54 protein-coding genes, 6 tRNA genes and 3 rRNA genes (1 of these 63 running past the window's edge) are annotated in these 56736 nt (G+C 61.7%); 54 read left to right on the forward strand and 9 right to left on the reverse strand.

What is annotated here, in order from left to right:
• Positions 1–165 precede the first annotated feature (165 nt).
• From ABKS89_RS02910 to trpC, 23 genes are all read left to right on the forward strand, one after another.
• On the forward strand, positions 166–375 hold the full coding sequence (locus ABKS89_RS02910; protein ID WP_253442620.1) for a TraR/DksA C4-type zinc finger protein: 210 nt from the start codon (positions 166–168) through the stop codon (positions 373–375).
• Between the two features lie 19 nt (positions 376–394).
• Positions 395–754: a PA0613 family protein gene (locus ABKS89_RS02915; protein WP_348589138.1), complete on the forward strand. Its 360-nt coding sequence runs from the start codon at positions 395–397 to the stop codon at positions 752–754.
• An 83-nt stretch (positions 755–837) separates the two neighbouring features.
• Positions 838–1311 carry a GNAT family N-acetyltransferase gene (locus tag ABKS89_RS02920; protein WP_348589137.1) on the forward strand — a complete coding sequence of 158 codons (474 nt, stop codon included), beginning with the start codon at positions 838–840 and terminating at the stop codon, positions 1309–1311.
• A gap of 316 nt (positions 1312–1627) precedes the next feature.
• The gene (locus ABKS89_RS02925; protein ID WP_024763586.1) at positions 1628–1972 is read left to right on the forward strand and encodes a phage holin family protein; all 345 of its coding nucleotides are present in this window, start codon (positions 1628–1630) and stop codon (positions 1970–1972) included.
• A 17-nt stretch (positions 1973–1989) separates the two neighbouring features.
• A complete protein-coding gene (locus ABKS89_RS02930) occupies positions 1990–2520 on the forward strand; it encodes a hypothetical protein (RefSeq protein WP_348589136.1) in 531 nt (176 codons plus the stop codon).
• The gene (locus ABKS89_RS02935) at positions 2517–3080 is read left to right on the forward strand and encodes a phage baseplate assembly protein V (RefSeq protein ID WP_138212984.1); all 564 of its coding nucleotides are present in this window, start codon (positions 2517–2519) and stop codon (positions 3078–3080) included. Before ABKS89_RS02930 ends, ABKS89_RS02935 begins: the two co-directional genes overlap by 4 nt.
• Positions 3081–3190: 110 nt before the next feature.
• Positions 3191–3517: a GPW/gp25 family protein gene (locus ABKS89_RS02940; protein ID WP_138212983.1), complete on the forward strand. Its 327-nt coding sequence runs from the start codon at positions 3191–3193 to the stop codon at positions 3515–3517.
• Positions 3514–4404, forward strand: a complete 891-nt coding sequence (locus ABKS89_RS02945) for a baseplate assembly protein (RefSeq protein WP_348589135.1) — start codon at positions 3514–3516, stop codon at positions 4402–4404. The genes ABKS89_RS02940 and ABKS89_RS02945 overlap by 4 nt, the downstream gene beginning before the upstream one ends.
• Entirely contained in the window at positions 4397–5011 is a 615-nt protein-coding gene (locus tag ABKS89_RS02950; protein WP_348589134.1) for a phage tail protein I, read from the forward strand. Before ABKS89_RS02945 ends, ABKS89_RS02950 begins: the two co-directional genes overlap by 8 nt.
• Positions 5002–6693, forward strand: coding sequence for a phage tail protein (locus ABKS89_RS02955; protein ID WP_348589133.1), 1692 nt, complete (start codon positions 5002–5004; stop codon positions 6691–6693). The genes ABKS89_RS02950 and ABKS89_RS02955 overlap by 10 nt, the downstream gene beginning before the upstream one ends.
• 174 nt (positions 6694–6867) lie before the next feature.
• Positions 6868–8028 (forward strand): phage tail sheath subtilisin-like domain-containing protein, encoded by a 1161-nt coding sequence (locus ABKS89_RS02960; RefSeq protein WP_348589132.1) that lies wholly within the window; start codon positions 6868–6870, stop codon positions 8026–8028.
• A 12-nt stretch (positions 8029–8040) separates the two neighbouring features.
• The gene (locus ABKS89_RS02965) at positions 8041–8544 is read left to right on the forward strand and encodes a phage major tail tube protein (protein WP_138212979.1); all 504 of its coding nucleotides are present in this window, start codon (positions 8041–8043) and stop codon (positions 8542–8544) included.
• Positions 8545–8555: 11 nt separating this feature from the next.
• Positions 8556–8897 carry a phage tail assembly protein gene (locus ABKS89_RS02970; protein WP_138212978.1) on the forward strand — a complete coding sequence of 114 codons (342 nt, stop codon included), beginning with the start codon at positions 8556–8558 and terminating at the stop codon, positions 8895–8897.
• 144 nt (positions 8898–9041) lie between these two features.
• Entirely contained in the window at positions 9042–11147 is a 2106-nt protein-coding gene (locus tag ABKS89_RS02975; RefSeq protein ID WP_348589131.1) for a phage tail tape measure protein, read from the forward strand.
• A gap of 9 nt (positions 11148–11156) precedes the next feature.
• Entirely contained in the window at positions 11157–12026 is an 870-nt protein-coding gene (locus ABKS89_RS02980) for a phage tail protein (RefSeq protein ID WP_348589130.1), read from the forward strand.
• Positions 11995–12207, forward strand: a complete 213-nt coding sequence (locus ABKS89_RS02985; protein ID WP_138212975.1) for a tail protein X — start codon at positions 11995–11997, stop codon at positions 12205–12207. Before ABKS89_RS02980 ends, ABKS89_RS02985 begins: the two co-directional genes overlap by 32 nt.
• A gap of 55 nt (positions 12208–12262) precedes the next feature.
• A complete protein-coding gene (locus ABKS89_RS02990; protein WP_138212974.1) occupies positions 12263–13267 on the forward strand; it encodes a phage late control D family protein in 1005 nt (334 codons plus the stop codon).
• A 1-nt stretch (position 13268) separates the two neighbouring features.
• Positions 13269–13898, forward strand: coding sequence for a glycoside hydrolase family 19 protein (locus ABKS89_RS02995; protein ID WP_138212973.1), 630 nt, complete (start codon positions 13269–13271; stop codon positions 13896–13898).
• Positions 13895–14251: a hypothetical protein gene (locus tag ABKS89_RS03000; protein ID WP_138212972.1), complete on the forward strand. Its 357-nt coding sequence runs from the start codon at positions 13895–13897 to the stop codon at positions 14249–14251. The genes ABKS89_RS02995 and ABKS89_RS03000 overlap by 4 nt, the downstream gene beginning before the upstream one ends.
• On the forward strand, positions 14248–14499 hold the full coding sequence (locus tag ABKS89_RS03005; protein ID WP_348589129.1) for a hypothetical protein: 252 nt from the start codon (positions 14248–14250) through the stop codon (positions 14497–14499). The genes ABKS89_RS03000 and ABKS89_RS03005 overlap by 4 nt, the downstream gene beginning before the upstream one ends.
• A gap of 317 nt (positions 14500–14816) precedes the next feature.
• Entirely contained in the window at positions 14817–15413 is a 597-nt protein-coding gene (locus ABKS89_RS03010) for an aminodeoxychorismate/anthranilate synthase component II (protein WP_017517337.1), read from the forward strand.
• A complete protein-coding gene (gene trpD / locus ABKS89_RS03015; RefSeq protein ID WP_138212970.1) occupies positions 15410–16459 on the forward strand; it encodes an anthranilate phosphoribosyltransferase in 1050 nt (349 codons plus the stop codon). The genes ABKS89_RS03010 and trpD overlap by 4 nt, the downstream gene beginning before the upstream one ends.
• Positions 16456–17292 (forward strand): indole-3-glycerol phosphate synthase TrpC, encoded by an 837-nt coding sequence (gene trpC, locus ABKS89_RS03020; RefSeq protein WP_348589128.1) that lies wholly within the window; start codon positions 16456–16458, stop codon positions 17290–17292. Before trpD ends, trpC begins: the two co-directional genes overlap by 4 nt.
• A 60-nt stretch (positions 17293–17352) precedes the next feature.
• On the opposite strand, the gene crp is transcribed toward trpC, so the two are convergent.
• Positions 17353–18000, reverse strand: coding sequence for a cAMP-activated global transcriptional regulator CRP (gene crp / locus ABKS89_RS03025; protein WP_024763566.1), 648 nt, complete (start codon positions 17998–18000; stop codon positions 17353–17355).
• 376 nt (positions 18001–18376) lie between these two features.
• On the opposite strand from crp, the gene ABKS89_RS03030 reads away from it, so the two are divergent.
• Both ABKS89_RS03030 and speD read left to right on the forward strand, forming a co-directional pair.
• Positions 18377–18799 carry an OsmC family protein gene (locus tag ABKS89_RS03030; protein ID WP_015475289.1) on the forward strand — a complete coding sequence of 141 codons (423 nt, stop codon included), beginning with the start codon at positions 18377–18379 and terminating at the stop codon, positions 18797–18799.
• 226 nt (positions 18800–19025) lie between these two features.
• Positions 19026–19820 carry an adenosylmethionine decarboxylase gene (gene speD / locus ABKS89_RS03035; protein WP_017517341.1) on the forward strand — a complete coding sequence of 265 codons (795 nt, stop codon included), beginning with the start codon at positions 19026–19028 and terminating at the stop codon, positions 19818–19820.
• Positions 19821–19878: 58 nt separating this feature from the next.
• Here the strand turns inward: speD and coq7 are convergent, their stop codons facing one another.
• Both coq7 and ABKS89_RS03045 read right to left on the reverse strand, forming a co-directional pair.
• Positions 19879–20526, reverse strand: a complete 648-nt coding sequence (gene coq7 / locus ABKS89_RS03040; RefSeq protein ID WP_081520755.1) for a 2-polyprenyl-3-methyl-6-methoxy-1,4-benzoquinone monooxygenase — start codon at positions 20524–20526, stop codon at positions 19879–19881.
• Positions 20527–20628: 102 nt separating this feature from the next.
• Entirely contained in the window at positions 20629–20967 is a 339-nt protein-coding gene (locus tag ABKS89_RS03045; protein ID WP_081520754.1) for a histidine triad nucleotide-binding protein, read from the reverse strand.
• Positions 20968–21060: 93 nt separating this feature from the next.
• Here ABKS89_RS03045 and ABKS89_RS03050 point away from each other — a divergent pair, with 93 nt between their 5' ends.
• A complete protein-coding gene (locus ABKS89_RS03050) occupies positions 21061–22542 on the forward strand; it encodes an AAA family ATPase (RefSeq protein ID WP_348589127.1) in 1482 nt (493 codons plus the stop codon).
• A 7-nt stretch (positions 22543–22549) separates the two neighbouring features.
• Here the strand turns inward: ABKS89_RS03050 and ABKS89_RS03055 are convergent, their stop codons facing one another.
• From ABKS89_RS03055 to hemJ, 4 genes are all read right to left on the reverse strand, one after another.
• Entirely contained in the window at positions 22550–23338 is a 789-nt protein-coding gene (locus tag ABKS89_RS03055) for an SDR family NAD(P)-dependent oxidoreductase (RefSeq protein ID WP_045212616.1), read from the reverse strand.
• 55 nt (positions 23339–23393) lie between these two features.
• Positions 23394–24494, reverse strand: a complete 1101-nt coding sequence (locus ABKS89_RS03060; protein ID WP_138212965.1) for a DUF805 domain-containing protein — start codon at positions 24492–24494, stop codon at positions 23394–23396.
• A 105-nt stretch (positions 24495–24599) separates the two neighbouring features.
• Complete coding sequence (locus ABKS89_RS03065; protein ID WP_138212964.1) at positions 24600–25568, reverse strand: NAD(P)H-dependent flavin oxidoreductase; 969 nt, start codon at positions 25566–25568, stop codon at positions 24600–24602.
• Positions 25569–25587: 19 nt separating this feature from the next.
• Positions 25588–26013 carry a protoporphyrinogen oxidase HemJ gene (gene hemJ, locus ABKS89_RS03070; RefSeq protein WP_081520750.1) on the reverse strand — a complete coding sequence of 142 codons (426 nt, stop codon included), beginning with the start codon at positions 26011–26013 and terminating at the stop codon, positions 25588–25590.
• Between the two features lie 146 nt (positions 26014–26159).
• On the opposite strand from hemJ, the gene ABKS89_RS03075 reads away from it, so the two are divergent.
• From ABKS89_RS03075 to erpA, 3 genes are all read left to right on the forward strand, one after another.
• The gene (locus tag ABKS89_RS03075) at positions 26160–27506 is read left to right on the forward strand and encodes a chloride channel protein (protein ID WP_348589126.1); all 1347 of its coding nucleotides are present in this window, start codon (positions 26160–26162) and stop codon (positions 27504–27506) included.
• Positions 27507–27595: 89 nt separating this feature from the next.
• Positions 27596–28630, forward strand: a complete 1035-nt coding sequence (gene argC / locus ABKS89_RS03080; RefSeq protein WP_045212607.1) for an N-acetyl-gamma-glutamyl-phosphate reductase — start codon at positions 27596–27598, stop codon at positions 28628–28630.
• A 135-nt stretch (positions 28631–28765) separates the two neighbouring features.
• Complete coding sequence (gene erpA / locus ABKS89_RS03085) at positions 28766–29116, forward strand: iron-sulfur cluster insertion protein ErpA (protein ID WP_045212604.1); 351 nt, start codon at positions 28766–28768, stop codon at positions 29114–29116.
• Between the two features lie 57 nt (positions 29117–29173).
• Here the strand turns inward: erpA and ABKS89_RS03090 are convergent, their stop codons facing one another.
• Entirely contained in the window at positions 29174–30265 is a 1092-nt protein-coding gene (locus tag ABKS89_RS03090) for an anhydro-N-acetylmuramic acid kinase (RefSeq protein WP_138212963.1), read from the reverse strand.
• Positions 30266–30268: 3 nt separating this feature from the next.
• Complete coding sequence (locus ABKS89_RS03095; protein WP_348589125.1) at positions 30269–31714, reverse strand: peptidoglycan DD-metalloendopeptidase family protein; 1446 nt, start codon at positions 31712–31714, stop codon at positions 30269–30271.
• Positions 31715–31896: 182 nt separating this feature from the next.
• Here ABKS89_RS03095 and tyrS point away from each other — a divergent pair, with 182 nt between their 5' ends.
• The 25 genes from tyrS to fusA all read left to right on the forward strand — a co-directional run.
• Entirely contained in the window at positions 31897–33096 is a 1200-nt protein-coding gene (gene tyrS / locus ABKS89_RS03100) for a tyrosine--tRNA ligase (protein WP_348589124.1), read from the forward strand.
• Between the two features lie 545 nt (positions 33097–33641).
• A 16S ribosomal RNA gene (locus tag ABKS89_RS03105) occupies positions 33642–35178 on the forward strand.
• 64 nt (positions 35179–35242) lie between these two features.
• A tRNA-Ile gene (locus ABKS89_RS03110) sits at positions 35243–35319 on the forward strand.
• Between the two features lie 27 nt (positions 35320–35346).
• Positions 35347–35422, forward strand: a tRNA-Ala gene (locus tag ABKS89_RS03115).
• A gap of 229 nt (positions 35423–35651) precedes the next feature.
• A 23S ribosomal RNA gene (locus tag ABKS89_RS03120) occupies positions 35652–38543 on the forward strand.
• Positions 38544–38678: 135 nt separating this feature from the next.
• A 5S ribosomal RNA gene (rrf, locus tag ABKS89_RS03125) occupies positions 38679–38794 on the forward strand.
• Together the 16S, 23S and 5S rRNA genes with 2 tRNA genes alongside form the textbook arrangement of a ribosomal RNA operon.
• A 134-nt stretch (positions 38795–38928) precedes the next feature.
• Positions 38929–39873, forward strand: a complete 945-nt coding sequence (gene birA / locus ABKS89_RS03130; RefSeq protein WP_138216852.1) for a bifunctional biotin--[acetyl-CoA-carboxylase] ligase/biotin operon repressor BirA — start codon at positions 38929–38931, stop codon at positions 39871–39873.
• Positions 39863–40612: a pantothenate kinase gene (locus tag ABKS89_RS03135; RefSeq protein WP_348589786.1), complete on the forward strand. Its 750-nt coding sequence runs from the start codon at positions 39863–39865 to the stop codon at positions 40610–40612. Before birA ends, ABKS89_RS03135 begins: the two co-directional genes overlap by 11 nt.
• A 9-nt stretch (positions 40613–40621) precedes the next feature.
• The gene (locus ABKS89_RS03140) at positions 40622–41302 is read left to right on the forward strand and encodes an SPOR domain-containing protein (RefSeq protein ID WP_348589784.1); all 681 of its coding nucleotides are present in this window, start codon (positions 40622–40624) and stop codon (positions 41300–41302) included.
• 141 nt (positions 41303–41443) lie between these two features.
• Positions 41444–41528: transfer RNA gene (locus ABKS89_RS03145), tRNA-Tyr, on the forward strand.
• 26 nt (positions 41529–41554) lie between these two features.
• A tRNA-Gly gene (locus tag ABKS89_RS03150) sits at positions 41555–41628 on the forward strand.
• 19 nt (positions 41629–41647) lie between these two features.
• A tRNA-Thr gene (locus ABKS89_RS03155) sits at positions 41648–41723 on the forward strand.
• Between the two features lie 83 nt (positions 41724–41806).
• Complete coding sequence (tuf, locus tag ABKS89_RS03160; protein WP_054910987.1) at positions 41807–43000, forward strand: elongation factor Tu; 1194 nt, start codon at positions 41807–41809, stop codon at positions 42998–43000.
• 53 nt (positions 43001–43053) lie between these two features.
• A tRNA-Trp gene (locus ABKS89_RS03165) sits at positions 43054–43129 on the forward strand.
• Between the two features lie 44 nt (positions 43130–43173).
• Positions 43174–43542: a preprotein translocase subunit SecE gene (gene secE / locus ABKS89_RS03170; RefSeq protein ID WP_081520874.1), complete on the forward strand. Its 369-nt coding sequence runs from the start codon at positions 43174–43176 to the stop codon at positions 43540–43542.
• 9 nt (positions 43543–43551) lie between these two features.
• Positions 43552–44085, forward strand: coding sequence for a transcription termination/antitermination protein NusG (gene nusG, locus ABKS89_RS03175; RefSeq protein WP_081520875.1), 534 nt, complete (start codon positions 43552–43554; stop codon positions 44083–44085).
• Between the two features lie 120 nt (positions 44086–44205).
• Positions 44206–44637, forward strand: a complete 432-nt coding sequence (gene rplK, locus ABKS89_RS03180) for a 50S ribosomal protein L11 (RefSeq protein ID WP_024767122.1) — start codon at positions 44206–44208, stop codon at positions 44635–44637.
• Positions 44637–45332 carry a 50S ribosomal protein L1 gene (rplA, locus tag ABKS89_RS03185; protein WP_015475312.1) on the forward strand — a complete coding sequence of 232 codons (696 nt, stop codon included), beginning with the start codon at positions 44637–44639 and terminating at the stop codon, positions 45330–45332. Before rplK ends, rplA begins: the two co-directional genes overlap by 1 nt.
• A gap of 202 nt (positions 45333–45534) precedes the next feature.
• Positions 45535–46035 carry a 50S ribosomal protein L10 gene (gene rplJ / locus ABKS89_RS03190; protein WP_015475313.1) on the forward strand — a complete coding sequence of 167 codons (501 nt, stop codon included), beginning with the start codon at positions 45535–45537 and terminating at the stop codon, positions 46033–46035.
• A gap of 76 nt (positions 46036–46111) precedes the next feature.
• Positions 46112–46480 (forward strand): 50S ribosomal protein L7/L12, encoded by a 369-nt coding sequence (gene rplL, locus ABKS89_RS03195; protein WP_017516430.1) that lies wholly within the window; start codon positions 46112–46114, stop codon positions 46478–46480.
• Positions 46481–46703: 223 nt separating this feature from the next.
• Positions 46704–50777: a DNA-directed RNA polymerase subunit beta gene (gene rpoB, locus ABKS89_RS03200; RefSeq protein ID WP_138216855.1), complete on the forward strand. Its 4074-nt coding sequence runs from the start codon at positions 46704–46706 to the stop codon at positions 50775–50777.
• Between the two features lie 66 nt (positions 50778–50843).
• A complete protein-coding gene (gene rpoC / locus ABKS89_RS03205) occupies positions 50844–55043 on the forward strand; it encodes a DNA-directed RNA polymerase subunit beta' (RefSeq protein ID WP_054910990.1) in 4200 nt (1399 codons plus the stop codon).
• Between the two features lie 154 nt (positions 55044–55197).
• The gene (gene rpsL, locus ABKS89_RS03210) at positions 55198–55569 is read left to right on the forward strand and encodes a 30S ribosomal protein S12 (protein WP_015475317.1); all 372 of its coding nucleotides are present in this window, start codon (positions 55198–55200) and stop codon (positions 55567–55569) included.
• An 85-nt stretch (positions 55570–55654) separates the two neighbouring features.
• Entirely contained in the window at positions 55655–56125 is a 471-nt protein-coding gene (rpsG, locus tag ABKS89_RS03215; protein ID WP_015475318.1) for a 30S ribosomal protein S7, read from the forward strand.
• A 30-nt stretch (positions 56126–56155) separates the two neighbouring features.
• A protein-coding gene (gene fusA, locus ABKS89_RS03220; RefSeq protein ID WP_045217356.1) for an elongation factor G crosses the window boundary here: on the forward strand, positions 56156–56736 show its 5' end (the start). 1555 nt of this gene lie beyond the right edge of the window; the window shows 581 of its 2136 coding nt (coding positions 1–581); it begins with the start codon at positions 56156–56158; its stop codon lies beyond the right edge, outside the window.

The raw sequence follows: 56736 nt of genomic DNA on the forward strand, positions 1-56736 counted from the left end.
GATGCCGCCCGATGAGTCGGCGTCCGCGACGAATAGATCGCGACTGACCACCCAGGCGGCCGAAGGCTCGGCGACCACGGAGGGCATGTCGCCAGGAGACCTTCATGAACCAACACCCGAACTGCGCGATGCAGCCCGAATCCCCCGTCGATGCGGAGGTGCGCCGTGGCTGATATCGCCGACTACGCCAACGACCTGATGCTGGAGCGCATCGAGGACATGCTGCACAGCCGCCGCTCCTCGGCGGCCATCAGCTCTGCCGAGTTCTGCGAAGACTGCGGTGACGACATCCCGCCGGCGCGCCGCTTGGCGGCGCCGGGCTGTACCCGCTGCATCGATTGCCAGGCCCTGGATGAACTGGAGCGCCGGCACTGAGCCGCGCCGGAGGAACGCCGTGATCAAACCCATCGATGAAATGCTCAAGCTCTGGGCCGAAGAGATGCACAGCCCGGGCAGCGCCGGCGGCGGTTATGCCGGCGGCAACCTGCTGGCGATGATGATGGCCAACAAGGGCGAGATGATTCGCGGCACACGGGGCAGCAAGGTGATCCTCGACCGCGTCGCGGAGCTGGACCTGATCATCAACCACCTGCCCGACGAGCAGAAGGACGTGGTCACCGAGCACTACCTCAACCGCGACAGCGAGGCCTCGCAGAAGTACCGGCACTGCCGCTGCAGCCGCAATACCTTCTACTTGCGCCTGCACGTGGCGCACCAGAGCATCCAGTCACGTCTGATGCGCCGCGTCGCCTGATTCTTCCTCTTCTTCATCCGAAGCCCGGCCCTGCGCCGGGCTTCGTGCTTTTCGCGGTAGCCCTTGGGCTATGCTCGCGGCCCATGACGACACCTGTCCTGATTCACCGCGCCGAACCTGCCGACACCGATGCCATCCTGCGCATCCTCGGCGAAACCTACGAAGCTACCTGGAAGCCCGAGCTGAGCGCCGCCGCCATCGCGCGCTTCGAGTCGTCCGCGCATACCGCCGCTTATGTGCGTGAGCGCCTGAGGCATTTCGAAGTCGTCTGCCTCGACGGCGAGGTTGTCGGCCTGCTCGACTGGCACGACGAATTCATCGATGCCCTGCATGTCTCTCCCCGTCACCAACGCCAGGGAATCGGTGCGGCCCTGCTGCGCCACGCCGAAACCGCCATCGCAGGCGCAGGCCATGCGCGTATTCGCCTGGAGACCGACACTTTCAACCGGCAGGCCCGCGCCTTCTATGGCAAGCACGGCTATGCGGAGGTCGATTTCTACCCGGACGAGGAGTGGCACAGCGGCTTTACCACGGTGCTGATGAACAAGGCTCTGTGAAATTTCCGACGCCGGATTTCGGCGTTTCGACAGCGCATTGCGGTGTGTCATCTGCGTATTGCAGCGCATTCCCCGAGAAGCCTTGTTCCGGCGGGAATCGGGGGGTAAAAAGTAGTCATTCTTGTAAAGGTGCGTCCCCAGGGAGCACAACGCGAAACCCCGAAAAGCCCGGCCACTGAGCCGGGCTTTTTCATGCCCGCGTTTTCTGATCCGCCGGTTGCGGCGGGTGGCCGGCGAGGACGCCGGCAGTCATCCCCGGTTGGCTGATAGCCGCCGGTTTCGCCCGTTCGCGGGCGTCTTTATCCAAGGTGAGCCAATGGGCAACGAACCTCAGACCCTGGCCGACGTGCCTTTGTGGGGGCTGATCCTGCTCGCTGTCGCGGGCGGTATCAGCGGTGAAATGTGGCGCGCCGACAAGGCGGGCCTGGGAGGCTGGCGGTTGCTGCGGCGGCTGGCATTGCGCTCCGGCGCTTCCATCGTCTGCGGCATGGCGGTGATGTTCCTGGCCATGGCCTGTGGCGCCTCGCTGACCCTCGCCGCCGCCATCGGCAGTCTGACCGCGGCGGCCGGCGCGGAAATCGCCGTCGGCCTTTATGAACGCTGGGCGGCGAAACGCCTGGGTGTCTGCGAGTTGCCGCCGAGCGAGCGCGGCCAAGAGTGAAGCAGCGAGGAGACGACATGTCCGAACAACCTTTGACCCTGGCCCTGCTGCTCGATGCGGTCGAGCAGACGCTGAGCGCACGACTGGGCGAGATCGGCGATTACCTGCGCGGCCCGCTGAAGCAGGCCCCGGCGACACTCCCCGCGCTGGCGCTGGAGTACGCCGGGATGCTGCCGGGCCGGGATCCCGGCAATGGCCAGACGGCGCTGATCTGCCGCCTGCAGGCGCGCCTGCTGGTGACGCGCGACGATGCCGAAGCGGAGGAGCTGGCGCTGCGCAATGTCGCGGTGCTGGCGGTACAGCTGCGTGCACAGAACTGGGGGCTGGAGCTGGAACCGGTGAGTTTCATCCAGGCGCAACCGGAGCTCGACAATCCAGTGCTCGCAGCCTGCCGCGTGTGGCTGGTGGAGTGGCAGCAGCCGGTGCTGCTGGGCGAGACCGAGTGGCCCTGGGAAGACCAGCCGCTGGGCAGCCTCAGGCTCGGCTTCGACCCGCAGACCGGTCCGGGCCACGAGGATGACTACTTCGATCCGGGAGCCCTGCAATGAACCAGGACTACGTGAGCGCCGAACACGACCGCATGCTCGCCGCGCTGGTCATGCCCTGCGAAGTGGTGGCCGTGGACCTGGCGGCGGCGCGGGTGCGCGTGCGCTCCGGCGAATGGATCAGTGCCTGGGTGCGCTGGCATGCCCAGGCGGCCGGCGCCGCACGGCACTGGCGCGCGCCGAGCCTGGGCGAGCAGGGCGTGCTGCTCAGTCCATCCGGCATGGCTGCCATGGGCACCTTCGTGCCGGGGCTGTTCGGTGCTGCCTCGGCGCCACCGAACAATCGTGGCGAGGTAGAGAGCTGGCATTTTCCCGATGGCGCCGTGCTCAGCTACGACTGGCAGGCGCATCGCTATGACCTGCAACTGCCCGCCGGCACCGCCACGGTGAAAGTCGGCGGTACGCAGGTGGTGGTCGATTCCGGGGCGGTGAACGTCACCGCCGCCAGCATCCAGCTGAGCGGGCCGGTGAGTATCAAGGGCGCGCTGACGGTGAACGGCAACATCAGCAGCACCGGCTCGATCATGGACACCGCCGGCAACAGCAACCACCACACTCATTGAAGTCGCTTCGACTTCCAACCCAGGCCCGCCACGTGCGGGCCTCTGCATTTCTGGAGACCTGCCATGGGCAACTTTTCCCGTGCGCACCCTGAGCGACGGAGGGCGCGGCCATGATCGGCATGGATCGACGCAATGGCCAGTCGCTGAGCGCGCTGGCGCACCTGAAGCAATCCATCGAGGACATCCTCACCACCCCGCTGGGCAGCCGGCGCATGCGTCCCGAGTACGGCAGCCGCCTGCGGCGCATGGTCGACCTGCCGGTGACCGAAGGCTGGAAGGGCGCGGTACAGGCTGAGGTGGCCCGCGCCATCGGCCGCTGGGAACCTCGTCTGCGACTGAGTTCGGTGCAGGTCGTGGCGGTGGTCGCCGGCAGCGTTTCGCTGCGCCTGCGCGGCGTCTACCTGGGCGACGAAATCGGACTGGAGGTGGCGGCATGAGCCTGATCGACCTGTCTCAACTGCCCGCGCCGCAGGTGGTCGAGAGCCTCGACTACGAGACGCTCTATGAAGAGCTGCTGGCGGACTTTCGTAGCGCCATGGGTGAAGGCTGGACCGCTGCGGTGGAGTCCGATCCGGTGGTCAAGCTGCTGGAGCTGGCGGCTTACCGCGAGCTGCTGCTGCGTGCCCGGATCAACGACGCAGCCCGCGCCGTGATGCTCGGCTACGCCACCCAGGGCGACCTGGATCAGCTGGCCGCCGGCTACAACGTCAGGCGCCTGGTTATCCAGGAAGCGGATGCCACGACCTCGCCACCGACACCGGCTGTGCTGGAGGGCGACGACTCGTTGCGCAACCGCACCCAGCTGGCCTTCGACCAACTCTCGGTGGCCGGCCCGCGCAACGCTTACGTGGCCTTCGCCCTTGGCGCCGACGGGCGCATCGCCGATGTCTCGGCGATCAGTCCGCAGCCGTGCGAGGCGCTGGTCAGCGTGCTGTCTTCCGAGGGTAATGGCGCGGCATCGACTGACCTGCTGGATGCCGTGCGCAAGGTGCTGAACGACGAAGACGTGCGCCCGGTGGGCGATCGCCTCACCGTGCAGTCCGCCGTCATCGTGCCCTATCAGGTCGATGCGGTGCTCTACATCTATCCGGGCCCCGAGGCCGAGCTGATCCAGCAGGCTGCCGAGGCTTCGCTGCAGAGCTACATCGCCACGCAGCGCCGCATCGGCCGCGATATCCGCCGCAGCGCGCTGTTTGCCGCGCTGCATGTGGAAGGCGTGCAGCGCGTCGAGCTGGCCAAGCCGGCTGCCGACGTGGTGCTCGACTCGACCCAGGCGGCGTATTGCAGCGGCTATCAGATCCGCGTGGGTGGCTCCGATGAGTAGCCGCCTGCTGCCGATCAACTCGACGCCGCTGGAGCGCGTGCTGGCGGATGTACAGGTTGCCGACCTGCCGGTACCACTGCGCGAGCTGATGGACCCGCAACGCTGCCCTGTCGCGCTGCTGCCCTATCTGGCCTGGGCCTGGTCGGTGGACCGCTGGGACCCGACGTGGAACGAGGCGGTGAAGCGCAAGGCAGTGGCCGCCGCGTTCCGCATCCACCAGCACAAGGGAACCATCGCTGCGCTGCGGCGGGTGATCGAGCCGCTGGGTTACCTGATCGAAATCATCGAGTGGTGGCAGGGCTCGCCCATGGGCGAGCCGGGCACCTTCCGCCTGCGCATCGGCGTGCTCGACAGCGGCATCAGCGAAGAGATGTACCAGGAGGTGGAGCGTCTGATCGAAGACGCCAAACCGCTCACACGGCACCTCATCGGGCTGGATATCAGCCTGGAATCCCAGGGGCGGATCACCGTCGGCTCCGGGCAATACGACGGCGACATCGTCACCGTCTACCCCTACCTCCCGGACGTGATCGAAGCGATCGGCAGCCACGGCTTGCCGGGCCGGGAACACACCATCGACAGCTTGAGTGTCTACCCATGGCAGTAACCTACTACGCACTTCTCACCACCATCGGTGCCGGCAAGCTGGCGAATGCCACCGCGCTGGGCACCACCCTGAAAATCACCCAGCTCGCCGTGGGCGACGGCGGCGGCAACGTGCCGACTCCTGACGCGAGCCGCACCCAGCTGGTCAACGAAGTCCGCCGCGCACCGCTGAACCGCCTGAGCGTCGACCCGGCGAACAGCGCGCAGATCATCGCCGAACAGGTCATCCCCGAGGACGTGGGTGGCTGGTGGATCCGCGAGATGGGTCTGTACGACGAGGCCGGCGCGCTGATTGCCTACGCCAACTGCGCGCCGTCCTATAAACCGCAATTGGCCGAAGGCAGCGGCCGCACCCAGACCGTGCGCATCGTGCTGATCGTCAGCAATGCGGCTTCGGTGGAACTGAAGATCGATCCGAGTGTGGTGCTGGCGACGCGGGAGTACGTGGATAACTCCATCGTCACCGCGCTGAATCGGCTGGATTACAAACAGTCCGTGCGCGCCGCGACGACCGCGAGTATCACGCTGAGCGGATTGCAGACGGTGGATGGTGTTGCGCTGGCGGCGGGGGACCGTGTGCTGGTGAAGAACCAGAGCTATTCCGTGGACAATGGCTTGTATGTTGTTGCCAGTGGTGCATGGAAGCGCACTACAGATGCCGATGACAGCAGTGAAGTAACTCCGGGGCTGACGGTAGCGGTGGAGAGTGGAACATCATTGGCAGATAGTGTCTGGCAACTAGTTACAGACAGTCAGATTGTATTGGGCACCACACCCTTGCAATTTCAGAACATTACTAACGGACTGGCAAAATTAGCATCGCCGACATTCAGCGGAGTTCCGAGCGCACCCACCGCTGCGCAGGGAACTAATAACCAACAGCTGGCAACTACTGCTTTTGTCCAAGCTACGATAACCCCCCTTGCTCCAAAAGATTCACCAGTATTCGTGGGGGTGCCGAGTGCTCAGACTCCACCGCGATTCGACTCCAGCCAGCGTCTGGCAACTACGGAGTTCGTTCGTCAAGCAATTGGAAATTGTTCCGGCTTCATTGCGGTTTCGGCAAATACGACGTTGACTCCTGCTCAAGTAGGTTTTTTTGTCGCATCGAACGTTGGAACTGGTGCAGTCAGTCTTGCTCTTCCTTTGATCAGCAACGTCCCAATTGGATCAACGTTCACGGTCACTCATGCTTCGGGGGCCATGTCGAGCTTTGGCTTGGTCACGTCGGGTAGCGATATCCTGATTGCCGAGGGATTAGGGGGCAACATCTCCCCTTACGCGATGGCTTTCGACGAGACCATAACCGTTGTATCCACTGGCGCTTCCTGGAAAATCACTTCCGGTAACGGTGTACGCTTTCTGAAAGCTGGTCGTGCGTTCGATGCTAGTCTTGCCTCGAGCGGATATCAGCGTCTGCCGAGTGGACTATTGATTCAGTGGGGCGTCAATGCCACGGCCATCGGGGCTGCCTCAGGCAATTTCTCCTTCACTATTCCATTCCCTTCGGCCTGTTTACAGATAGTGGCGAGTGACTCCGGAAACAGTTGTATTCCAGTAGGTGCGTCCGCCATCAGTAATTCGCAGTTCATTGTCTATAGGGCAGGCAAGGTCTATACGAGTGCTGGCGATCTGGTTGTACCGCCGGTAGTCACTTTCCGCTGGTTTGCATTTGGGATCTGACCATCCAGTGTACTTTTCTCGCCGTATTTCCCTATCTCAGCTTTAAGTAAATGACCAGGTTTCGTCGGTTCACCTCCGAACTGATGAGTAACCTTGATATGCCTGATGCATTTGCGACTCGGGCAACCCAACCAACCGCCTCCCGGCGGTTTTTTTATGTCTGGAGAAAACCCTATGAGCTTCTTTCACGGCGTCACCGTGACCAATGTCGACGTCGGTGCGCGTACCATTGCGCTGCCGTCGTCCTCGATCATCGGCCTGGTGGACACCTTTACCCCCGATGCCAAGCTGATCGCGCAGGCCGATGTGCCGGTGCTGCTCACCAGCCTGCGCGAAGCGGCTGCCGCGTTCGGTACCGCCTCGGCGATCTACAAGTCCTGCACCGCCATCTTCACCCAGTCCGCTGCGGTGGTCGTGGCGGTGGGCGTGGCGAAAGTCGAGGATGCGGCGCAGCTGACCTCCGCGATCATCGGCACCGTCACCGAAGCCGGCCAGCGTACCGGCCTGCAGGCGCTGCTCGATGGCAAGTCGCGCTTCAATGCGCAGCCGCGTCTGCTGATCGCGCCGAAGCATTCCGCCACCCAGGCGGTGGCTACCGCCATGGGCGCGCTGGCCGAGAAGCTGCGCGCCATCGCCATTGTCGACGGCCCGAACACCACCGACGAGGCGGCCATCGCCTACGCCGGCGAGTTCGGCAGCAAGCGCATCTACCTGGTCGATCCGGGCGTGCAGTACTGGGATACCGCCAATAGCGCCACCGTCGATGCACCGGCGTCGGCCAACGCGGCCGCGCTGTTCGCCTGGACCGACAGCCAGTACGGCTTCTGGTCCTCGCCGTCGAACAAGGAACTGCTCGGCATCACCGGCACCGGCCGTCCGATCGAGTTCCTCGACGGCGACGAGACCTGCCGCGCCAACCTGCTCAACAACGCCAACATCACCACCGTCATCCGCGACGACGGCTACCGCCTGTGGGGCAACCGCACCCTTTCCAGCGACGCCAAGTGGGCCTTCGTGACCCGCGTGCGGACCATGGACATGGTGATGGACGCGATCCTCGCCGGGCACAAGTGGGCGGTCGACCGCGGCATCACCAAGACCTACGTGAAGGACGTCACCGAGGGCCTGCAGGCCTTCATGCGCGACCTGAAGAACCAGGGCGCGGTGATCGACTTCGAGGTCTACGCCGACCCGGAACTCAACACCGCCAGCCAACTGGCCCAGGGCAAGGTGTACTGGAACATCCGCTTCACCGACGTACCGCCTGCCGAGAACCCCAACTTCCGCGTCGAGGTGACCGATCAGTGGCTCACCGAAGTCCTGGACGCAGCTTAAGGAGAACCCCAGATGATTCCGCAGATCCTCACCAACACCAACCTCTTCGTCGACGGCGTCAGCTTTGCCGGTGACGTGCCGTCCCTGACCCTGCCGGCCCTCAAGGTGAAGACCCAGGAGTACCGCGCCGGCGGCATGGATGCACCGATCCAGCTCGACATGGGGCTGGAGGCCATGGAGGCCAAGTTCACCACCAACGGTGCCCGTCGCGAGGCCATGAAGTTCTTCGGCCTGAGCGACCAGGGCTCCTTCAACGGCACCTTCCGTGGCTCCTTCAAGACCCAGAAGGGTGGCACCGTGCCGGTGGTTGCCACCGTTCGCGGCCTGCTCAAGGAAGTCGATCCGGGCGAGTGGAAGGCCAACGAGCTGGCCGCCTGCACCTACAGCGTGGCTGTCACCTACTACAAGCTGGAAATCGAAGGTCGCGAGATGTTCGAGATCGACCCGGTCAACTCCGTGCGCAAGATCAACGGTGTCGATCAGCTCGCCGCGCTGCGCGCTGACCTGGGCGCCTGAGGAGAATCCTGATGCAAGACTCCGTCAAACAGCCTGCGTGGCTGAGCCTGTCCGAGGACGCGGCAGTGGTGACGCTGTCCCGCCCGACCTCCTGCAACGGTGTCGAGGTCGACGCTCTCACCCTGCGCGCACCGACGGTGCGCGACATCCGCCAGGCCAGCAAGGTCGCCAGCGACGACGAGGAGCGCGAACTGCAACTGTTTGCCTCGCTGCTGCAGGTCAGCCGCCAGGACCTGGAGGGGTTGAAACTCAGCGACTACCAGCGCCTGCAGCACGCCTACTTTCGCCTGGTGCGAGAGGACGCGGATGAGCTTCGCGCTGATGCGCGAGCTGGCGCGGCGACTGGCGACTGAGTCGGGCTTCACGGCAGGTGAACTGGAGCGCATGACCCTCAGCGACCTGCGTTGGTGGCTGGGGGAGTAGGCGGGCTGGTTTGCCCAGGAAAGGGGCGCCTGAACCGGCGCCCCTTTTTTCGTCAGAGGGGCGAGTGATGAACGATGAATGAATCAACTGAGATGGTGCCGGCCGTGGGCGGAGTGCTCGACACTTCCCTCGGCCAGGTGCTTGCCGACGCGTCGGCACGCATGCGCAGCCTCGAGTTCCTCGGCACCTGGAGTGTCGCCCTGGATGGCCTGCGCGATGAGTCGCGGCTCATCCGCGATACCCTTGGCCGGCAGCTCCAGGTGCTGGAGCGTGGCGCCGGGGAGGTACGCACTGGCCTGCAGGGCATCATTGGCCTGTTGGGTAGTCCGGTGGCCATGCGTGGTGATGCGCCCGCACGCCAGGGGGGCTGGCAGCGCGGTGAATCCGCACTGCCTTCCAGCGGCGTTGTCGGCACGATGTTCCGAAGCCTGCAATTCAACGGAAAGGTGCAGGAGCTGGCGGCGCGCGGTGGCTTGTCTGCCGAGCAGAGCGAGCGCGACCTCGCGCGCAACGTGCGGCAGGTGGCCAATGACAGCGGGCTGTCGAGCGACGATGTGCTCGACCTGATCCGGCTGATGATGAACCAGGGTATGGACCTGAAGACCTCCCTGGCCTTTCTCCCGGATGCTGCGACCTTCTCCTATGGGCAAGGCGTGCCGCTGGAGCGCACCGCCGAATTGACCCAGCGTCTCCATGAGGTCGGTGGCGTGACCAGCGCCGGCGATATGCGGGCGCAATACGCCTCCCTGGCGCAGCGCCATGACCAGGGTGAAGGTTCGGTCGAGCTGCTCGCGCGTCGCCTGTCGAGCCAGTTGTCCGAGCGCGATCCGTCGGATGCGAAGGGCAATCGCGAGTGGATACAGAAGCAGCAGGTCGATGGCGCACAGTCGGAAGGCGGGCGCTGGCTGCGGGACGATGCGAATGCACGCATGGGCACCCGCCAGGGGCAGAGCGAATCCCTCGAGAGCGCCTGGCAACAGTTCTGGCGCAGTGTCAGCGACGCCAATCAGGACACCTTCCGCCCATTGATCGGGCCTGCCACGCAGGGGCTTGGCCAGGCCACCGCGCTGGTCGAGGAAAACCCCGGCCTGACCGCCGGCCTGACTGCGCTGGTTGCGGTGGCAGGCGGTCTGAAGGTCCTGAGTGATGTGCGGGGCGTGTACAAGGACGTGAAGGATGTCGGCGCTGCGACGAACTCCTGGGGCGGGCGCGTTCTGGGACGCGGTGCGGACATCGCCTCAAGTGTCGGGTCGGCGATACGGCAGGGCGCGGGCCGGGCATACCAGACCGTTGGCAGCATGGCTGGCGCCGCCTGGCAGAGGACCGTCAATTGGGGCAGCCGCGCAAGTACCTGGGCGGGCGATGCCGTGACCGGTGTTCGTCAGGGCGCCGGATCGCGCGCCGCTGCCCTGGGCGGAGTGGCGAAAGATGCCTGGCATGGTGTCTCCAGTTGGACGGGGGCAGCCAGTCAAAAAGCCGGTGCATATCTGGGTACCGCGTGGAGTGCTGCAGGTCGTGGGCTACGTATAGCGGGCGAGTGGTTGAGCAGCGCGATGCGCAGTGGAGTAGGCCATGCGATGGGCCGGCGGGCACTCATAGCCGTCGGGCCTGGCATCACTGCCTACGAAACCTACACCGGCAATGGCTCGGCCCAGGACAAAGCCAAGGGCTACGGCGATGCGGCGGGCTCTCTGGTCGGGGGGCTTGCCGGGGCTGAGGCTGGAGCCTTGGCCGGCGCGGCCGTTGGATCCTTGGTTCCGATTGTCGGAACGGCAGCGGGAGCCCTCGTTGGCGGACTGGTGGGCGGGGCACTGGGCGCCTGGGGTGGTGGGGAGGTCGGCAAGTCGCTGGGTGACGGGTTGCATCGAATGTTCAGCAGCGATTCGGACGAAGGCGATTCGACTTCGGCAAGGGCATTTGACCTCGGCAATGCCGTTTCGCGCGATACGGTCTTCACAGAAGCGTCGCGGCCTTCTCCCAACGCATCTGCACCGGCAGCGCCTCTGGCGCCGACCTCCGAAACCTGGACGTTCTCGCCCCAGATCAGCATCAACGTATCCGGCAACGTCAGCGACCCCGATCAGTTGGCCAATGAATTGCTGCCGCGCTTGCGGCGGATGCTGGCGGATTTCTCCCAGGATCGGCAGCGCGATGCGCTGTTCGACATGGTCGTGGTTTAAGGAGGCGATATGGCGTATTGGGAACAAATGCAGAACGGCCTGTCGCAGCTGGCCCGGGCAGCCGAGGATGGCCGCCGCGACCTGGACACGGTGATCGCGCCGGTGAACGGCGCCGTCAGCGAAATCCGTGGCGCGGCCGCCGAGCTGGAAGGCCTGCCGGGCGTTTCGCCGGAGATGGCGGGCAAGGTTCAGCGCGCGATGCAGGGCATCGAGCGCGCGCAGGTCAAGGTCAACCAGGTGGTCAACACCTACAACAGCGCCACGCGTGCCCTGAAAGGAATCGATGAGCGGATGCAGGGGTTGGGCGAACAGGTGGACCGGGCCAGGAAAGCGGTGGACAAGGTCATCGGCAAGGTCGGCAATTCGCTGGGCTCGATACTGCCCAGCTCGGTGCTGGCGCCCCAGCCGTCACCCGGTGATTTCCTGTGCGCGATTCCCCAGCCGCACCTGCTGGTCATGAACGTAGTGGGCGCGCAGACGCAGTTCTTCTTCAACATCGACACGATGCCCTTCGAGTCGGCGACTCGCACCAGCCAGCTCACTTGGAAGGAGCAGGCGCGGCTGGGCCGCCGGGGCGCCTTGCAATATGTCGGTGCAGGCACGGAGACGCTATTGCTGAAGGCGACGCTCATGCCGGCCTTGTCGCGGGTATCGGGTCAGCGCGTGGGATGGAAGATTCCAAACCAGCTGCGCGAAATAGCCTTGAGCGGCAAACCGGTGAACTTGATCAGCGGCTACGGCGATCCACTGGGAACCTGGTGCCTGACCAAGGTGACCGAGACGCAGACTGCCCTGCTGGCCAATGGGGCCCCGCGTAATCAAGCCTTCGAACTGGAGTTCAACCGCTATGGCGACGACAACGATCTATCGCAGCAGTAATGGCGACGTGCTGGACCAGCTCTGTTATCAGCGCTATGGCCATCTCAAGGGCTGTGTGGAGGCGGTGCTCGATGCCAATCCGGGCCTGGCCGACGAGCGACAACCGTTGCGCGCCGGCGTCCTGATCCGCATGCCCGAGCTGGCGGCGCCGGACAATCCGCAGGTTCGCTTGTGGGATTGATCGGCATGTTCCATCCAGGCCCCGCACCAGCGGGGCCTTTTTATTCGGGTGACCCATGAAACCTGTCTTCCGCATCGTCGCCGATGGGCGCGACATCACTGCACAGGTCAACGACCGTGTGCTCGAGCTGGAAGTGACCGATAAGCACGGTCTGGAATCGGACGCGCTTTCGCTCACGCTCGACGACCGCGCCGGCACCGTGGCATTGCCTCGGCGTGGCGCAGAGCTGGCGCTGTACCTGGGCTACGAGGAAACCGGCGTGGCTCCGATGGGCCGCTACAAGGTCGACACCATTACCTTCAGCGGCGCGCCGGATAGCCTGTTGATCAAGGCCAGGTCCGCGGACTCGCGCAACGTGGCGAAATCCATCCGCAGCGACAGTTGGGAGAATGTGACGCTGGCGCAGATCGTCGAGCGCATCGCTGCCCGCAACGGTTGGAAAGCCCAGTGCGAGGTGCAGACGCGGATTGTCCGCGCGGACCAGATCAACGAGTCCGACTATCACTTCATCACCCGCTTGGCGCGGCAGTACGACTGCACAGCGAAGATCGCCGACCTGAAGTTGCTGGTCATGCCGCGCCAGGCTGGCCGCAGCGCGTCGGGGCAGCCGCTGGACACGGTGCTGCTCAAGCGTGAAGACGTCAGCTCGTTCAGCTTCACCCTGGATGATCGCAAGGTGGTCGCGCAGGTGAGCGTGCCGTTCCAGGGGCCCGATGGGGTCTTGCGGACAGTGCAGGTGGCCAACTCCAACGCACCGAAGAAGGTGCAGGCCGAGTACGTCGAGCGCCATGTCCAGCCCAACGAAGCGGCGGCGCGGCAGTTGGCCAGGTCGCGCCTGGCGGACTTCAACCGACAGACTGCCGGCGTACGCCTGCAACTGCCGGGTCGCACCGATCTGTTCGCCGAGTGCCGGGTCGAGCTGAGCGGGTTCAAGGCGGGTGTCGATGGCATTTACCTGGTCGATACCGTGACCCAGCACTATGACGCGAGCGGCTGGTCCACCCGTGTGCTGTGCAATGGCGGCAACGATGGCAAGGCGCAGGCCGGGGAGGGCGGCTGACATGCTCATCGACGAACGCCAGCTCCTGCTGATCCTGCCCAACGCCCGCCCTGTCGCGGGCGTTTTTATTCCGGTGCTCGCGGCAGCGATGCGCGACTTCGCCATCGACACGCCGCCGCGCGTTGCCGCCTTCCTCGCCCAGGTGGGCCACGAAAGTGCGCAGCTGACCCGTTGCGTGGAAAGCCTGACCTACAGCGCGCAGCGCCTGGCCGTTGTCTGGCCCCGGCGCTTCCGCAGTGCCGACGGTTCGCCCACGGCGCTGGCGCGGGAGGTGGCGTACCAGCCGGAGCGCATCGCCAACCTCGTCTACGCCGGGCGCAACGGTAATGGCGACGAGGCCTCCGGCGATGGCTGGCGCTTTCGGGGGCGGGGTCTGCTGCAGGTGACCGGGAGGAGCAATTACCGTTCTGTCGGCGAAGGACTCGCGCAACCTTTTGTCGCTCGCCCGCAGCTGCTGGCGGAGCCGCGCTGGGCGTGTCGTACCGCTGCCTGGTGGTGGCAATGCAACGGGCTCAATGAGCTGGCCGATGCGATGCGCTTCGAGGACATCACCCGGCGCATCAATGGCGGGTTGAACGGCCTGGAGGAGCGTGCGCGGCTTTGGCGCCGTGCGCTGGAGGTGCTGGGGTGAGCCGCTTCTGGCTGGTACTGGGCCTGGTCGGCTTTCTGTCGGGTGGCTTCGTCGGCTGCTGGCTGACGGCGTGTTTCTATGGTGGGCAGCTGGAAAGCCTGCGTCTGGAGCAGGCACGCTGCAGTGATGCCGGCAAAGCACTTGAGTCCAAGCTGGCGCTGCAGAACACCGAGGTTGAATCGCTGGAGCAGGCTGCCCGCCAGCGTGCGGACGCCGCCGAGCGCGCTCTGGCACTGGCTCGCGAACAGGCGCAAAGCCATGAGGCCGCTGCCAGCCGCCTGCTGCTGGAGCGCAGCGAAGGCGAGGAGTGCGCCGTGGTACGTCAGCTGATCGACCGGGAGCTGTTGCCATGAAGCTGCTGCGGTTGGTCCCCGTGCTGCTTCTGGCAGGGTGCGCATCCACCGCGCCGGCGCCGGTGGAAGTGCGCGTTCCCGTTCCGGTGCCGTGCCAGGCGCCGGCTGTCGAAACCCCTCGATTCGCCACCGCCGACCTGCACCCGGCGGACGACCTGCAAACCAAGGTGCGCGCGCTGCTGGCCGAGCGGCAGCAGCACCTGGCCTACGAAACCCGCCTGCGTGCCGCCCTCGACGCGTGCCGCTGAACCTTCCTACCTTCGTCGGCAGGGGCGCCGCGCATATTGCGCTGGCGCCCGGCCTTGGGCTACTGTTCGGCCATCGCTAGGCGAGACCGCAACCGTGATCCACCGCACCCGCATCATCACCTCCCTCCTCAAGGCATTCGCCCGTTGGCGCTGGCGCGCCTGATTCCTTCTTTCCCGGCATAGCGCCGGTCTCTTCTTACGCGTCCATTTCTCCCATCCGCTGGCATAATTGCCAGATTCGCGCAGCCCGCGAGGCCGCAACGGGTGTCGACGATGGCGCGATCCGAAAGCAGTGCAATCATGAGGTTCGAGCAGACATGCTGCTGATGATCGATAACTACGATTCCTTCACCTACAACCTGGTGCAGTACTTCGCCGAGTTGAAGGCCGACATCCACGTCATTCGCAATGACGAACTGAGCGTCGACGAGATCGCCGCGCTCAATCCCGAACGCATCGTCCTGTCCCCCGGACCGTGTACGCCGAACGAGGCGGGTGTGTCCCTGGAAGTCATCGAGCGCTTCGCCGGCAAGCTGCCGCTGCTGGGCGTATGCCTGGGTCACCAGTCCATCGGCCAGGCATTCGGCGGTGACGTGGTGCGCGCGCGTCAGGTCATGCACGGCAAGGTCAGCCCGGTGTTCCACAAGGACCTGGGCGTGTTCGCCGGCCTGAACAATCCGCTGACCCAGACCCGTTACCACTCCCTGGTGGTGAAGCGCGAGACGCTGCCCGACTGCCTGGAAATTACCGCCTGGACGGCGCTGGAAGACGGCTCGGTCGACGAGATCATGGGCCTGCGCCACAAGACGCTGAACGTCGAGGGCGTGCAGTTCCACCCCGAGTCGATCCTTTCCGAACAGGGCCACGAGATGCTGGCCAACTTCCTCAAGCAGACCGGCGGGGTGCGCGCATGAACATCAAGGAAGCCCTCGGCCGCGTGGTCAACCAGCTGGACCTGACCACCGAGGAAATGCAGGACGTCATGCGCGAGATCATGACCGGGCAGTGCACCGACGCTCAGATCGGCGCCTTCCTCATGGGCATGCGCATGAAGAGCGAGACCATCGACGAGATCGTCGGCGCCGTGGCGGTGATGCGCGAGCTAGCCGACCAGGTCGAGCTGGACAGCCTCAAGCACGTGGTCGACGTGGTCGGCACCGGTGGCGACGGCGCGAACATCTTCAACGTGTCCTCGGCGGCGGCCTTCGTGGTCGCCGCGGCTGGCGGCAAGGTCGCCAAACACGGTAACCGTGCGGTCTCCGGCAAGAGCGGCAGCGCCGACCTGCTGGAAGCCGCCGGCATCTACCTGGACCTCAAACCCGTCCAGGTGAAGCGTTGCATCGAGACCGTCGGCGTCGGCTTCATGTTCGCCCAGGTCCACCACAAGGCCATGAAGCACGCTGCCGCGCCGCGTCGCGAGCTGGGCCTGCGTACCCTGTTCAACATGCTCGGCCCGCTGACCAACCCGGCTGGGGTGAAGCACCAGGTGGTCGGCGTGTTCAGCCAGGCGCTGTGCCGCCCGCTGGCCGAGGTGCTCAAGCGCCTGGGCAGCGAGCACATCCTGGTGGTGCATTCGCGCGATGGCCTGGACGAGTTCAGCCTCGCGGCAGCGACTCACGTTGCCGAACTGAAGGACGGCGTGGTCACCGAATACGAAGTGCAACCTGAAGATTTCGGCATCAAGAGCCAGAGCCTGATCGGCCTGACCGTGGACAGCCCGCAGCAGTCGCTGGAGCTGATCCGTGATGCCCTCGGCCGGCGCAAGACCGAGGCCGGACAGAAGGCTGCCGAGCTGATCGTGCTCAACGCCGGCGCCGCGCTCTACGCCGCGGACCTGGCCACCAGCCTGCACGAAGGCATGCAATTGGCCCACGACGCCCTGCACACCGGGCTGGCGCGGGAGAAGATGGAAGAGCTGGCGGCCTTCACCGCCGTTTACCGAGAGGAGAACGCACAGTGAGTGTGCCGACGGTTCTGCAGAAGATCCTGGCCCGCAAGGCCGAAGAAGTCGCCGAACGCCGCACCCGCGTCAGCATCGGCGAGCTCGAGCAGCTGGCGCGTGCCGCTGACGCCCCGCGCGGTTTCGCCAATGCCCTGCTGGAGCGCGCCAAGCGCCGCGAGCCGGCGGTGATTGCCGAAGTGAAGAAGGCTTCGCCGAGCAAGGGCATCCTGCGCGAGAACTTCGACCCGGCCGATATCGCCCGCAGCTACGAAGAAGGCGGCGCGGCCTGCCTCTCGGTGCTGACCGACATCGACTTCTTCCTCGGTAGCGATGCCTACCTGAAGGAAGCCCGCGCGGCCTGCTCGCTGCCGGTGATCCGCAAGGACTTCCTGATCGATCCGTACCAGGTCGTGGAAGCCCGCGCCATCGGCGCCGATTGCATCCTGCTGATCGTCTCGGCGCTGGATGACGTGCGCATGGCCGAGCTGGCCTCGGTGGCCAAGGACGTCGGCCTCGACGTGCTGGTGGAAGTGCATGATGCCCCGGAGCTGGAGCGTGCGCTGAAGACCCTGGACACCCCGCTGGTCGGAATTAACAACCGCAACCTGCACACCTTCGAAGTGAGCTTGGAGACCACCCTGGACCTGCTGCCGGAAATCCCGCGCGAGCGCATGGTGATCACCGAGAGCGGCATCCTCAACCGCGCCGATGTCGAGTTGATGGAAGTCAGCGACGTATTCGGCTTCCTGGTCGGTGAAGCCTTCATGCGCGCCGACGAGCCGGGTACCGAGCTCAAGCGCCTGTTCTTCCCCGAGCGGAGCAAGGTCAAGCTGGGCGCCGATCCGGACTGACGCTTCCTGCTGACACAAAAAAGCCGGCGATTGCCGGCTTTTTTGCTTTCTGGCGATTCTTCAGCGGGTGCCGAAGACCACCATGGTCTTGCCTTTCACGTGCACCAGGCCCTGTTCTTCCAGGCTCTTGAGCACGCGGCCGACCATCTCGCGGGAGCAGCCGACGATGCGGCCGATTTCCTGGCGGGTGATCTTGATCTGCATGCCGTCCGGGTGGGTCATGGCGTCCGGCTGCTGGCACAGGTCCAGCAGGGTGCGCGCGACGCGACCGGTGACGTCGAGGAAGGCCAGGTCGCCGACCTTGCGCGTGGTCTTGCGCAGGCGGTCCGCCATCTGGCTGCCCAGGGTGAAGAGAATCTCCGGGTCCTGCTGGCTCAGTTCGCGGAACTTCGCATAGCTGATTTCCGCGACTTCGCATTCGGTCTTGGCGCGGATCCAGGCGCTGCGCTCCTGGCCGGTGCTGCCTTCCTTCTCGAAGAGCCCCATCTCGCCGAAGAAGTCGCCAGTGTTGAGGTACCCGATGATCATCTCGCGGCCGTCGTCATCCTCGATCAGGACGGTCACCGACCCCTTGATGATGAAGAACAGGCTCTCGCAGCGGTCACCGGCGTAGATGATGGTGCTCTTGGCGGTGAAGCGGCGGCGATGACAGTGCGCGAGCAACTTGTCGAGGTTCTTGATTTTGGGTGTGAGGGTAATAGCTACCATGCCCGAGTCCCGGAAAGTAGAAAGAGTGGCCTTTGCACAACAGGCGCTAATGATTTTTTATGTTCAGCTGTAGTGCCGTGCGTCCCTGGCGCGATCCCCCTCGATCCACAGGGCGGCATGATTGCCTTGCTGAGCAGCCTTGCATGTACGTAAATCAGCAAGAGCTTAACAGACGACGTGTTACCAACAATCGGAAAGCTGGAACGTTCGTGTAGGCAATTTCTGAGAGTGTGCCAGTAAACCGGCGCCAGCTTAAGTGATAAATGCATACTTGCCGTGTGGAAATGAGACCTGGGTAACAGCCATCGCTCCCACTGGGCGTGCTAGGGGCCTGTGATAAGCTGTCGCCCCTTTTTTTCCGGCGGAGTTCCTTGCAATGAAAGCGCGAATCCAGTGGGCGGGCGAGGCGATGTTCCTCGGCGAATCCGGCAGCGGTCACGTCGTGGTGATGGACGGCCCGCCAGACGCCGGTGGCCGCAACCTGGGCGTGCGCCCCATGGAAATGCTCCTGCTCGGCCTGGGCGGCTGCACCAACTTCGACGTGGTCAGCATCCTGAAGAAGGGCCGCCAGCCGGTGGAAAGCTGTGAAGCCTTCCTCGAAGCCGAGCGCGCCGACGAAGACCCGAAGGTGTTCACCAAGATTCACGTGCACTTCGTGGTCAAGGGCCGTGGCCTGAAGGAAGCGCAGGTCAAGCGCGCGGTCGAGCTGTCGGCCGAAAAATACTGCTCCGCCTCGATCATGCTCGGTCGCGCTGGCGTCGAGATCACCCACGACTACGAGATCGTGGAACTGGGCTGACAGCTCCCTTCATCCTTTCATCATCAAGGGTGCGCAAACTCTGGCAGAGGTCGCCTGACCTCTGCATAATGCGCCACCTTTTTTCAGGGCCATCCGGCCCGAAACCAAGCAACCACAATCGCCATCGCGAAGAGGTGTAAACCGTCCTACGCAGGTGCCGCCGTACGCATCTGACGGGCATGCTCAACCACGCGGCAGAGCCGCATTTGATGAGAGTTTTCCCACGGTGAAAAGCAAACTCAAGCTCCACGGGTTCAACAACCTGACGAAGACCTTGAGCTTCAACATCTATGACATCTGCTATGCCGAGACGCCTGAAGACCAGCAGGCCTACGTGCAGTACATCGACGAAGAATACGATGCTGAACGTCTCACGCAGATCCTCACCGATGTTGTCGACATCATTGGCGCAAACATCCTGAACATCGCCCGTCAGGATTACGATCCGCAAGGCGCCAGCGTAACCATCCTGATCTCCGAGCAGCCGGTCACCCCGACCGACAGCCAGATCGAGGAATCCCCGGGGCCGCTACCGGAAACCATCCTGGCGCACCTCGACAAGAGCCATATCACCGTGCACACCTATCCGGAGATTCATCCGGTGGAAGGCATCGCGACCTTCCGGGTGGACATCGATGTGTCGACCTGCGGCGTCATCTCGCCGCTGAAAGCGCTCAACTACCTCATCCACCAGTTCGATTCGGACATCGTCACCGTGGATTACCGCGTGCGCGGCTTCACCCGTGACGTGGAAGGCAAGAAGCACTTCATCGACCACGAGATCAACTCGATCCAGAACTATCTCTCCGACGACACGTACGAGGCCTATCAGATGACCGACGTGAACGTGTACCAGGAGAACCTGTTCCACACCAAGATGCTGCTCAAGGAGTTCGACCTGGACAACTACCTGTTCGGCGATGCGACCAGCAACCTGTCGCCCGAGCAGCGCAAGCAGGTGGAAGAACGCGTACGGCACGAAATGCTGGAGATCTTCTACGCGCGCAACATGCCGCGCTGATCTTCCGTACGATGAAAAAAGGGTGCCCAGTGGGCGCCCTTTTTCGTTGCCGACCGGATCAGATCCGGTAGGTGGACTTGGTCATCACCTTGGACAGCAGCGTCATGCCGAACTTCACCGGCGCCGGGAAGCGCAGGCCGCCAGCCTCGATGGCGCTGGTGGCGTGGTGTTCCTCGTCCTCGCGCATCTGTTCGAGAATGGCGCGGGACTTCTGGTCCTCGGCGGGGATTTCCGCCAGGTGTTCGTCCAGGTGCTTGCACACCTGATCCTCGGTGGCGGCGACGAAGCCCAGGCTGACGCGGTCGCTGATCAGTCCGGCAGCAGCGCCGACGCCGAAGGACAGGCCGTAGAAGATCGGATTGAGCACGCTCGGGCGGCTGCCCAGCTCGCGGATGCGCTGTTCGCACCAGGCGAGGTGGTCGACTTCCTCGTCGGCCGCCTCTTCCATGGCCTTGCGCACCTTCGGCAACTTGGCGGTCAGTGCCTGGCCCTGGTACAGCGCCTGGGCGCAGACCTCGCCGGTATGGTTGATGCGCATCAGGCCGGCCACGTGGCGGGCATCGGTGTCGCTGAGCTCGGCATCGGGCTGGACGATGGCGGGGGACGGGCGTCCCGGATGACCGCTGAAGGGCAGCAGGGTGCGCAGCGCGGCATCGGCCTGCAGCAGGAAACGGTCGGCGGGGGAGTAGTGACGGTCGGCGGACATGGCGCACCTCCGAGTAGGAACATTCGCCCGGCAGTTTACCGGATGGCGGATGACAGGTCTTGCCGAGGTGCGCGCAGCTTCTTCTGCCCGATCAGCCGAGGGTCAGCCCGGCGGCCAGTGCATCTGGCGCTGACCCAGCACGTGCATGTGGATGTGATGCACCGTCTGGCCGCCCAGGTCGTTGCAGTTCATCACCACGCGGAAGCCCTCGTCGCAGCCCTGCTCCTTCGCCAGACGCTGGGCGGTGAAGAGGATGTGTCCGGCCAGCGGCTTGTCCGCCTCGGTCAGGTCGTTGAGGGTGGAAACGTGCTTCTTCGGGATCACCAGGAAGTGCACCGGCGCCTGCGGGCCGATGTCGTGGAAGGCGATGACCTGGTCATCTTCATAGAGCTTGCGCGCGGGAATGTCCCCGGCGACGATCTTGCAGAACAGACAGTCCACGAAATGCTCCTCCAGCCATGTGGTCAGGAGCAGGAGTTTAGCGGCCGTCGACCGCCGCGCCCAGTTCCGGGCCGGCCAACGCAAGGAGCGAGCGTGCAGAACGATATCCATGACCTGGGCCTGGTGCTGGATTCCAGGGTCAAGCTGATCGTCATCGAGTCCTGGGACGAACCTCGTGTGCTGGAGACCCTGACCGGCCTGGCGGTGCGCCGTGGGCTCAACCTGCAGCTGTGGTCGGCGACCGAGGGCCTGCAGCGCCTCGGTTTTGGCGGGGAGCCCCAGGGGGAGAATGACAGCCGCGAGGCGGAGAATGCCCTGCGCCTGATCAAGGCCGATCCGCAGCCGAACCTTTATGTACTCTGCGATCTGCATCCTTATCTGGTGGACAACCCGCGCGCCGTGCGTCTGCTCAAGGAGATCGCCATGGCCGAGGGCAATTTCCGCCCCACGGCGGTGCTGGTTTCCCATGCGCTGAAGCTGCCCGCCGAAGTCCAGCGCTTCGCCGCGCGCTTTGCACTGTCATTGCCCTCCGAGGATGAGCTGGTGGGGCTGGTGCGCGAGGAGGCGAGCCGCTGGAGCGAGCGCAACAAGGGCGCGCGGGTGCGCACGGATAACCGGACCCTGCGCCAGGTCGTGAAGAACCTGCGCGGCCTGACCCATGGCGAGGCTCGGTTGCTGGCGCGCAGTGTGATCTGCAACGACGGGGCGCTCACTCAGGAAGACCTGCCGGAGCTCAATCGCACCAAGTTCGAGCTGCTCAACCTCGACGGCGTCCTCAGTTTCGAGCACGACACCGCACGCTTCGCCGAAGTGGGCGGGCTGGCCAATCTCAAACGCTGGCTGGGCGAGCGGCAGAGCGCCTTCACCGAGAGCAAGGAGAAGGACCTGCCCAAGGGCGTGCTGCTGGTGGGTGTGCAGGGCGGCGGCAAGAGCCTGGCGGCCAAGGCGGTTGCCGGCCTCTGGGGTCTGCCATTGCTGCGCCTGGATTTCGGCAGCCTCTACAACAAGTACTTCGGCGAGACCGAGCGCAACCTGCGCGAGGCGTTGCGCCTGGCGGACAGCATGGCGCCCTGCGTGCTCTGGGCGGACGAGATCGAGAAAGGCGTGGCCACGGGCGATCAGGACAACGGCGTCAGTCAGCGCGTACTGGCGACGCTGCTGACCTGGCTGGCCGAGCGCAAGGCGCCGGTGTTCATGGTGGCGACCGCCAACGCCATCGATCGCCTGCCGCCGGAGCTGGTGCGCAAGGGGCGCTTCGACGAGCTGTTCTTCGTCGATCTGCCCGACCATGCCGTGCGGATGGACATCTTCCGCATCCACCTTGTGCGCCGTGAACTGGAGGTGACGCAGTTCGATCTGGGTGGACTGGCCGAAGCTGCTGACGGTTTCTCGGGGGCGGAGATCGAGCAGGCGGTGGTGGGCGCCTTCTACGCCGCGCAGGCGCGGCAGAAGGCGGTGGATCAGACGCTGCTGCTGGAGGAGATCCGCCGCACCGCGCCGTTGTCGGTGGTCATGGCGGAGGAGCTGGCCGCTCTGCGCCAGTGGGCCGACGGCCGCACCGTGCGCGCGGACTGAGCCTGAATCAGCTGGCCAGCGCCAGGCGGTTGATGCGCCCGGCCAGCTTGCGCATGACCCAGCGTGGCAGCAGTCGCACGCCACAGGCGAACAGGCGGTTGCGCCAGCCGGGGATGATCAGTGCGGGCGCGCGGCGCAGCGCTTTCACGGTCAGGAAGGCGACTTCCTCGGGAGTCATGACGCGCTTGCCGTCGTCGAGCTTGCCCAGGCGCATGTCGGCATTGCGGTAGAAGGCCGTGCGGGTCGGCCCCGGGCACAGCACCGAGACCTTGATGCCACGGCCTTTGAGCTCCTCGCGCAGACCTTCGGAGAAATGCAGCACGAACGCCTTGCTGGCGTAGTAGCTGCTCATCCACGGGCCGGGCAGCAGGCTGGCCATGGAGGCGACGTTGAGAATCCGTCCGCCGCCAGTGCGCTCCATCATCGCGCCGATGCCGTGGCACAGGCGGGCCAGGGCCAGGACGTTGAGCTCCAGCAGTTCCTGCTCGCGGGACCAGTCCTGGTCGATGAAGGCGCCGGAAGTGCCGACGCCGGCATTGTTCACCAGCAGCTCGATCTGCCGCCCGCTCTGTTCCAGTTCGTGCAGCAGGCCGGAGATCTGCAGCGGTTCTGACAGGTCGCAGACGCGGAACAGCACTTCCACCCCGAAACGCTGAGACAACTCGCAGGCGGCGCTATCCAGGGCATCGCGTTGGCGCGCCACCAGGATCAGTGCCTGGCCACGGCGGGCGAGGGCTTCGGCCAGGGCCAGGCCGATACCGCTGGAAGCGCCGGTGATGAGGGCAAAACGAGGCATTCAGGAGTCTCTGTGACGGGGTGGCGTTCGACCACGCCCGCCACGGGTTGTTGCATTACTGATCCGAGTCGCCGCCTTCGGTGTCGCCACTGCTGAAGTCGCCGTCGGAGGGCTCCGCGGTGGCCGCCGGATCGGCAGCTTCGTCACCCTGCTGGTGCTGCGAGGCTTGCGCTGCCTGGGCGCGTTCGACGTAGCTCTGGTAGGCCGGGATCGCGATGGCGGCGAGGATACCGCCAAACACCGGGAACAGCAGCCAGGAGAAGGCCAGGACCTTGACGCCGGTGCTGTTGGGCGGCGGCGGCGGACCGAAGCGGTTGACGCTTTGCTCGCCGGGCATGAACAGCATCAGCAGGCTGAGCACTGCGTTGACGAAGGGCACCAGCAGGACGAGCCAGAGCCAGCCGGACCAGCCCAGGTCATGCAGACGCTGTACGCCAATGGGCACGCTGAAGACCATGGCGGCGATAACCACCGCGGCGATGGCGACCACGCCCAGGGGCATCGAGACGGCCATCAGCAGGCTGGCGGCCAGATAGGCGCCGAAGACGATGAAGGACAGCGCGGCGGACCAGCCGAGGTAGCGCACGCGACCGATTCGGCCGGACAGGCTGCGGACTTTCAGTTCGCCGAATTCCGGCAGGTCGTCGCCAACCTTGGCCTGGGGCGGCGCATAGGGGGAGGGCGTCGCGTTCGGAGCAGTGGCTGCCACGCTGGGCGCCGGGTTGGCCGCCAGTTCGGCCTGGCGTGCCAGGTACTTCTCGATGACGATGCCGCAGGCGCTGCACTCGATGGCAGTGGCCTGCTCGTGACCGCACTTGGGGCAGGTCATCCGCTCGTTGCTGGTGCTTTCGCCGGAGGCGCGGGCGGCCAGGGTCGCTTCGCTGGGATGGTCGTCGGTCTCCACCAGGCTGAAACCGGCAACGCCTTCGGCTTCCTTGCGGGCGTTCGCGCCGGCGCCATGGAGGGCTCGCAGGTACTTGTCGGCTTCATCGTCGGAGAGGTCGCGCTTGAGCACGACCGGCTGGCCGCTGAACAGCGCTTCGATCTTCGCAGCGTCGCTCTTGAACAGGCGGGCGAGGTTTTCCTTGGCGGTTTCCAGGGGGGTCTGCGGCATCAGCGCGCCGTCGAACACGATCTTGAAGCGGGATTGATCCATCGGGGCATCCTTGTCTTCTGGCTATGTTGGAATCGCTACAGCGTAATCGGGCCGCCGGAGGCCAACAAGCGGCCCCGGCGGATATATCGTGAGCGGTGCCGCAGCTCAGACCAGCAGCTGGTTGGACAGGCCGGCGCTGCGGGTCAGGGCCTGGCGGTACTCGTGGTCGAGCCGCGCGATCAGTTCGCCCACCGCGGGCAGGTCGCGGATATCGCCGACACCCTGGCCGGCGGACCACACGGTCTTCCAGGCCTTGGCCTCGTCGCTGACTGGCTTGAGTTTCTCGCCGTAGTCGAGCGCGCCCTTGTCGCTCAGCCGTTGCATGTCGAAGCCGGCGGCTTCCAGGCTCTGGCGCATGAAGCTGGCCGGCACGCCTGAGACGGCGGGGGTGTGGATGATGTCGGCGGCGCGGGCGTTGAGCAGCATGTGCTTGTAGTCCTCGGAAGCGGCGCTCTCGCGGGTGGCGATGAAGCGGGTGCCGAGATAGGCGAGGTCGGCGCCCAGCACCTGGGCGGCGAGGATCTCGTGGCCGTGGTTGATGCAGCCGGCCAGCAGCAGGGTCTTGTCGAAGAACTGACGGATCTCTGCGACCAGCGCGAAGGGGCTCCAGGTGCCGGCGTGGCCACCGGCGCCAGCGGCCACGGCGATCAGGCCATCGACACCGGCTTCCGCTGCCTTCTCGGCATGACGGCGGGTGGTGACGTCATGGAACACCAGGCCGCCATAGCTGTGCACCGCATCCACCACTTCGCGCACCGCGCCCAGGCTGGTGATGACGATGGGCACCTTGTGCTCGACGCAGAGCTTGAGGTCTTCCTGCAGGCGCGGGTTGGTGTTGTGGACGATCAGGTTCACCGCATAGGGCGCGGCCTGCGGGTCGGCGGCCAGCCCGGCCTCGATCTCTTCCAGCCAGGCCTTGAAGCCGCTGCTCTCGCGCTGGTTCAGCGCGGGGAAGCTGCCGACGATGCCGCTCTTGCAGCAGGCCAGCACCAATTGCGGGTTGGAGACCAGGAACATCGGTGCCGCCACCAGGGGAATGCGCAGGCGGCGGTCGAGCAGGGCGGGCAGGGACATGACAGTCTCCTTGTCGGGGTCAGAAAGGTTTGACGACCACCAAGATCACGATGGCGATCAGGAACAGTACCGGCACTTCGTTGAACCAGCGGTAGAACACATGGCTGCGGCCATTCTCGCCACGGGCGAAGCGCTTGAGCATGGCGCCACAGGCGTGGTGGTAGCCGATCAGCAGGACCACCAGGGTCAGCTTGGCGTGCATCCAGCCCTGGGTCAGCCAGGCCGGGTTGAGGTAGAGCATCCAGGCGCCGAGGATAATGGTGAGGATCATCGACGGGCCCATGATGCCGCGGTACAGCTTGCGCTCCATGATGCAGAAGCGCTCGCGGCTGGCGGCGTCCTCGCTCATGGCGTGGTAGACGAACAGGCGCGGGAGATAGAAGAGGCCGGCGAACCAGCAGACCACGGCAATGATGTGAAAGGCTTTCAACCACAGGTAAAGCATCAGGACTTCCTCGGATCACGGTTGAGCCGATAGTAGTGGCGCCGTGCAATGGCGTCATCCCTGCGTCTATTACACTGAGCTCTTCCGTCCGTGGCTGTTTGCCGCGCGCGCCGCATGGCATCCGGAAGATGCCCGGCTTCGTGTCCATGTCAGAACCCGCATCGCCGGAGAGTTCCAGTGAGTCGACTGGTGATTCATCCGCTCGTACCGTCTCCAGGCGCCCACTGGCGCGCCATCCGCTGCTGCGCCAGTGGAGGCGCAACCTGGCGTTCTGGCTGGGCGCGCTGCTGGTGGGTCTGGTGGCACTGGCCTTCGCCCATCTGGCGGATCTCGCCAGCGCGACCTTTCGCGCCGTGGTCGCGCACAATCAGTGGTGGCCGTGGCTGCTTTGTCCGCTGGGCTTCGCCGGGCTGGTCTGGCTGACCCAGGGAGCGCTGAAGAACACCCGTGGCAGCGGCATTCCACAGGTCATCGTGGCGCTGGAACAACGCAGCAGCCGCACACGCAATGCCTTGCTGTCGGTACGGATTGCCGTGGGCAAGCTGGCGATGACCCTGATGGCGTTGCTGGTGGGCGCCTCGGCCGGCCGCGAGGGCCCGACCGTGCATATCGGCGCGGCCCTGATGTACTCGCTCGGCCGTCGCCTGGGGCTCTATGACAAGCGCACGGTGTCCGGCCTGATCATCGCCGCCGCCTTCAATACGCCGCTGGGTGGGGTGGTCTTTGCCATCGAGGAACTGAGCCGCACCTTCGAGCAACGCTTCAGCGGGCTGGTGCTCACCGCCGTCCTGCTCGGCGGCATGGTCACGCTCGGCCTGATGGGCAGCTACAGCTATTTCGGGCGTCTCTCGGAAAGCATGCCCCTGGGCCCGGCGTGGATCGCCGTGGTGGCCTGCGGAGTGCTAGGTGGCTTGCTCGGTGGCCTCTACTGCCGGCTGGTGCTGCCGACCCAGCGCGGTCCGCTCAGCTTCATCAGCCGCTGGCGCGGGCGCTGGCCGATCCGCTTCGCCGCTGCCTGCGGGCTGGTGCTGGCGCTGCTCGGCCTGCTGTCCGGGCAACATGTGTTCGGCACCGGGTACGCCGAGACCCGGTCCATCCTCGAGGGGCAGCCGGTGGTGGGGCATGACTTCCTCCTGTGGAAGTTCATCGCCAACGTGATCTCCTTCATCGCCGGCATCCCTGGCGGGCTGTTCTCCCCCTCGCTCACCGTCGGCGCCAGTCTGGCGCCCTGGCTGACGCCGCTGATCCCCGGTGCAAGCCTGCCAGCGGTGGCGCTGCTGGGGATGTCCGCCTACCTAGCCGGGGTCACACGCACGCCGCTTACCGCCACGGTGATCACCGTGGAGATGTCCCACAGCCCCGACATGCTGATCCCTATCCTCGCTGCCACGCTGCTGGCCAGCGGTGTATCGGCGCGCCTGAACCCGCTGCCGATCTATCACGCGCTCGCTCGTCAGATGCAGGAAACCCTGGCTCCGACCAAAGGCTCCTAAACCTGCGTGCATTCGCTCTGTTCAGCGGGGGCAGCGGCTCATATCATGGCTGCCCCTGAATTTGGCCCCATAGGTGGAGTGACAGGCAGATGATCAAGGTCGGTATCGTAGGCGGTACGGGTTATACGGGCGTGGAACTGCTGCGCCTGCTGGCACAGCATCCCCAGGCTCGCGTCGAGGTGATTACCTCGCGCTCCGAGGAGGGCGTGAAAGTCGCCGACATGTACCCGAACCTGCGGGGCCACTACGACGGCCTGGCTTTCAGCGTGCCGGACGTGAAGCGTCTGGGCGAGTGCGACGTGGTGTTCTTCGCCACCCCGCACGGCGTGGCCCACGCACTGGCCGGTGAGCTGCTGGCGACCGGTACCCGGGTGATCGACCTGTCCGCGGACTTCCGCCTGCAGGACGCCGAGGAGTGGGCCAAGTGGTACGGCCAGCCCCACGGTGCGCCGGAACTCCTGCCCGAAGCCGTCTATGGCCTGCCGGAAGTGAATCGCGAGGCGATCAAGTCCGCGCGCCTGATCGCCGTTCCCGGCTGCTACCCGACCGCTACCCAGCTCGGCTTCATCCCGCTGCTGGAGAACGGTCTGGCCGACGCCAGCCAGCTGATCGCCGACTGCAAGTCCGGCGTCAGCGGCGCTGGCCGTGGCGCCAAGGTCGGTTCGCTGTTCTGCGAAGCCGGTGAAAGCATGATGGCCTACTCGGTGAAAGGTCACCGTCACCTGCCGGAAATCAGCCAGGGCCTGCGTCGCGCAGCCAAGGGCGATGTCGGCCTGACCTTCGTGCCGCACCTGACCCCGATGATTCGTGGTATCCACGCGACCCTGTACGCACGCGTCGCCGATCGTGGCGTCGACCTGCAGAAGCTGTATGAAGAGCGCTACGCCAACGAGCCGTTCGTCGACGTGATGCCGGCCGGCAGCCATCCGGAAACCCGCAGCGTGCGCGGCGCCAACGTCTGCCGCATCGCGGTGCACCGTCCGCAGGGCGGCGATCTGGTGGTGATCCTCTCGGTGATCGACAACCTGGTGAAGGGCGCGTCCGGCCAGGCGATCCAGAACATGAACATCCTGTTCGGCCTGGACGAGCACCTGGGCCTGTCCAACGTCGCGTTGCTGCCGTAAGGAAAGACTGCCCCGGAAGGCGGTCGATTGATCTGGACCAATGGATGAGTCGGATTAGTTGACCGTTTTTCTGGGGTAAGCGGATAATGGTCCGCAATGTTGTAACGTACGGCCTCGGCCGGGAGAGTTTTCACCATGACCATCGAAACCTTCACCCCCACTCCGCTGATGTTCTCGCAAGGCGCTGCGAACAAGGTGAAGAACCTGATCGACGAAGAAGGCAATCCGCGCCTCAAGCTGCGGGTGTTCGTCACAGGCGGTGGCTGTTCGGGCTTCCAGTACGGGTTCACCTTCGATGAAGACACCGCGGACGACGACACCATCGTCGAGCGCGACGGCGTCAACCTCGTGGTCGATCCGATGAGCTTCCAGTACCTCGCTGGTGCGGAAGTGGACTACCAGGAAGGCCTCGAAGGTTCGCGGTTCGTCATCAAGAACCCGAACGCAGCGACCACCTGCGGCTGCGGTCAGTCCTTCTCGATCTGATGCCGTAGCAGCGAAAACGCCGCGCAGATGCGCGGCGTTTTTGTTTGTGCGGCGGATTCAGGCGGGGTAGAGCGCGCCAAGAATACGCGGCCCTTGTGCGGCCGTGACTTCCGGGCAGTTGCCGGGCTCGCGCTCGAAGAAACGATGGGCCAGCCAGGCGAAGGCCATTGCCTCCATCCATTCCGGCGGTACGCCGCGGTCGAGGCTGCTGATCACGCTGGCGCCCGGCATGTGCGCGGCCAGTCGTTGCATCAGTGTCGCGTTGAAGGCGCCGCCACCGCAAACCACCACTTCCTCGCAGCCGGGCTGCGCGTCCAATAGTGCTGCAGCGATGCTTTGTGCGGTCAGTTCGAGCAGGGTTGCCTGCACGTCTTCGACCTTCACCGGGCCGTGGCCGGCGAGGACTGCGTTCAGCCAGTTCAGGTTGAAGCGCTCGCGTCCGGTGCTTTTCGGGCCTTTGGCGGCGAAGAAGTCATCGGTCAGCATTTTCTGCAATAGCGCCTGATCGATGCTGCCGCTGGCAGCCCAGGCGCCGTCGCGGTCATAGGCTTCGCCGCGCTGCTCCTGAATCCAGGCATCCAGCAGGACGTTGCCGGGGCCGCAGTCGAATCCGCGAACCGGCTTGCCAGGGCTGAGCAGTGAGACGTTGCTGAAACCGCCCACGTTGAGGATGGCGCACTCGCGACCATCGCTGCCGAACAGCGCGCGATGGAAGGCGGGTACCAGCGGTGCACCCTGGCCACCGGCGGCTACGTCGCGGCGGCGGAAGTCGGCCACTACGTCGATACCAGTCAGTTCGGCGAGCAGTGCCGGGTTGCCGATCTGCACGGTGAAGCCCAGATGCGGCTCGTGGCGAATGGTCTGGCCGTGGCTGCCGATGGCGCGAATCGCGCTGGCGCTCAGCTTCTCGCGGGCGAGGAGTTCATTGATGCCCTGGGCCGCCAGACGTACCCAGCTGTTTTCCGCGAGGGCGGAGCGGGCGATTTCGTCGGGGCCGGAAGAGCAGAGTGCCAGAAGGTCGGCACGCAGCGCCGCAGGCATCGGGAGGTAATGGGAGGCGAGCAGAGTGGTCTGCTCGCCTTGCTCGATCAGGGCGATGTCCAGTCCGTCGAGACTGGTACCGGACATCACCCCCAGATAGAGCGGCATGACTCAGCGCTTGTTCAGGGCCAGGAAGGTTGCCTTCTCCTGGTCCATGCGCGCGATCAGCGGTTGCGCCTGAGCCATGAAGCGCTTGCGCTCCGGACCGGACAGCGGGTCGGCGGTCGGCAGCTTGGCACTCAGCGGATCGACATGCTGGCCGTTGACCTGGAACTCGTAGTGCAGGTGCGGGCCAGTGGCGAGGCCGGTCATGCCGACGTAACCGATGATCTGGCCCTGCTTCACCGCCACGCCGGAGCGGATGCCCTTGGCGAAGCGGCTCATATGGCCGTACACGGTGCGGTAGCGCTGGCCGTGCTGGATCACCACGGCGTTACCGTAGCCACCCTTGCGGCCGGCTTCGAGAATCTTGCCGTCGCCGGTCGCCTTGATCGGCGTACCGATAGGCGCCGCGTAGTCCACGCCCTTGTGTGCACGAATCTTGTTCAGGATCGGGTGGAAACGCCCAATGGAGAAGCGCGAGCTGATGCGGGCGAAGTCCACCGGAGTACGGATGAATGCCTTGCGCATGCTGCTGCCATCGGCGCGCAGGTAGCTGGTGCTGCCCTGCTTGCTGGTGTAGCGCACCGCCGTGTACTCCTTGCCGCGGTTGACGAAGCGCACCGCGAGGATGCTGCCGGTACCGACCTGCTTGCCCTGCACCTGCTGGGATTCGTAGATCACATCGAACGAATCGCCTTCGCGAATATCCTGGGCGAAGTCGATGTCGTAGCCAAGGATGTTGGCCATCGACATGATCAGGTCGTGGGAAAGCCCGGCGTTCTTGCCGGCGACGAACAGCGAACTGTCGACGCGGCCGTGGGCATAGTTTGCATGCACCGAGGGTTTGACCAGGTCACGCTTGAAGTCATAGCCCTTGTCGGACTTGTTCAGGCTGATGGTCTCGAGGTCGCTGCGCTTGACCTTCAGGCCCTGCAGCTCGCCCTTGGTGTCGATGAGGAAGTCCACGTCCTGGCCGATATCAAGACGGGTGAACTGCTTGGCGTCCTTGCTGGCGGCAAGCATGTCGTGCACGACGTTCGCCGGCAGGCCGGCCTTCGCGAACACGGTAGAAAGGGTGTCGCCCTTGCCCACGGTCACGCTTTTCCACGCAGGGTCTGCGGAAGCGGAGGGGGAGGCTTGCTGGTTCGAATCGGCGAGATCGTTCTTCTTTTCCGCGTCTTTTCCGGCGCTGTTCTGGTTGTCCGGCTGGCCTTCTATCTGTGCAAAAGGCGAAGAGCCGTCGTCTTCCGTGACCGCGTTGGGTCGAAGATCGTCTTTTTCCTGGAGGATCTGCTCGGTGCTGTTTTCCAGCTCGAGATTGAGCGTGGTCTTCTTCGCCTCGACTTCGGCCGAGGGGAACACCAGCAGAGCCAGGCTGAGGAGCGCTGCTACACCGCTTGCGGCCAGCAGATGGCTCTTCGGGTAGTACGGCGCTTTCTGATCGGATTGCGTCATGGCGTGAGTGGTGTTTTTGGAATGTGAAATAACTGCCTAAAATATAACCAAATTCCCTCTGAAGCAACCCTGATGTCGGGCTTCTGACGTCCTGTCTTCTGGCGCTGGGCAAAACTTGTTTTTAGTGCCTGTTCTTGTATCGTTGGTTCCCTTTCGCAATTCGCAATGTACAGGAACCTGCAATGAAGTCGGTCGAAGAGCAGCTGGCGCTGATCCAGCGCGGTGCAGACGAAATTCTCGTGGAGGCCGAGCTGATCGAAAAGCTCAAGCGCGGCCAGCCCCTGCGTATCAAGGCCGGCTTCGACCCGACCGCTCCCGACCTGCACCTGGGACACACCGTCCTTATTAATAAGCTGCGTCAGTTCCAGGAGCTGGGCCATCAGGTGATCTTCCTGATCGGCGACTTCACTGGGATGATCGGTGACCCCAGCGGAAAAAGTGTTACCCGCCCACCCCTCACCCGCGAGCAGGTTCTCGAGAACGCCGAGACGTACAAGACCCAGGTCTTCAAGATCCTCGACCCCGCGAAGACCGAAGTAGCCTTCAATTCCACCTGGATGGACCAGCTTTCCCCCGCTGATTTCATTCGTCTGGCTTCCCAGTACACCGTTGCTCGTATGCTGGAGCGCGATGATTTCAGCAAACGCTATGCCAGCAATCAGTCCATTGCCATTCACGAGTTCCTCTATCCGCTGGTTCAGGGCTACGACTCGGTGGCACTGCGTGCGGACGTTGAGCTTGGCGGTACTGACCAGAAATTCAACCTGCTGATGGGGCGTGAGCTTCAGCGTGCCTATGCGCAGGAGCCTCAGTGCATCCTGACCATGCCGCTGCTCGAAGGTCTGGACGGCGTGAAGAAGATGTCCAAGTCCCTGGGTAACTACATCGGCATCCAGGAAACGCCGGGTGTCATGTACAGCAAGCTGGTCTCCATCCCGGATACCCTGATGTGGCGTTACTTCGAGCTGCTCAGCTTCCGCTCCATGGAAGAGATCGAGGGCTTCAAGAAAGACGTAGAGGCTGGCGCCAACCCGCGCGACATCAAGATCAAGCTGGCGGAAGAAATCGTAGCCCGCTTCCATGGTGAAGAAGCGGCTGCTTCCGCGCACAAGTCCGCTGGCAATCGCCTGAAAGAGGGCGAGCTGCCGGAAGACCTGCCTGAAGTAGAGGTGGCGGCGGCAGAAGACCTGCCCATTGGTGCCGTCCTTAATAAGGCAGGTCTGGTGAAGAACTCTGCCGTTGCTCGCGACCTGCTGTCCTCCGGCGGCGTGCGGGTGGATGGCGAGGCCGTGGATCGCAGCTTCGTCTTCAGGGTGGGTGCTACCCATGTCCTGCAGGCTGGCAAGAAAGCTTTTGCTCGCGTCTCCCTGGTCGCTGAGTGAAGAAAGTTTAAATTAGTCGTTGACGGCCCATTTAAACTCCCTATAATGCGCACCACTCCCAGCGACGAAGCGCTGAAAGAACTTGAAAATCAAGTACTTACAGAGGTTCGGAGTTAGGAGTGGTGGTCAGGCAGGTGATTCACTTGCCGCTCTTCGTTAGCTGCTCCGGCAGTGAGCTGAAAAGAAGATCGCCGAGGTGGTTGACAGCGAGTTTGATCGCTGTAGAATGCGCCTCCCGCTGATGAGAAGGTTTCCTTCGCTGAAGCACAAGCGATTGAGTAGAAAAGAAATTTTCGAAAAATAAAGCTTGACGGAAAGAGAGGTTAGCGTAGAATGCGCGCCTCGGTTGAGACGAAAGCCTCAGCCAAACGCTCTTTAACAAGTTGAATCAAGCAATTCGTGTGGGTGCTTGTGATGTAAGACTGATGATCGACTGATTATCAGCAACGCAAGTAACACTCGTGAATTCGAGAGTTTTAGCTCTTTAAATAGAGCATGCGATTGCTGAGCCAAGTTTAGGGTTTTCTCAAAACCCAAGCAGTATTGAACTGAAGAGTTTGATCATGGCTCAGATTGAACGCTGGCGGCAGGCCTAACACATGCAAGTCGAGCGGATGATGGGAGCTTGCTCCCGGATTCAGCGGCGGACGGGTGAGTAATGCCTAGGAATCTGCCTGGTAGTGGGGGACAACGTTTCGAAAGGAACGCTAATACCGCATACGTCCTACGGGAGAAAGCAGGGGACCTTCGGGCCTTGCGCTATCAGATGAGCCTAGGTCGGATTAGCTAGTTGGTGGGGTAAAGGCCTACCAAGGCGACGATCCGTAACTGGTCTGAGAGGATGATCAGTCACACTGGAACTGAGACACGGTCCAGACTCCTACGGGAGGCAGCAGTGGGGAATATTGGACAATGGGCGAAAGCCTGATCCAGCCATGCCGCGTGTGTGAAGAAGGTCTTCGGATTGTAAAGCACTTTAAGTTGGGAGGAAGGGCAGTAAGTTAATACCTTGCTGTTTTGACGTTACCAACAGAATAAGCACCGGCTAACTTCGTGCCAGCAGCCGCGGTAATACGAAGGGTGCAAGCGTTAATCGGAATTACTGGGCGTAAAGCGCGCGTAGGTGGTTTGGTAAGATGGATGTGAAATCCCCGGGCTCAACCTGGGAACTGCATCCATAACTGCCTGACTAGAGTACGGTAGAGGGTGGTGGAATTTCCTGTGTAGCGGTGAAATGCGTAGATATAGGAAGGAACACCAGTGGCGAAGGCGACCACCTGGACTGATACTGACACTGAGGTGCGAAAGCGTGGGGAGCAAACAGGATTAGATACCCTGGTAGTCCACGCCGTAAACGATGTCGACTAGCCGTTGGGATCCTTGAGATCTTAGTGGCGCAGCTAACGCGATAAGTCGACCGCCTGGGGAGTACGGCCGCAAGGTTAAAACTCAAATGAATTGACGGGGGCCCGCACAAGCGGTGGAGCATGTGGTTTAATTCGAAGCAACGCGAAGAACCTTACCTGGCCTTGACATGTCCGGAATCCTGCAGAGATGCGGGAGTGCCTTCGGGAATCGGAACACAGGTGCTGCATGGCTGTCGTCAGCTCGTGTCGTGAGATGTTGGGTTAAGTCCCGTAACGAGCGCAACCCTTGTCCTTAGTTACCAGCACGTTATGGTGGGCACTCTAAGGAGACTGCCGGTGACAAACCGGAGGAAGGTGGGGATGACGTCAAGTCATCATGGCCCTTACGGCCAGGGCTACACACGTGCTACAATGGTCGGTACAGAGGGTTGCCAAGCCGCGAGGTGGAGCTAATCCCATAAAACCGATCGTAGTCCGGATCGCAGTCTGCAACTCGACTGCGTGAAGTCGGAATCGCTAGTAATCGTGAATCAGAATGTCACGGTGAATACGTTCCCGGGCCTTGTACACACCGCCCGTCACACCATGGGAGTGGGTTGCTCCAGAAGTAGCTAGTCTAACCGCAAGGGGGACGGTTACCACGGAGTGATTCATGACTGGGGTGAAGTCGTAACAAGGTAGCCGTAGGGGAACCTGCGGCTGGATCACCTCCTTAATCGAAGATCTCAGCTTCTTCATAAGCTCCCACACGAATTGCTTGATTCACTGGTTAGACGATTGGGTCTGTAGCTCAGTTGGTTAGAGCGCACCCCTGATAAGGGTGAGGTCGGCAGTTCGAATCTGCCCAGACCCACCAATTGTTGTGGTGTGCTGCTGATCCGATGGGGCCATAGCTCAGCTGGGAGAGCGCCTGCTTTGCACGCAGGAGGTCAGGAGTTCGATCCTCCTTGGCTCCACCATTAATCGTCGAAAGCTCAGACATGAATGTTCAGGATGAACGAACATTGATGTCTGGTCTTTGTGCCAGAACTGTTCTTTAAAAATTTGGGTATGTGATAGAAGTAGACTGAATAATCTCTTTCACTGGTGATTATTCAAGTCAAGGTAAAATTTGCGAGTTCAAGCGCGAATTTTCGGCGAATGTCGTCTTCACGTTCGAGACAATAACCAGATTGCTTGGGGTTATATGGTCAAGTGAAGAAGCGCATACGGTGGATGCCTTGGCAGTCAGAGGCGATGAAAGACGTGGTAGCCTGCGATAAGCTTCGGGGAGTCGGCAAACAGACTTTGATCCGGAGATCTCTGAATGGGGAAACCCACCTAGCATAAGTTAGGTATCTTGCACTGAATACATAGGTGTAAGAGGCGAACCAGGGGAACTGAAACATCTAAGTACCCTGAGGAAAAGAAATCAACCGAGATTCCCTTAGTAGTGGCGAGCGAACGGGGATTAGCCCTTAAGCTTCTTTGAATCTAACAGAACGCTCTGGAAAGTGCGGCCATAGTGGGTGATAGCCCCGTATGTGAAAGGTTCTTTGAAGTGAAATCGAGTAGGACGGAGCACGAGAAACTTTGTCTGAATATGGGGGGACCATCCTCCAAGGCTAAATACTACTGACTGACCGATAGTGAACCAGTACCGTGAGGGAAAGGCGAAAAGAACCCCGGAGAGGGGAGTGAAATAGAACCTGAAACCGTATGCGTACAAGCAGTGGGAGCCTACTTTGTTAGGTGACTGCGTACCTTTTGTATAATGGGTCAGCGACTTATATTCAGTGGCGAGCTTAACCGTATAGGGAAGGCGTAGCGAAAGCGAGTCTTAATAGGGCGTTTTAGTCGCTGGGTATAGACCCGAAACCGGGCGATCTATCCATGAGCAGGTTGAAGGTTAGGTAACACTGACTGGAGGACCGAACCCACTCCCGTTGAAAAGGTAGGGGATGACTTGTGGATCGGAGTGAAAGGCTAATCAAGCTCGGAGATAGCTGGTTCTCCTCGAAAGCTATTTAGGTAGCGCCTCACGTATCACTCCAGGGGGTAGAGCACTGTTTCGGCTAGGGGGTCATCCCGACTTACCAAACCGATGCAAACTCCGAATACCTGGAAGTGTCAGCGTGGGAGACACACGGCGGGTGCTAACGTCCGTCGTGAAAAGGGAAACAACCCAGACCGTCAGCTAAGGTCCCAAAGTTATGGTTAAGTGGTAAACGATGTGGGAAGGCTTAGACAGCTAGGAGGTTGGCTTAGAAGCAGCCACCCTTTAAAGAAAGCGTAATAGCTCACTAGTCGAGTCGGCCTGCGCGGAAGATGTAACGGGGCTCAAACCATACACCGAAGCTACGGGTGCATCGCAAGATGCGCGGTAGAGGAGCGTTCTGTAAGCCTGTGAAGGTGAGTTGAGAAGCTTGCTGGAGGTATCAGAAGTGCGAATGCTGACATGAGTAACGACAATGGGAGTGAAAAACTCCCACGCCGAAAGACCAAGGGTTCCTGCGCAACGTTAATCGACGCAGGGTTAGTCGGTCCCTAAGGCGAGGCTGAAGAGCGTAGTCGATGGGAAACAGGTTAATATTCCTGTACTTCTAGTTACTGCGATGGAGGGACGGAGAAGGCTAGGCCAGCTTGGCGTTGGTTGTCCAAGTTTAAGGTGGTAGGCAGAGATCTTAGGTAAATCCGGGGTCTTAATGCCGAGAGCTGATGACGAGTCATCTTTCAGATGATGAAGTGGTTGATGCCATGCTTCCAGGAAAAGCTTCTAAGCTTCAGGTAACTAGGAACCGTACCCCAAACCGACACAGGTGGTTGGGTAGAGAATACCAAGGCGCTTGAGAGAACTCGGGTGAAGGAACTAGGCAAAATGGCACCGTAACTTCGGGAGAAGGTGCGCCGGCGAGGGTTAAGGATTTACTCCGTAAGCCCATGCCGGTCGAAGATACCAGGCCGCTGCGACTGTTTATTAAAAACACAGCACTCTGCAAACACGAAAGTGGACGTATAGGGTGTGACGCCTGCCCGGTGCCGGAAGGTTAATTGATGGGGTTAGCGAAAGCGAAGCTCTTGATCGAAGCCCCGGTAAACGGCGGCCGTAACTATAACGGTCCTAAGGTAGCGAAATTCCTTGTCGGGTAAGTTCCGACCTGCACGAATGGCGTAACGATGGCGGCGCTGTCTCCACCCGAGACTCAGTGAAATTGAAATCGCTGTGAAGATGCAGTGTATCCGCGGCTAGACGGAAAGACCCCGTGAACCTTTACTGTAGCTTTGCACTGGACTTTGAGCCTGCTTGTGTAGGATAGGTGGGAGGCTTTGAAGCGTGGACGCCAGTCTGCGTGGAGCCATCCTTGAAATACCACCCTGGCATGCTTGAGGTTCTAACTCTGGTCCGTTATCCGGATCGAGGACAGTGTATGGTGGGCAGTTTGACTGGGGCGGTCTCCTCCTAAAGAGTAACGGAGGAGTACGAAGGTGCGCTCAGACCGGTCGGAAATCGGTCGTAGAGTATAAAGGCAAAAGCGCGCTTGACTGCGAGACAGACACGTCGAGCAGGTACGAAAGTAGGTCTTAGTGATCCGGTGGTTCTGTATGGAAGGGCCATCGCTCAACGGATAAAAGGTACTCCGGGGATAACAGGCTGATACCGCCCAAGAGTTCATATCGACGGCGGTGTTTGGCACCTCGATGTCGGCTCATCACATCCTGGGGCTGAAGCCGGTCCCAAGGGTATGGCTGTTCGCCATTTAAAGTGGTACGCGAGCTGGGTTTAGAACGTCGTGAGACAGTTCGGTCCCTATCTGCCGTGGACGTTTGAGATTTGAGAGGGGCTGCTCCTAGTACGAGAGGACCGGAGTGGACGAACCTCTGGTGTTCCGGTTGTCACGCCAGTGGCATTGCCGGGTAGCTATGTTCGGAATAGATAACCGCTGAAAGCATCTAAGCGGGAAACTAGCCTCAAGATGAGATCTCACTGGGAACTTGATTCCCCTAAAGGGCCGTCGAAGACTACGACGTTGATAGGTCGGGTGTGTAAGCGCTGTGAGGCGTTGAGCTAACCGATACTAATTGCCCGTGAGGCTTGACCATATAACACCCAAACAATTTGCGTGTTGTACGGTGAAGACGTAACGAACCGAAAGTTCGTGTGAACCGCAAATTACCTGTCACATACCCGAATCTGGATGAGCGTGTGCACCTGCCACGAGCGTCCATAAAGAATTGCTTGACGACCATAGAGCGTTGGAACCACCTGATCCCATCCCGAACTCAGTAGTGAAACGACGCATCGCCGATGGTAGTGTGGAGTTTCTCCATGTGAGAGTAGGTCATCGTCAAGCTCCTATCCCAAGACCCCTGGTCAGCATCGCTGGCCGGGGGTTTTGCTTTTGCGCGCGGGAATCTGGGGCCATTGCTGCGTAGGCAATTCGGGCATGCCTCTATATGATGCGTGCCTGACTGTTGCGGGGGTGATATGCAGACCTTGCTGAAATTGCTGAGCGATGGCCGCTTTCATTCCGGAGAAGAGCTGGGTGCTCTTCTCGGAGTAAGTCGCAGCGCCGTCTGGAAGCGCCTTGAGGGCTTTGAGCGTGACTACGGCATGGTCGTGCAGCGCGTGCGCGGCCGTGGTTATCGCCTGGAAGAGCCTCTGAGCATCATCTCGCCCAGGTCCGATTCCGGTCTGTGGCCTCTCGATGTCCTTTTTTCGATCGACTCTACCAATGCCGAAGTTCTGCGGCGCCTGTCTGCCGGCGCCGCAGCGCCGTTTGCCATTCTGGGGGAGCGGCAGACCGCTGGGCGGGGGAGAAGAGGGCGGCAGTGGGAAAGTCCCTTCGGCGCCAACCTTTATTACACCCTGGGTATCACCGTGCGCGGTGGGGCTCAGGAGCTGGAAGGGCTGAGTCTGGTGGTTGGCCTTGCGGTAGCTAAGGCCATCCAGGCGCTGGGCGTGAAGGACGTAGGCCTCAAGTGGCCGAATGATGTGCTGGTGGGTGGCAAGAAAATCGCCGGAATCCTGCTGGAGCTCACGGGCGATCCTGCAGATATCTGCAGCGTTGCCATCGGCATCGGCATCAATGTGAACATGCGCAAGGCGGACGCCATCGACCAGCCGTGGACCTCGGTGCGAGAGGCTCTCGGCAAGCTGGTCGATCGCAACGAGCTGCTGCAGGCGCTGGAGTCGCAGCTTGCCTGTGCACTCTCCCGTCATCGCGAGCAAGGCTTCGCTGCCAGCCGCGAAGAGTGGGAGTCCCTTCATCTATGGCAGGGGCGGCAAGTGACGCTGTCCACTGTCGCCAATAATATCGTTGGGCGTGCCCTTGGTATCGATGAGAGAGGCGCGCTGCGTCTCCTGGTGGATGGCAAGGAGCAGAGCTACAGCGGAGGCGAGCTGAGTCTGAGGTTGTCGGATGATTCTTGAGTTGGATTGCGGAAACAGCCTGATCAAGTGGCGGGTGGTCAGAAAGCACGACCTGGTGACCGTCGCTGGTGGTGTGGCTGATTCCGATCAGGCGCTGCTTACGCAGTTGAAGGCCAGCGAAGTCGTGGACATTCGCTATTGCCGTATGGTCAGTGTGCGCAGTGAGCAGGAAACTGACGCGCTTCGTGTTGGCCTGGAAAGCGCATTCCCCATTGCGGTGCAGATCGCTGCGCCAGCGACCGAGCTGGGCGGAGTGCTGAATGGCTACCGTGAGTATCAGCGGCTCGGAATGGATCGCTGGCTCGCTCTAGTGGCTGGTCATTGCCTGGCGGGTCGTGGGTGTCTGGTGCTTGATCTCGGCACGGCGGTTACTTCCGATCTGGTCGACGCAGCCGGCAAGCACCTGGGTGGCTATATAGCTCCCGGCATGCCGCTGATGCGTAGCCAGCTGCGCACCCATACCCGCCGTATTCGCTATGACGATGAGGCGGCTCATGAGGCGCTGCAGAACCTGTTGCCAGGCCAGGAAACTTCAGAGGCGGTGGAGCGCGGCTGCGTGCTGATGCTGCGCGGATTTGTGCGGGAGCAGATCGATCTGGCCAACAAGCTGCTGGGGGATGACTGTGCTGTCTATCTGACCGGGGGCGACGCTGAGCTGGTCAAGGACGAATCTGCGCGTGCTGTCGTGCTTCCGGATCTGGTATTTCTCGGCCTGGCGCTTGCCTGTCCGATCGAGTGAGTCTGATCGATGCGTTGGTTCTTCCTTTTTCTGCTCGCACTTAACGTCTTCTATTACGTCTGGCATCAACAGCAGGCGCCTCTCCGTCCAAAGGAGATCGCGCCGCTCAGCCTGTTCCACATTGAGCAGAAGAATATTCGTCTGCTCAACGAGTCTGCCGAAACGCCTCAGCGCCGTCCGGCAGAAGAAAAGCTGGCGGTTGCTCCTGCGTCTGCGTGTATCTACCTGGGCAGCTTCTCTGCAGAAGATCGCGCCCGGCAGCTGGTTCAGCGCTTGCTGAGCCTGGATGTCCAGGCCTCGCTGCAGACAGTGGATGCCGCTGCTGGTGTCGATTACTGGGTTTATCTCCCGCCCCTGGCTTCGCGACAGGCTTCGTTGTGGCAGCTGCGCGAGCTGCAGGCGCGCAAGATCGATAGTTACATCATTACAGAGGGTGACCTGACTGACGGAATCTCCCTTGGAATTTTCCAGCGCAAGGATTCCGCGGACAGCGTTGTCGAGCGTCTGAAGACCGCTGGCTACGATGCTCTGGTGCGCGAACTTGCTCGTTCGCAACATGATTACTGGGCGCAGATAGCCGCGGAAAGCGGGCGCCTGGTGGACGATTCCCTGGTGCGTCAGCTGGCCCCGGATTTCCCGGAACTGCAAAAACAAACAATGCCGTGTAAAAACGTTGCAAGCCCTCAATAGTTTGAATAGAATGGCGCCCGCTTCACAGGGGTGGCCTGAAAAGGTCAAACACTGGAAGCCGTTGTCGAAGAGCTAAGCTCAAGTTTTTTAAAGAAAAACAGTTGACAACGCGGTGGCAGGCTGTAGAATGCCGCCTCACTCGGAGGGGTTCCCGAGCGGCCAAAGGGATCAGACTGTAAATCTGACGTCTCAGACTTCGAAGGTTCGAATCCTTCCCCCTCCACCAGTTTTCAAGCGTGAGCTACAAGCTCCGCGGGTATAGTTCAGTGGTAGAACCTCAGCCTTCCAAGCTGATGATGCGGGTTCGATTCCCGCTACCCGCTCCAGGTTTGTTGCTGATGTCTTGCTCATGTAGCTCAGCTGGTAGAGCACACCCTTGGTAAGGGTGAGGTCAGCGGTTCAAATCCGCTCATGAGCTCCATCTCGCAAAGGCAGATATGAAAATATCTGCCTTTGTTTTAATGGTGACGTGACTTTCTCAATTCCTTACGGGAGGCGGTCAAGATGGCTAAAGAAAAGTTTGAGCGTAATAAGCCGCACGTAAACGTCGGCACCATCGGTCACGTTGACCACGGCAAAACCACTCTGACCGCTGCTCTGACCAAGGTCTGCTCCGAGACCTGGGGCGGTTCCGCTCGCGCTTTCGATCAGATCGACAACGCGCCGGAAGAGAAGGCTCGTGGTATCACCATCAACACCTCTCACGTTGAATACGACTCGCCGGTACGCCACTACGCTCACGTAGACTGCCCGGGCCACGCCGACTACGTGAAGAACATGATCACCGGTGCTGCCCAGATGGACGGCGCGATCCTGGTTTGCTCCGCTGCTGACGGCCCCATGCCGCAGACCCGCGAGCACATCCTGCTGTCCCGTCAGGTAGGCGTTCCTTACATTGTCGTGTTCCTGAACAAGGCCGACATGGTTGACGACGCTGAGCTGCTGGAACTGGTCGAAATGGAAGTTCGCGATCTGCTGAACACCTACGACTTCCCGGGCGACGACACTCCGATCGTGATCGGTTCCGCTCTGATGGCTCTGAACGGCCAGGACGACAACGAGATGGGCGTTTCCGCCGTGCGCAAGCTGGTAGAAACTCTGGACTCGTACATTCCTGAGCCCGAGCGCGCCATCGACAAGCCGTTCCTGATGCCGATCGAAGACGTATTCTCGATCTCCGGCCGTGGCACCGTGGTAACTGGCCGTGTTGAGCGTGGCATCGTCAAGATCCAGGAAGAAGTGGAAATCGTCGGTATCAAGGCGACCACCAAAACTACCTGCACCGGCGTTGAAATGTTCCGCAAGCTGCTCGACGAAGGTCGTGCTGGTGAGAACGTCGGCGTTCTGCTGCGTGGCACCAAGCGTGAAGACGTAGAGCGTGGCCAGGTTCTGGCCAAGCCGGGCACCATCAAGCCGCACACCAAGTTCGAGTGCGAAGTGTACGTGCTGTCCAAGGAAGAAGGTGGTCGTCACACTCCGTTCTTCAAAGGCTACCGCCCGCAGTTCTACTTCCGTACCACCGACGTAACCGGCAACTGCGAACTGCCGGAAGGCGTTGAGATGGTAATGCCGGGCGACAACGTGAAAATGGTTGTCACCCTGATCGCTCCGATCGCCATGGAAGATGGCCTGCGCTTCGCGATTCGCGAAGGCGGCCGTACCGTTGGTGCCGGCGTGGTTGCCAAGATCATCGAATAATCGATTGATCTTTCCCTCTCGGGCCGGCATAATGGTCGGCCTGACTTTGTTCTAGGCCAGTAGCTCAATTGGCAGAGCGGCGGTCTCCAAAACCGCAGGTTGGGGGTTCGATTCCCTCCTGGCCTGCCAGATTTCTCAAGATCTGGCACTTCTTTAAACGGGATTCCTAGCAGATGAATGCGAAGGTAGAAGCCAAAGAGTCGCGTCTTGATCTCTTGAAGTGGCTTGTGGTTGCAGTGCTGGTGGTGGTGGCTGTGGTTGCCAACCAGTATTACTCCGCGCAACCGATCTTCTATCGCGTTCTCGGTATCCTCGTGATGGCGGCTGTTGCAGGCTTTATCTCGCTGCAGACCGTCAAGGGGCGTGCGTTCTTTACTTTGGCTAAAGAAGCTCGCGCCGAGATTCGCAAGGTTGTATGGCCGTCTCGTCAAGAGACAACTCAGACCACGCTGATCGTAGTGGCAGTAGTGCTGGTAATGGCGCTGGTGCTTTGGGGGCTTGACTCCCTGCTGGGTTGGCTGGTTTCCATGATCGTAGGTTAAGGGTGTTCCGTGGCTAAGCGTTGGTACGTTGTGCATGCCTACTCGGGTTACGAGAAGCATGTCATGCGCTCGCTGATCGAGCGGGTCAAACTGGCCGGCATGGAAGATGGGTTTGGTGAGATTCTCGTCCCCACTGAAGAAGTCGTGGAGATGCGGAACGGCCAGAAGCGCAAGAGTGAGCGCAAATTCTTCCCGGGCTATGTCCTGGTGCAGATGGATATGAATGAGGGTACTTGGCACCTGGTCAAGGATACTCCTCGTGTCATGGGCTTCATTGGTGGTACTGCCGACAAGCCGGCGCCGATCACCGATAAAGAGGCCGATGCCATCCTGCGTCGTGTCGCTGATAGCGGCGACAAGCCGAAGCCGAAGACTCTGTTCGAGCCGGGCGAGACCGTTCGTGTCATCGATGGTCCGTTCGCTGACTTCAATGGCGTCGTCGAAGAAGTTAACTACGAAAAGAGCCGCATCCAGGTCGCTGTGCTCATTTTCGGTCGCTCTACCCCGGTAGAGCTGGAGTTCAGCCAGGTAGAGAAAGTTTAACTGGCACACTGAATCCCACACCCCGCAGCCCTAGGCTGCGGGGTTTTGTCGTCCTTGGGATAAAACGCGAAGGCAACCGGGGAGCCCGACAGGGCGCTTGACCCGCATTTGGAGTAGCAAATGGCTAAGAAAATCACGGCTTACATCAAGCTGCAAGTTAAGGCCGGCCAGGCCAACCCGTCGCCGCCCGTCGGCCCGGCTCTGGGTCAGCACGGCGTGAACATCATGGAATTCTGCAAGGCGTTCAACGCCAAGACCCAAGGCCAAGAGCCGGGTCTGCCGACTCCTGTGATCATCACCGTTTACAGCGACCGTAGCTTCACCTTCGAAACCAAGAGCACCCCCGCTGCCGTCCTGCTGAAAAAAGCAGCTGGCATCACCAGCGGTTCCGCTCGTCCGAACTCTCAGAAAGTCGGCACTGTTACCCGTGCTCAGCTGGAAGAGATCGCCAAGGCCAAGCAGGCTGACCTGACCGCTGCTGACCTGGACGCTGCCGTACGCACCATTGCTGGCTCCGCGCGCAGCATGGGCCTGAACGTGGAGGGTGTGTAATGGCTAAGCTGACCAAGCGTCAAAAGGCTATCGCCGAGAAGATCGAAGCAGGCAAGCAATACGGCTTCGAAGATGCCGCCAAGCTGCTGGCCGAGCTGTCGACCATCAAGTTCAAGGAGTCCGTGGACATCGCCATCAATCTGGGCGTTGATCCGCGTAAATCCGACCAGGTCGTACGTGGCGCCACCGTTCTGCCGAACGGTACCGGCAAATCCGTACGCGTTGCCGTCTTCACCCAGGGTCCTGGTGTCGAAGCTGCCCTGGCTGCTGGTGCAGACAAGGTTGGCATGGACGAACTGGCTGCCGAAATGAAAGCCGGCGACCTGAACTACGACGTCGTTATCGCCTCCCCGGACGCGATGCGTGTTGTTGGCCAGCTGGGCCAGGTACTGGGCCCGCGCGGTCTGATGCCGAACCCGAAGGTCGGCACCGTGACCCCGGACGTCGCTACCGCCGTCAAGAACGCCAAAGCCGGTCAGGTACGTTTCCGTACCGACAAGAACGGCATCATCCACGCTTCCGTTGGCAAGATCGACTTCGAGCCGGTCAAGCTGAAGCAGAACGTGGAAGCGCTGCTGAGCGATCTGAAGCGCCTGAAGCCGTCCTCCTCGAAGGGCGTGTACGTTCAGCGCGTAACCCTGAGCACCACCATGGGCCCGGGTCTGCAGATCGATCAGGCTTCGCTGGAAGGCTGATGAACTAAGTCGAGTGGTGGGTTCGCCCACTGCTCGCAGGTATTGGGGTCCCTGCCTGGCGGGGGCTATCCAAGACCGTAGGCGGCGCAAGCCTTAAACCCCAAGCCTACGCAGATGGTGCTCCCGATTCGTTTACCGAATCAGACACCAAAACGCCGTCCGGCTCCGGCTGGACGAATCGGTAACATCCAGGAGTAAACCCGTGGCAATTAAACTCGAAGACAAGAAGGCCATCGTCGCTGAAGTCAACGAGGCTGCCAAAGCCGGTCTGTCCGCTGTCGTGGTTGATGCACGCGGCGTGACTGTCGGCGCTATGACCGGACTCCGTAAAGAGGCCCGCGCAGCTGGTGTGTACGTGAAAGTCGTACGTAACACCCTGCTCAAGCGCGCCGTTGAAGGCACTCAGTTTGAAGTGCTCAACGACGTGTTCAAGGGCCCGACCCTGATTGCTTTCTCCAACGAACATCCGGGCGCTGCCGCTCGTATCTTCAAGGAGTTTGCCAAGGGTCAGGACAAGTTCGAGATCAAGGCGGCCGCGTTCGAGGGTCAGTTCCTCGCAGCCAATCAGATCGACGTGCTGGCGACCCTGCCGACCTACAACGAAGCTGTTGCACAGCTGATGAGCGTGATCCAAGGCGCTACCAGCAAGCTGGCTCGTACTCTGGCGGCAATTCGCGATCAGAAAGAAGCTACCGCAGCCTAAGGCTCGGCAACTCCTTTCAACCTTTTTTGTTTAATTCGATGGCCTTAGGCCGTCACCCAATACAGGAATTAGAGTCATGGCTCTGACCAACGAAGACATCATCTCCGCCGTATCCGAAATGTCCGTCATGCAGATCGTTGAACTGATCAAGGCGATGGAAGAGAAGTTCGGCGTTACCGCTGCTGCCGCTACCGTTGCTGCTGCCGGCCCGGCTGCTGCCGCTGCTGAAGAGCAGACCGAGTTCACCATCGTCCTGGCCGAAGCTGGCGACAAGAAAGTGAACGTGATCAAGGTCGTTCGTGAACTGACCGGCCTGGGCCTGAAAGAAGCCAAGGCTGTCGTTGACGGCGCCCCGGGCGTGGTCAAGGAAGGCGCTTCGAAAGAAGAAGCCGAAGCTGCCAAGAAAGCCCTGGAAGAAGCAGGCGCCAAGGTCGAGCTCAAGTAAGTTCGTACCTTGCGTCGACAGCCCGAGCGTTAAGCGACAGGCTGATGGCTGGTGGCAATTGCCACCGGCCTTTTTCCGTTATGGGTGGGGTGCCGTAGGTGCCTCCCATAACGTGAAAATCCCGCCACGAGTGGCGGCGCAAACCTAGGGTTTGCACGATTTTTGGGCTGCTCCCCTGTGCGGGAGAGGCCAAACAAGCAGGTGACCAAGCTGGGGAACGCTGATGGCTTACTCATACACTGAGAAAAAACGTATCCGCAAGGACTTTAGCAAGTTGCCGGACGTCATGGATGTGCCGTATTTGCTGGCCATCCAGCTGGATTCCTATCGCGAATTCCTGCAGGCGGGTGCAAGCAAGGACCAGGTCCGAGATATCGGCCTGCATGCGGCCTTCAAGTCCGTCTTCCCGATTATCAGCTATTCCGGCAATGCTGCCCTGGAATACGTCGGCTACCGCCTGGGTGAGCCGGCCTTTGATGTCAAGGAATGCGTGCTGCGCGGTGTGACCTTCGCGGTCCCGCTGCGTGTGAAAGTGCGCCTGATCATTTTCGACAAGGAATCGTCGAACAAAGCGATCAAGGACATCAAGGAACAAGAAGTCTACATGGGGGAAATCCCCCTGATGACCGAGAACGGTACCTTCATCATCAACGGTACCGAGCGCGTCATCGTTTCCCAGCTGCACCGCTCTCCGGGTGTGTTCTTCGACCACGACCGTGGCAAGACCCACAGCTCCGGCAAGCTGCTGTACTCCGCTCGCATCATTCCTTACCGCGGCTCCTGGCTCGACTTCGAGTTCGATCCGAAGGACTGCGTGTTCGTTCGTATCGACCGTCGCCGCAAACTGCCGGCTTCCGTCCTGCTGCGCGCGCTGAACTACAGCACCGAGGAAATCCTCAACGCGTTCTATGACACCAACGTCTACGAGATCAAGGGCGAGACCCTGAATCTGGAGCTGGTGCCGTCGCGTCTGCGTGGCGAGATCGCCAGCTTCGACATCAAGGATGCTGCCGGCAAGGTCATCGTTGAAGCGGGCCGCCGTATCACCGCGCGCCACATCAATCAGCTCGAGAAGGCTGGCATCAGCCAGCTGGAAGTGCCGTTCGACTACCTGATTGGCCGTACCGTGGCCAAGGCTGTCGTGCACCCGGCTACCGGCGAGATCATCGCCGAGTGCAATACCGAGCTGACCGTCGATGCCCTGGCGAAGATTGCCAAGGCCCAGGTTGCCCGCCTGGAAACCCTGTACACCAACGACATCGATTGCGGTCCGTTCATCTCCGACACGCTGAAGATCGACTCCACCAGCAACCAACTGGAAGCGCTGGTCGAGATCTATCGCATGATGCGTCCCGGCGAGCCGCCGACCAAGGAAGCCGCCGAGACCCTGTTCGGCAACCTGTTCTTCAGCGCCGAGCGTTACGATCTGTCCGCCGTTGGCCGCATGAAGTTTAACCGTCGTATCGGTCGTACCGAGATCGAAGGCGCTGGCGTCCTGAGCAAGGAAGACATCGTCGAGGTCCTCAAGACTCTCGTTGCCATCCGTAACGGCAAAGGCATCGTCGACGACATCGACCACCTGGGTAACCGTCGCGTCCGTTGCGTCGGCGAGATGGCTGAGAACCAGTTCCGTGTTGGCCTGGTGCGTGTAGAGCGCGCGGTCAAGGAACGTCTGTCGATGGCCGAAAGCGAAGGCCTGATGCCGCAGGACCTGATCAACGCCAAGCCGGTGGCTGCCGCGATCAAGGAGTTCTTCGGTTCCAGCCAGCTGTCGCAGTTCATGGACCAGAACAACCCGCTCTCCGAGATCACCCACAAGCGCCGCGTCTCCGCACTCGGCCCAGGTGGTCTGACCCGTGAGCGCGCGGGCTTCGAGGTTCGTGACGTACACCCGACCCACTACGGCCGCGTGTGCCCGATCGAAACCCCTGAAGGTCCGAACATCGGTCTGATCAACTCCCTGGCCACCTACGCCCGCACCAACAAGTACGGCTTCCTCGAAAGCCCGTACCGCGTGGTGAAGGAAGGTCTGGTCAGCGATGACATCGTCTTCCTGTCCGCGATCGAAGAAGCTGATCATGTGATCGCTCAGGCTTCGGCGACCCTGAACGAAAAGGGCGAGCTGATCGACGAACTGGTAGCCGTACGTCACCTGAACGAATTCACCGTGAAGGCGCCGGAAGACGTCACCCTCATGGACGTTTCGCCGAAGCAGGTCGTTTCCGTCGCTGCCTCGCTGATTCCGTTCCTCGAGCACGACGACGCCAACCGTGCACTCATGGGTTCGAACATGCAGCGTCAGGCTGTACCGACCCTGCGCGCCGACAAGCCGCTGGTAGGTACTGGCATGGAGCGCAACGTCGCCCGTGACTCCGGTGTCTGCGTGGTTGCCCGTCGTGGCGGCGTGATCGACTCGGTCGACGCCAGCCGTATCGTGGTCCGCGTGAACGACGACGAAGTCGAGACTGGCGAAGCCGGTGTCGACATCTACAACCTGACCAAGTACACCCGTTCGAACCAGAACACCTGCATCAACCAGCGTCCGCTGGTGCAGAAGGGTGACCAGGTTTCGCGCAGTGACATCCTGGCCGACGGCCCGTCCACCGACATGGGTGAACTGGCTCTGGGTCAGAACATGCGCGTAGCGTTCATGCCCTGGAACGGCTTCAACTTCGAAGACTCCATCTGCCTGTCCGAGCGCGTGGTCCAGGAAGATCGTTTCACCACGATCCACATCCAGGAACTGACTTGTGTTGCCCGTGACACCAAACTCGGCCCAGAGGAAATCACCGCGGACATCCCGAACGTGGGTGAGGCTGCGCTGAACAAGCTGGACGAAGCTGGCATCGTCTACGTCGGCGCCGAAGTGCAGGCTGGCGACATCCTGGTCGGTAAGGTCACCCCGAAAGGCGAGACCCAGCTGACTCCGGAAGAGAAGCTGCTGCGTGCGATCTTCGGTGAGAAGGCGTCCGACGTGAAAGACACCTCCCTGCGCGTGCCGACCGGCACCAAGGGTACCGTCATTGACGTACAGGTCTTCACCCGCGATGGCGTAGAGCGCGACAGCCGTGCCCTGTCCATCGAGAAGATGCAGCTGGACGAGATCCGCAAGGACCTGAACGAAGAGTTCCGCATCGTCGAAGGCGCAACCTTCGAACGTCTGCGTTCCGCTCTGGTCGGTTCCAAGGCCGACGGCGGTCCTGCCCTGAAGAAAGGCGCAGAGATCACCGACGAGTACCTGGACGGCCTCGAGCGCGGCCAGTGGTTCAAGCTGCGCATGGCGGAAGATGCTCTGAACGAGCAGCTGGAGAAGGCCCAGGCCTACATCAGCGACCGCCGTCAGATGCTGGACGACAAGTTCGAAGACAAGAAACGCAAGCTGCAGCAGGGCGATGACCTGGCGCCGGGCGTACTGAAGATCGTCAAGGTCTACCTCGCTATCAAGCGCCGCATCCAGCCGGGCGACAAGATGGCAGGCCGTCACGGTAACAAGGGTGTGGTCTCGGTGATCATGCCGGTCGAAGACATGCCGCACGACGTGCATGGCACTCCGGTCGACATCGTTCTGAACCCGCTGGGCGTACCGTCGCGTATGAACGTCGGTCAGATTCTCGAAACCCACCTGGGCCTCGCGGCCAAGGGCCTGGGCGAGAAGATCAACCGCATGCTCGAAGAGCAGCGCAAGATCGCTGAGCTGCGTGTGTTCCTGAACGAGATCTACAACGAGATCGGCGGCCGCCAGGAAAGCCTGGACGAGCTGAACGATAACGAGATCCTCGCTCTGGCCAACAACCTCAAGGGCGGCGTGCCCATGGCTACCCCGGTGTTCGACGGTGCCAAGGAGCGCGAGATCAAGGCCATGCTGAAGCTGGCCGATCTGCCGGAAAGCGGTCAGATGCGTCTGTATGACGGCCGCACCGGCAACCAGTTCGAGCGTACGACCACCGTTGGTTACATGTACATGCTCAAGCTGAACCACCTGGTCGATGACAAGATGCACGCACGTTCCACCGGCTCTTACAGCCTGGTTACCCAGCAGCCGCTGGGTGGTAAGGCGCAGTTCGGTGGCCAGCGTTTCGGGGAGATGGAGGTCTGGGCGCTGGAAGCCTACGGTGCCGCCTACACCCTGCAGGAAATGCTGACCGTGAAGTCGGACGACGTGAACGGCCGTACCAAGATGTACAAGAACATCGTGGACGGGGATCACCGCATGGAGGCCGGCATGCCCGAGTCCTTCAACGTGTTGATCAAAGAGATCCGCTCGCTCGGCATCGATATCGAACTGGAAACCGAATAACACGTGACGTCAGAACGGTGCGGCTGGTCAAGGCCGGTCGCACCGGGTCCGTGAGGAGGAAAGGCCTTGAAAGACTTGCTTAATCTGTTGAAAAACCAGGGTCAGATCGAAGAGTTCGATGCCATCCGTATTGGCCTGGCCTCGCCCGAGATGATTCGTTCCTGGTCCTTCGGCGAAGTCAAGAAGCCGGAGACCATCAACTACCGTACCTTCAAGCCGGAGCGCGATGGCCTGTTCTGCGCCAAGATCTTCGGCCCGGTGAAGGACTACGAGTGCCTGTGCGGTAAGTACAAGCGCCTGAAACACCGTGGTGTGATCTGCGAGAAGTGCGGCGTGGAAGTCGCGCTGGCCAAGGTGCGCCGCGAGCGCATGGGCCACATCGAACTGGCCTCGCCGGTCGCCCACATCTGGTTCCTGAAGTCCCTGCCGTCCCGTATCGGCCTGCTGCTGGACATGACCCTGCGTGACATCGAGCGCGTGCTCTACTTCGAGAGCTACGTGGTGATCGATCCGGGCATGACCACCCTCGAGAAGGGTCAGCTGCTGAACGACGAGCAGTACTTCGAAGCCCTCGAAGAGTTCGGTGACGACTTCGACGCCCGCATGGGTGCGGAAGCTGTTCGCGAGCTGCTCAACGCTATCGATCTGGAGCACGAGATTGGCCGCCTGCGCGAAGAGATTCCGCAGACCAACTCGGAAACCAAGATCAAGAAGCTGTCCAAGCGCCTGAAGCTGATGGAAGCCTTCCAGGGCTCCGGCAACCATCCCGAGTGGATGGTGCTGACCGTCCTGCCGGTGCTGCCGCCGGACCTGCGTCCGCTGGTTCCGCTGGATGGCGGCCGCTTCGCGACTTCGGATCTGAACGATCTGTATCGCCGCGTGATCAACCGTAACAACCGTCTGAAGCGCCTGCTCGACCTGGCCGCTCCGGACATCATCGTGCGCAACGAAAAGCGCATGCTGCAGGAAGCCGTCGACGCCCTGCTGGACAACGGCCGTCGCGGCCGTGCCATCACCGGCTCGAACAAGCGCCCGCTGAAGTCCCTGGCCGACATGATCAAGGGCAAGCAGGGTCGCTTCCGTCAGAACCTGCTCGGCAAGCGCGTGGACTACTCCGGCCGTTCGGTAATTACCGTAGGTCCGACCCTGCGCCTGCACCAGTGCGGTCTGCCGAAGAAAATGGCCCTGGAGCTGTTCAAGCCGTTCATCTTCGGCAAGCTGGAAGGTCGTGGCATGGCCACCACCATCAAGGCCGCCAAGAAGATGGTCGAGCGCGAGCTGCCGGAAGTGTGGGACGTTCTCGCTGAAGTCATCCGCGAACACCCCGTACTGCTGAACCGTGCGCCGACCCTGCACCGTCTGGGCATCCAGGCGTTCGAACCGGTACTGATCGAAGGTAAAGCCATCCAGCTGCACCCGCTGGTCTGCGCCGCGTACAACGCCGACTTCGACGGTGACCAGATGGCCGTGCACGTTCCGCTGACCCTTGAGGCTCAGCTGGAAGCACGCGCGCTGATGATGTCGACCAACAACATCCTGTCGCCCGCCAACGGCGAGCCGATCATCGTTCCGTCGCAGGACGTGGTAATGGGTCTGTACTACATGACCCGTGAAGCGATCAACGCGAAGGGCGAGGGCATGGCTTTCGCAGACCTGCAGGAAGTTGACCGCGCGTATCGCAGCGGCCAGGTGTCCCTGCACGCCCGCGTAAAAGTGCGCATCAACGAGAAGATCAAGAACGAAGACGGCAGCCTGACCGCCAACACTCGTATCGTTGATTCCACTGTTGGCCGTGCGCTGCTGTTCCAGGTTGTACCGGCAGGTCTGCCGTACGACGTGGTCAACCAGTCGATGAAGAAGAAGGCGATCTCCAAGCTGATCAACCACTGCTATCGCGTGGTGGGTCTGAAGGACACCGTCATCTTCGCTGACCAGCTGATGTACACCGGCTTCGCCTACTCGACCATCTCCGGTGTGTCGATCGGCGTGAACGACTTCGTCATCCCGGACGAAAAGGCTCGCATCATCGATGCCGCCACCGAGGAAGTGAAGGAGATCGAGAGCCAGTACGCCTCCGGCCTGGTAACCCAGGGCGAGAAGTACAACAAGGTGATCGACCTCTGGTCCAAGGCTAACGACGAAGTCTCCAAGGCGATGATGGCCAACCTCTCGAAAGAGAAGGTGACCGATCGCGAAGGCAAGCAGGTCGACCAGGAGTCCTTCAACTCCATGTACATGATGGCGGACTCCGGTGCGCGGGGTTCCGCGGCCCAGATCCGTCAGCTGGCCGGTATGCGTGGCCTGATGGCCAAGCCGGACGGCTCCATCATCGAGACCCCGATCACCGCGAACTTCCGTGAAGGCCTGAACGTACTCCAGTACTTCATCTCCACTCACGGTGCTCGTAAAGGTCTGGCGGATACCGCACTGAAGACCGCGAACTCCGGTTACCTGACCCGTCGTCTCGTCGACGTGGCCCAGGACCTGGTAGTGACCGAGATCGATTGCGGCACCGACCGTGGCCTGTTCATGTCCCCGCACATCGAAGGCGGCGACGTGGTTGAGCCGCTGGGTGAGCGTGTCCTCGGCCGCGTGATGGCTCGCGACGTACTCAAGCCGGGCAGCGACGACGTGATCGTCGAAGCCGGTACCCTGATCGACGAGAAGTGGGTCGATTTCCTCGAGCAGATGAGCGTCGACGAAGTCGTTGTGCGTTCGCCGATCACCTGCGAAACCCGTCACGGCATCTGCGCCATGTGCTACGGCCGCGATCTGGCCCGTGGTCACCGCGTGAACATCGGTGAGGCTGTCGGCGTTATCGCTGCCCAGTCGATCGGTGAGCCGGGTACCCAGCTGACCATGCGTACCTTCCACATCGGTGGTGCGGCCAGCCGTACTTCCGCCGTGGACAACGTACAGGTCAAGAACGGCGGCACCATTCGCCTGCACAACCTGAAGCACGTAGAGCGTGCCGACGGCGCCCTGGTAGCGGTTTCCCGTTCCGGTGAGCTGGCGGTAGCCGACGACTTCGGTCGTGAGCGCGAGCGCTACAAGCTGCCGTACGGTGCGGTGATTTCCGTGAAGGAAGGTGACAAGGTCGATCCGGGCGCCATCGTCGCCAAGTGGGACCCGCACACCCACCCGATCGTCACCGAGATGGACGGCACCGTGGCCTTCGTGGGCATGGAAGAGGGCATCACCATCAAGCGCCAGACCGACGAACTGACCGGTCTGACCAACATTGAAGTGATGGATCCGAAGGATCGTCCGGCTGCCGGCAAGGACATTCGTCCGGCCGTGAAGCTGATCGACGCCGCAGGCAAGGATCTGCTGCTGCCGGGTACCGACGTACCGGCCCAGTACTTCCTGCCGGCGAACGCCCTGGTCAACCTCAACGATGGCGCGAAAGTGCGTATCGGTGACGTTATCGCGCGTATCCCGCAGGAAACCTCGAAGACCCGCGACATCACCGGTGGTCTGCCGCGCGTTGCCGACCTGTTCGAAGCTCGTCGTCCGAAAGAGCCTTCGATCCTGGCGGAAATCAGCGGCACCATTTCCTTCGGCAAGGAAACCAAGGGCAAGCGCCGCCTGGTCATCACTCCCACCGACGGTAGCGATCCGTACGAGGAGCTGATTCCGAAGTGGCGTCACCTGAACGTGTTCGAAGGTGAACAGGTAAGCCGTGGTGAAGTGATCTCCGACGGCCCGAGCAACCCGCACGACATCCTCCGTCTGCTGGGTGTCAGCTCGCTGGCCAAGTACATCGTCAACGAGATCCAGGACGTTTACCGTCTGCAGGGCGTGAAGATCAACGACAAGCACATCGAGACCATTCTGCGCCAGATGCTGCGCAAGGTCGAAGTGGCCGAGTCGGGCGATTCCTCCTTCATCAAGGGCGACCAGGTCGAACTGGTTCACGTGCTGGAAGAGAACGAAGTGCTGGGCACCCAGGACAAGTTCCCGGCCAAGTACGAGCGCGTTCTGCTGGGTATCACCAAGGCCTCGCTGTCCACCGAGTCGTTCATCTCGGCGGCATCCTTCCAGGAGACCACCCGCGTCCTCACCGAGGCGGCGGTCACCGGCAAGCGCGACTTCCTGCGCGGCCTGAAGGAGAACGTGGTCGTGGGTCGTCTGATCCCGGCGGGTACCGGTCTGGCTTACCACAGCGAGCGCAAGCGTCAGCGCGAGCTCGGCAAACCGCAGCGTGTGAGCGCGAGCGAGGCCGAAGCAGCACTGGCCGAAGCGCTCAATCTGAGCGGTAACTAAGGCTCAAACAAAGCCCCGGTTGTCTTGACAACCGGGGCTTTGTCTTGACTGGAATCCGTAAGCTCTTTAGTATCTTGTACCCCGAAAATTGGCAGGGCGCTTGCTCTGCCCATTTTCGTTTTTAAGTGTCGTAAGACAATCAGTGGAGCTATAGATGGCAACTATCAACCAGCTGGTGCGCAAGCCGCGCAAGCGCCTGGTAGACAAGAGCGGCGTTCCTGCCCTGCAGAACTGCCCTCAGCGTCGCGGCGTATGCACCCGCGTATACACCACCACCCCGAAGAAGCCGAACTCCGCACTGCGTAAAGTGTGCCGTGTTCGCCTGACCAACGGTTTCGAGGTTTCCTCGTACATCGGCGGTGAAGGTCACAACCTGCAGGAACACAGCGTCGTGCTGATCCGTGGCGGTCGTGTAAAGGACCTTCCGGGTGTGCGTTACCACACCGTGCGCGGTTCGCTGGATACCTCCGGCGTTAAAGACCGTAAGCAGGGTCGTTCGAAGTACGGCGCGAAGCGTCCGAAGTAATTTTGTTTTCCTATTTGCTGAGTCGATAAGAGTAAGGTCGGGCATCGAGTCCCGGATTACCTGAAGACCGTTTGAGGGCTTATCAATGCCAAGACGTCGTGTAGCGGCCAAACGTGAGATCCTGGCCGATCCTAAATACGGAAGCCAGATTCTGGCGAAGTTCATGAACCACGTGATGGAGAGCGGCAAGAAAGCCGTTGCCGAGCGTATCGTTTACGGTGCTCTGGACAAGGTCAAAGAGCGCGGTAAAGGCGACCCCCTGGAACTCTTCGAAAAAGCACTCGACGCCATCGCTCCGCTGGTCGAAGTGAAGTCCCGCCGTGTCGGCGGTGCTACCTACCAGGTTCCGGTCGAAGTACGTCCGTCCCGTCGTAATGCACTGGCCATGCGCTGGCTGGTGGACTTCGCCCGCAAGCGTGGCGAGAAGTCCATGGCTCTGCGTCTCGCTGGCGAACTGATGGACGCCGCTGAAGGTAAAGGCGCCGCTGTCAAGAAGCGTGAAGACGTACACCGTATGGCCGAGGCCAACAAAGCGTTCTCGCACTACCGCTTCTAATTACGGCAACACTACTTCTGCGAGGGCTTTATGGCTCGTAACACAGCAATCAACCGCTACCGGAACATTGGTATCTGTGCCCACGTTGACGCGGGCAAGACCACCACCACCGAGCGGATCCTGTTCTACACAGGTCTCAGCCACAAGATGGGTGAGGTGCATGACGGCGCTGCCACTACCGACTGGATGGTGCAGGAGCAGGAGCGTGGTATCACCATCACCTCCGCTGCGATCACCACCTTCTGGGAAGGTTCGCGCGGCCAGTACGACAAGTACCGCGTAAACGTCATCGACACCCCCGGCCACGTAGACTTCACCATTGAAGTTGAGCGCTCCCTGCGCGTACTGGACGGCGCTGTCGTTGTGTTCTGCGGCACTTCCGGCGTTGAGCCGCAGTCCGAAACCGTATGGCGTCAAGCCAACAAGTACGGCGTTCCGCGTATCGTTTACGTGAACAAGATGGACCGCGCTGGCGCCAACTTCCTGCGCGTCGTCGGTCAGATCAAGAACCGCCTGGGTCACACCCCGGTTCCGGTTCAGCTGGCCATCGGTGCAGAAGATGACTTCCAGGGTCAGGTTGACCTGCTGAAGATGAAGGCCATCTACTGGAA

Origin of the sequence: Pseudomonas sp. LABIM340 (assembly GCF_040017195.2) — a bacterium.
In the GTDB taxonomy this organism is placed as follows: Bacteria; Pseudomonadota; Gammaproteobacteria; order Pseudomonadales; family Pseudomonadaceae; genus Pseudomonas.

Bases quoted from the DNA above. Each gene is read 5' to 3' on its own strand.
- ABKS89_RS02920 (WP_348589137.1), top strand. From the start codon at position 838: ATGACGACACCTGTCCTGATTCACCGCGCCGAACCTGCCGACACCGAT.
- ABKS89_RS02925 (WP_024763586.1), top strand. From the start codon at position 1,628: ATGGGCAACGAACCTCAGACCCTGGCCGACGTGCCTTTGTGGGGGCTG.
- ABKS89_RS02930 (WP_348589136.1), top strand. From the start codon at position 1,990: ATGTCCGAACAACCTTTGACCCTGGCCCTGCTGCTCGATGCGGTCGAG.
- ABKS89_RS02935 (WP_138212984.1), top strand. From the start codon at position 2,517: ATGAACCAGGACTACGTGAGCGCCGAACACGACCGCATGCTCGCCGCG.
- ABKS89_RS02940 (WP_138212983.1), top strand. From the start codon at position 3,191: ATGATCGGCATGGATCGACGCAATGGCCAGTCGCTGAGCGCGCTGGCG.
- ABKS89_RS02945 (WP_348589135.1), top strand. From the start codon at position 3,514: ATGAGCCTGATCGACCTGTCTCAACTGCCCGCGCCGCAGGTGGTCGAG.
- ABKS89_RS02950 (WP_348589134.1), top strand. From the start codon at position 4,397: ATGAGTAGCCGCCTGCTGCCGATCAACTCGACGCCGCTGGAGCGCGTG.
- ABKS89_RS02955 (WP_348589133.1), top strand. From the start codon at position 5,002: ATGGCAGTAACCTACTACGCACTTCTCACCACCATCGGTGCCGGCAAG.
- ABKS89_RS02960 (WP_348589132.1), top strand. From the start codon at position 6,868: ATGAGCTTCTTTCACGGCGTCACCGTGACCAATGTCGACGTCGGTGCG.
- ABKS89_RS02965 (WP_138212979.1), top strand. From the start codon at position 8,041: ATGATTCCGCAGATCCTCACCAACACCAACCTCTTCGTCGACGGCGTC.
- ABKS89_RS02970 (WP_138212978.1), top strand. From the start codon at position 8,556: ATGCAAGACTCCGTCAAACAGCCTGCGTGGCTGAGCCTGTCCGAGGAC.
- ABKS89_RS02975 (WP_348589131.1), top strand. From the start codon at position 9,042: ATGAATGAATCAACTGAGATGGTGCCGGCCGTGGGCGGAGTGCTCGAC.
- ABKS89_RS02980 (WP_348589130.1), top strand. From the start codon at position 11,157: ATGGCGTATTGGGAACAAATGCAGAACGGCCTGTCGCAGCTGGCCCGG.
- ABKS89_RS02985 (WP_138212975.1), top strand. From the start codon at position 11,995: ATGGCGACGACAACGATCTATCGCAGCAGTAATGGCGACGTGCTGGAC.
- ABKS89_RS02990 (WP_138212974.1), top strand. From the start codon at position 12,263: ATGAAACCTGTCTTCCGCATCGTCGCCGATGGGCGCGACATCACTGCA.
- ABKS89_RS02995 (WP_138212973.1), top strand. From the start codon at position 13,269: ATGCTCATCGACGAACGCCAGCTCCTGCTGATCCTGCCCAACGCCCGC.
- ABKS89_RS03005 (WP_348589129.1), top strand. From the start codon at position 14,248: ATGAAGCTGCTGCGGTTGGTCCCCGTGCTGCTTCTGGCAGGGTGCGCA.
- ABKS89_RS03010 (WP_017517337.1), top strand. From the start codon at position 14,817: ATGCTGCTGATGATCGATAACTACGATTCCTTCACCTACAACCTGGTG.
- trpD (WP_138212970.1), top strand. From the start codon at position 15,410: ATGAACATCAAGGAAGCCCTCGGCCGCGTGGTCAACCAGCTGGACCTG.
- crp (WP_024763566.1), bottom strand. From the start codon at position 18,000: ATGGTAGCTATTACCCTCACACCCAAAATCAAGAACCTCGACAAGTTG.
- ABKS89_RS03030 (WP_015475289.1), top strand. From the start codon at position 18,377: ATGAAAGCGCGAATCCAGTGGGCGGGCGAGGCGATGTTCCTCGGCGAA.
- coq7 (WP_081520755.1), bottom strand. From the start codon at position 20,526: ATGTCCGCCGACCGTCACTACTCCCCCGCCGACCGTTTCCTGCTGCAG.
- ABKS89_RS03055 (WP_045212616.1), bottom strand. From the start codon at position 23,338: ATGCCTCGTTTTGCCCTCATCACCGGCGCTTCCAGCGGTATCGGCCTG.
- ABKS89_RS03060 (WP_138212965.1), bottom strand. From the start codon at position 24,494: ATGGATCAATCCCGCTTCAAGATCGTGTTCGACGGCGCGCTGATGCCG.
- ABKS89_RS03065 (WP_138212964.1), bottom strand. From the start codon at position 25,568: ATGTCCCTGCCCGCCCTGCTCGACCGCCGCCTGCGCATTCCCCTGGTG.
- hemJ (WP_081520750.1), bottom strand. From the start codon at position 26,013: ATGCTTTACCTGTGGTTGAAAGCCTTTCACATCATTGCCGTGGTCTGC.
- ABKS89_RS03075 (WP_348589126.1), top strand. From the start codon at position 26,160: ATGTCAGAACCCGCATCGCCGGAGAGTTCCAGTGAGTCGACTGGTGAT.
- argC (WP_045212607.1), top strand. From the start codon at position 27,596: ATGATCAAGGTCGGTATCGTAGGCGGTACGGGTTATACGGGCGTGGAA.
- erpA (WP_045212604.1), top strand. From the start codon at position 28,766: ATGACCATCGAAACCTTCACCCCCACTCCGCTGATGTTCTCGCAAGGC.
- ABKS89_RS03090 (WP_138212963.1), bottom strand. From the start codon at position 30,265: ATGCCGCTCTATCTGGGGGTGATGTCCGGTACCAGTCTCGACGGACTG.
- ABKS89_RS03095 (WP_348589125.1), bottom strand. From the start codon at position 31,714: ATGACGCAATCCGATCAGAAAGCGCCGTACTACCCGAAGAGCCATCTG.
- tyrS (WP_348589124.1), top strand. From the start codon at position 31,897: ATGAAGTCGGTCGAAGAGCAGCTGGCGCTGATCCAGCGCGGTGCAGAC.
- birA (WP_138216852.1), top strand. From the start codon at position 38,929: ATGCAGACCTTGCTGAAATTGCTGAGCGATGGCCGCTTTCATTCCGGA.
- ABKS89_RS03135 (WP_348589786.1), top strand. From the start codon at position 39,863: ATGATTCTTGAGTTGGATTGCGGAAACAGCCTGATCAAGTGGCGGGTG.
- ABKS89_RS03140 (WP_348589784.1), top strand. From the start codon at position 40,622: ATGCGTTGGTTCTTCCTTTTTCTGCTCGCACTTAACGTCTTCTATTAC.
- tuf (WP_054910987.1), top strand. From the start codon at position 41,807: ATGGCTAAAGAAAAGTTTGAGCGTAATAAGCCGCACGTAAACGTCGGC.
- secE (WP_081520874.1), top strand. From the start codon at position 43,174: ATGAATGCGAAGGTAGAAGCCAAAGAGTCGCGTCTTGATCTCTTGAAG.
- rplK (WP_024767122.1), top strand. From the start codon at position 44,206: ATGGCTAAGAAAATCACGGCTTACATCAAGCTGCAAGTTAAGGCCGGC.
- rplA (WP_015475312.1), top strand. From the start codon at position 44,637: ATGGCTAAGCTGACCAAGCGTCAAAAGGCTATCGCCGAGAAGATCGAA.
- rplL (WP_017516430.1), top strand. From the start codon at position 46,112: ATGGCTCTGACCAACGAAGACATCATCTCCGCCGTATCCGAAATGTCC.
- rpoB (WP_138216855.1), top strand. From the start codon at position 46,704: ATGGCTTACTCATACACTGAGAAAAAACGTATCCGCAAGGACTTTAGC.
- rpsL (WP_015475317.1), top strand. From the start codon at position 55,198: ATGGCAACTATCAACCAGCTGGTGCGCAAGCCGCGCAAGCGCCTGGTA.
- rpsG (WP_015475318.1), top strand. From the start codon at position 55,655: ATGCCAAGACGTCGTGTAGCGGCCAAACGTGAGATCCTGGCCGATCCT.